Raw genomic sequence first — 57,671 nt, forward strand, 5'->3', positions numbered from 1 at the left:
TGATCGGCGAACATACCGATTATAACGACGGGTTTGTGCTGCCCTGTGCCATCGATTACCAGACCGTGATCAGTTGTTCACCGCGTCAGGATCGTACCGTGCGCGTTATCGCCGCCGATTACGACAACCAGCAGGATGAATTCTCACTCGATGCCCCCATTGTGACCCACCCTTCACAGCAGTGGTCAGACTATGTGCGTGGCGTGGTGAAGCATCTGCAAAAACGTGACAACAGCTTTGGCGGCGCGGACCTGGTGATCAGCGGTAACGTGCCGCAGGGCGCGGGCCTGAGCTCGTCCGCCTCGCTGGAAGTGGCGGTCGGCACCGTGTTTCAGCAGTTGTACCACCTGCCGCTGGACGGCACGCAAATCGCCCTGAACGGCCAGGAAGCGGAAAACCAGTTTGTCGGCTGTAACTGCGGCATTATGGACCAGCTCATCTCGGCGCTGGGTAAAAAAGGCAGCGCGCTGCTGATCGACTGCCGCTCGCTGGGCAGCAGGGCGGTCTCCATGCCGGAGGGCGTCTCCATCGTCATCATTAACAGTAACTTCAAACGCACCCTGGTGGGCAGCGAGTACAACACCCGTCGCGAGCAGTGCGAAACCGGCGCGCGTTTCTTCCAGCAAAAAGCGCTGCGTGACGTGAATATCGATCAGTTCAACGCCGTCGCGCACGAACTGGATCCGGTGGTTGCCCGCCGCGTCCGCCACGTGCTGACCGAGAATGCGCGTACCGTGGAAGCCGCCAGCGCGCTGGAAAAAGGCGACCTGCAGCGTATGGGCGTCCTGATGGCGGAATCCCATGCCTCCATGCGTGATGATTTCGAAATCACCGTACCGCACATCGACACTCTGGTGGAGATCGTGAAAAACACCATCGGCGATAAAGGCGGCGTGCGCATGACCGGCGGCGGATTTGGCGGCTGCGTGGTCGCGCTGGTGCCGGAAGCGCTGGTGCCTGCGGTGAAAGAGGCCGTTGCGGCACAGTACGAAGCTAAAACCGGCATTAAAGAAACCTTTTACGTGTGCAAACCTTCACAGGGAGCGGGACAGTGCTAAATGAATCTTCCGGGGCAGCGCCAGATGGACTGCCCTTCCGTCTGATTACCCTGCGCAACAGCGCAGGGATGGTGGTCACCGTCATGGACTGGGGCGCAACGTTGCTGTCAGCACGGGTCCCGCTTTCCGATGGCTCAGTGCGTGAAGCGCTGCTCGGTTGTGCCACCCCCGAACATTATATCCATCAGAACGCCTTTCTGGGCGCCTCGGTGGGGCGCTACGCGAACCGTATCGCCAAAAGCCAGTTTATCCTCGACGGGGAAACTTATACGCTCGTGCCAAGCCAGGGTGAAAACCAGTTACACGGCGGCCCGGAAGGGTTTGATAAGCGCCGCTGGCGGATTGAGCGACAAAATGACAGTGAAGCGCTGCTCTCATTAACCTCGCCTGATGGCGACCAGGGTTTTCCTGGTAAAGTGAACGCCAGCGTGCTTTATCGCCTTGGCGAAGATAACCGCCTCGCTATCGAGTATCGCGCGACCACGGATAAACCTTGCCCGGTGAATCTGACCAACCACGCCTACTTTAACCTTAACGGCGATCAGAGCGACGTGCGCAGCCACAGGCTGCAATTGCTGGCGGATGCTTATCTACCGGTCGACAGCATGGGTATCCCGGTGGGCGACCTGAAAAACGTGGCGCAGACCAGCTTTGATTTCCGCCAGCCGAAAACGCTGGCACAGGATTTCTTAAGCGATGACGATCAGCGCGTGGTAAAAGGTTACGATCATGCGTTTTTGCTGCAAGCCAAAGGCGATACCAGCCAGCCTGCCGCACACGTCTGGTCGGCGGACAATAAGCTGCAAATGTCTGTTTATACCTCTGCCCCGGCGCTACAGTTTTACTCCGGGAATTTCCTTGAAGGGACACCCGCACGCGGCAATACGGCCTACAGTGCGTGGCAGGGTCTGGCGCTGGAAAGCGAGTTTTTACCCGACAGCCCGAACCGCCCGGACTATCCTCACGGCAGTTGTATTCTGCAACCCGGCGATGAATATGTCAGCCTGACGGAATATCACTTTATTCCCGCCTGATAACAAACCCTCCACGCGGAGGGTTTTTTTTGCCCATTTCGCTGAAATATCGGCCAATCATCGACAAAATGGTAACCACTAATTCACAAGCACCTTACACTGGGCCACTATTTTCGCTATGGTTAAGGGTAATCGTTGCTGCTGGTCATTACAGGGCAATATAATGAGAATTGTTATCATTCAATCAGGCTTATGAAGGAGTAAGTGTATGGCTGTTACTAAACTGGTTCTGGTTCGTCACGGCGAAAGCCAGTGGAACAATGAAAACCGCTTCACCGGTTGGTACGACGTTGATCTGTCCGAGAAAGGCGTTAGCGAAGCCAAAGCAGCAGGTAAACTGCTAAAGGATGAAGGCTTCAGCTTCGACTTTGCGTATACCTCTGTGCTGAAACGTGCCATCCACACCCTGTGGAATGTGCTGGACGAACTGGATCAGGCATGGCTGCCGGTAGAGAAATCCTGGAAACTGAATGAGCGTCACTACGGTGCGCTGCAGGGTCTGAACAAAGCAGAAACCGCTGAGAAATACGGTGACGAGCAGGTGAAACAGTGGCGCCGCGGCTTTGCTGTTACGCCACCGGAGCTGACGAAAGATGACGAGCGCTTCCCGGGCCACGATCCGCGTTATGCAAAACTGACTGAGAAAGAGCTGCCGACCACCGAGAGCCTGGCGCTGACTATCGAACGCGTTGTGCCTTACTGGAACGAAACCATTCTGCCGCGCCTGAAAAGCGGTGAGCGCGTCATCATCGCCGCACACGGCAACTCCCTGCGTGCACTGGTGAAATACCTGGATAACATGGGTGAAGACGAAATCCTCGAACTGAACATCCCGACTGGCGTGCCGCTGGTTTACGAGTTCGACGAAAACTTCAAGCCTATCAAACACTATTACCTGGGGAACGCCGACGAGATCGCTGCAAAAGCGGCTGCCGTAGCCAACCAGGGTAAAGCGAAATAATTTTCGCAAAGCATAAAAAAGCGTGGAGCAATCCACGCTTTTTTTCTTTGTGGCGCCAATACACAAAATCATTGGAGGCTATGTCGGGGCGGCAAAGAAAGAAATCCCCGAGAGCATAGATAACTCTGTGACCGGGGTTTCTGAGTGCAGCCAATAAAGAGACAGGCTTAAGGATGAAGTGTAGTTACTGGCGACGCGCTTTTACTGCTGCCGCTAGTTGGCGCAGGACCGTGTCGGTATCTTCCCAGCCAATGCAGGCATCGGTCACGCTCTTGCCATAGACCAGCGGCTCGCCACTTTCGAGACTCTGATTGCCTTCCACCAGGTGGCTTTCAATCATCACGCCAATAATTGCTTTCTCGCCATCAGCAATCTGCTGACAGACATCTGCCCCCACTTCCATCTGCTTTTTGAACTGCTTGCTGGAGTTCGCATGGCTGAAATCAATCATCACCTGTGCAGGCAGACCGGCTTTTTCCAGCCCCACTTTCACTTCTGCCACATGTTTTGCACTGTAGTTCGGCTCTTTACCACCGCGCAGAATGATATGGCAGTCGCCATTCCCGCTGGTGTTAACAATCGCGGAGTGACCCCATTTGGTCACGGAGAGGAAGCAGTGTGGCGCTCCCGCCGCATTGATCGCGTCAATGGCGACTTTGATGGTGCCGTCAGTGCCGTTTTTGAATCCCACCGGGCAAGAAAGACCAGAGGCCAGCTCACGGTGAACCTGGGATTCAGTGGTACGTGCGCCAATAGCGCCCCAGCTCATCAGGTCGGCAACGTACTGCGGGGTGATCATGTCAAGAAATTCACCGGCAGCCGGTAATCCGCTGTCATTGATATCCAGCAATAACTTACGCGCAATGCGCAGGCCATCGTTGATTTGGAAGCTGTTATCCATATGCGGATCGTTGATGAGCCCTTTCCAGCCGACGGTGGTGCGCGGTTTTTCAAAGTAAACGCGCATCACAATTTCCAGCTCACCCTGAAGCTCTTCACGCAGCGTCAGCAGACGCGCTGCGTACTCCTTGGCTGCAGCCGGATCGTGAATAGAGCACGGGCCAATCACCACCAGCAGGCGATCGTCATTGCCTTTCAAAATTTTGTGAATCGCTTTGCGGGCATGAGAGACCGTTTTGGCCGCAGTTTCGGTAGCAGGAAACTTCTCAAGGAGCGCGACAGGAGGTAATAACTCGTTGATCTCTTTAATGCGTAAATCGTCGTTCTGATAATTCATGATCGTTCCAGCGTTGCCATACTTATTTTAATGAATGCAATCTCTCCAATCTAACTTGTCAGTCAGGTAGTGTAAACGCGAATTTACAGTTCAGGCAGAAAATTCCTGGAATGCCCCTAAAAACCGCCAGAAAGTAGCGAATAGCGATAACGACGCTACACTTTTTAAGTGTTAATACTTAGTTTGTTTTATTTTTCAATATTATATTCTGCCATAATCGGCAATATATAACATGTTTCACTACTGAGCGTGATAGTTCGTTCGCGCATGTCAGGCCGATGATTCGTATCGGTAAACAATGACCAGAACAGGAGCATCATGATGAAAATGAATAAATTAGCGACACTTTTCTTGACGACAACTCTGACCCTGGCAAGCGGTGCGGCATTCGCTGCGGATTCTACCTCTCAAAACAATAATGGTCAGGCAAACGCCGCCGCCAGTGCGGGACAGACAGCACCGGATGCGAAAGAGAACCTTGCGCCAAATACCTCAACAAATGGTTCTGATTCTTCAGGCATGAAACTGAACACTGAGAAACACACCAACTCTCATGTCGGTACTCAGCACATGACAAAAGATGAGATCCATAAAAACTCTCAGTGTAAAGACGGTAAGTGTCCGGATATCAATAAGAAAGTTCAGACCGGTAACGGTATTAACAATGACACAGATACCAAAACCGACGGCACGACGCAGTAAAAATAGTCTGCGGCCAAAATGGGGAGAGCTTCGGCTCTCCTCAATTTTTTCTGCTGATTAGCAAAAGATCTGCAATGATGTAAGACGCTGCTAACGCCAATTACACGGGACGGCTCATTATGGCGCATTCGCATTCACACTCTCACTCTCACCTGCCTGCTGACGCCAATGCGCGGCGATTACTTCTGGCCTTTAGCGTCACAGCATTGTTCATGCTGGTCGAGGTGGTTGGGGGACTGGTTTCAGGCTCACTGGCGTTACTGGCCGATGCCGGGCATATGCTGACGGATGCTGCTGCACTCTTTTTTGCCCTGCTGGCAGTGCATTTTGCCCACCGCCCCTCAGGACCCCGACGCACTTTTGGCTGGCTTCGCCTGACCACGCTGGCTGCCTTTGTTAATGCTATTGCGCTTGTATTGATTACTTTTTTTATCGTCTGGGAAGCCATTCAGCGCTTTTACCATCCTCAACCCGTGGCAGGTATGACAATGATGGTGATTGCCGTCATGGGATTGCTGGCGAATATCCTGGCATTCTGGCTGCTGCATCGTGGTAATGAAGAACGGAATTTGAATGTCCGGGCGGCAGCCCTGCATGTGCTTGGCGATCTGCTGGGTTCCGTGGGTGCCATTGCCGCTGCGCTGATCATTATGTTTACCGGCTGGACACCCGCCGACCCGATACTTTCGATACTGGTCTCGGTGCTGGTCTTACGCAGCGCGTGGGCACTATTGCGTGAAAGCGTCAATGAATTGCTGGAGGGGGCGCCCACTTCACTGGATATCAACGCCCTGAAACGGCATCTGCGGCGGGCCATTAGCGAAGTGCGCGATGTCCATCATGTGCATGTCTGGCTGGTGGGAGAAAAAGCGCTGATGACGTTACATGTCCAGGTTATTCCACCACACGATCACGACGGACTACTGCGGCAAATTGAACATTTTCTGGTGCATCACTATCAGATTGAGCATGTCACCATCCAGATGGAGTACCAGCCTTGTAGTGGGCCTGACTGCCATCTCAGCGAGACGCAGCCAGACCAAAGCCATTCACACCATCATTAGTTTGAGAACGCGTGAGAGCCGCGCTCACGGGCGCTATTTATCCACATCCGGCTACCGTTGAGTGCGATAAAGGTCAAAATCATATATTCCAGCGACATGGCCCAGACGCCTTGCAGGGCAAAAATCACCACGCTGATGACATTGATAATGACCCACAGCAGCCAGTTCTCGACATATTTCCGCGTCATCAAAACCATGGCGACGATGGAAAGTACCATCATGCAGGAATCCCAGAACGGGAAGGCGTCTGGCTGCAGTTCGGGCATCGCCACATTCAGCCCCACCGTCTGCATCATCGAGACCGCCACGCGCGTGAGCACCGCAAAGACCGGATCGATAAAGAAAGTCATAAAACCGATAGCAAGCGCGCAGACCACCAGCCAGGCTAAAGCCTTGGGTAAAGGCAACCAGCGGATTTGCAGAACTGCCTCGTTGGCGGTTGTTTGCCGCGACCAGGCGTACCAGCCGTAGATATTGGCGGCAAAGAAAAAAAGCTGGAGCAACAGGCTGGCGTAGAGCTGGATCTGGAAGAAGATAATGGCAAACAGCGTTACGTTGATTAAGCCAAATGCATAATTACTGATTTTTTCCAGGCTGGCGAGCCAGATGCATAACAGTCCCGCCACCGTCCCTACTGCTTCAATCCATGACAGATCGTAGCCTCCGGCGCCGATCGGGATATGTACCAAGATATTCTGCGTGCTAAAAAAATCCATCTTTTCCCCAGAGCGTATTCCTACGCATTTTTCCTCATTAAGAACGTAGTGTAGCCGCAAAATCCAACATACGGTTCAGTGGCAACAACGCGCCTTCACGCAGCGCGGCGTCGACATGGATCTCGTGCGCCACGCCACCGTTCTCCAGCCCTTCGGCAATAGCTTTCAGACCATTCATTGCCATCCACGGGCAGTGAGCACAGCTACGGCAGGTTGCTCCCTCCCCGGCGGTCGGCGCCTCAAGTAACTCTTTCTCTGGCACCGCCTGCTGCATTTTATAAAAGATACCGCGGTCAGTGGCGACAATCAGTTGCTTATGTGGAAGTGTTTTTGCGGCATTGATCAACTGGCTGGTGGAACCGACCGCGTCGGCCAGTTTGACCACAGAGTCCGGAGATTCCGGGTGCACCAGGATGGCGGCATCCGGATAAAGCGCCTTCATGCGAATCAGCGCCTGTGTTTTAAATTCGTCATGTACAATGCAGGCCCCTTGCCAGCACAGTACATCCGCACCCGTTTGTTTCTGTACGTAGCTGCCGAGATGGCGATCAGGCGCCCAGATGATTTTCTCGCCGAGGCTATCCAGATGTTCAATCAACTCAACGGCAATACTGGATGTCACAACCCAGTCAGCACGGGCTTTCACTGCCGCTGAGGTGTTGGCGTACACTACAACGGTACGGTCCGGATGCGCATCGCAAAAAGCGCTGAACTCCTCAATCGGACAGCCCAAATCCAGCGAACACTCTGCGTTGAGTGTCGGCATAAGGATGGTTTTTTCGGGACTGAGGATTTTGGCGGTTTCACCCATAAAGCGCACGCCCGCGACCAGCAGCGTTGAGGCCGGATGTTTGGCTCCAAAACGCGCCATCTCAAGTGAGTCAGAAATACAGCCGCCCGTCTCTTCCGCCAGTTGCTGAATTTCCGGGTCCGTGTAGTAATGTGCAACCATCACGGCATCACGCTCTTTTAACAAGCGTTTGATTTTTTCCCGATAAAATTCTTTTTCATCACGGCTCAGCGGAAGAGGCTTAGGGGGAAAAGGATAGATTGCGGCTTGCGGATCGAACATTACGCTCATCATGCTTACTCGTTTTACTGGCTTAACAAAATGCCTTTCTTTTACGACAGCGCGGCAAAGGTAAGGCGAATGTGTTTTATATACTAAACAAGATAGCGGATTAAGGGGTAAAAGTCACAAGAAATGAACGGATGGGTGATGAAGTGCAAGGGAAAGCGATAAATCGGCTCATTGCAAATAGCAAAAAAGCGCCGCCAGCGCCATTTTTACATTGGTGGGTCGTGCAGGATGACTCGGCTTCGCCTCGCCCTCCGGGCCGTCGCCGCAGGCGGCTCCGTTGTCTCACTGCGTTCGACCCGAACCTGCTGCAGGTGTACTCGTCTCATCCTGAGACTCACCCTCCGGGCCAACGCTATCGCGTTGTTCAAAATTGTTCCCGACAATTTTGTCGAATCTTTTATATCGCAGATAGCAAAAAAGCGCCGCCAGCGCCATTTTTACATTGGTGGGTCGTGCAGGATGACTCGGCTTCGCCTCGCCCTCCGGGCCGTCGCCGCAGGCGGCTCCGTTGTCTCACTGCGTTCGACCCGAACCTGCTGCAGGTTCGAATCTTTTATATCGCAGATAGCAAAAAAGCGCCTTTAGGGCGCTTTTTTACATTGGTGGGTCGTGCAGGATTCGAACCTGCGACCAATTGATTAAAAGTCAACTGCTCTACCAACTGAGCTAACGACCCCAGGCGGGATTTTACTGCTTTAATCATTCAGAGTGGTGGGTTGTACAGGATGACTCGGCTTCGTCTCGCCCTACGGGCCGTTGCTGACGCAACGTTATCCTTCACGTCCTCTACCAGTGACCACCTTGGAATTGGTGGGTCGTGCAGGATTCGAACCTGCGACCAATTGATTAAAAGTCAACTGCTCTACCAACTGAGCTAACGACCCATACGGGTGTCATCTGAAAGATTTTTACTCGGAACCACATAAAGCTGTGGATCGTGCAGGATGACTCGGCTTTGCATCGCCATTCGGCCGTTGCTAACGCAACGAGATCCTTCACGTTTAACACTGGAGTAAAGCGTTAAATTGGTGGGTCGTGCAGGATTCGAACCTGCGACCAATTGATTAAAAGTCAACTGCTCTACCAACTGAGCTAACGACCCGAGTGGTGGGTGATGACGGGATCGAACCGCCGACCCCCTCCTTGTAAGGGAGGTGCTCTCCCAGCTGAGCTAATCACCCGATACTACGCTGGATACTGACTTAGTGGTGGGTCGTGCAGGATGACTCGGCTTCGCCTCGCCATACGGGCCGTTGCTGACGCAACGTTATCCTTCACGTTTTACTATCGCGTTCCACCAGAACGATTGGTGGGTCGTGCAGGATTCGAACCTGCGACCAATTGATTAAAAGTCAACTGCTCTACCAACTGAGCTAACGACCCACTTTTGCGTTGCTTTTGGTTTGTTTGATATCCCGTGGCAACGGCGGCATATATTACTGATTTAAGAACGCAGCGCAACAAGAATTTCGAGGAAGATCACCTGACTGCTTATGATTCACGCGACAAGACCAGAAAAAAAGCGATTTCTGGTCATGTGCTATTCATCACATAGAACCGAGACGTTTCTGCGCCTGTTTTGCACCTTCGGTACCCGGATACTTCGCGACCACCTGCTGGTAAACGGCTTTCGCCTTCGCCGTGTCACCTTTGTCTTGCATGATCACGCCGACTTTAAACATCGCATCTGGCGCTTTCGGTGATTTGGGGTAATTTTTCACCACGGAGGCAAAATAGAACGCCGCATCATCCTTTTTACCCTTGTTGTAATTCAACTGCCCCAGCCAATAGTTGGCATTCGGAACATAGGTTGAATCAGGGTATTTTTTAACAAAGTTCTGGAATGCGGCAATCGCGTCATCCTGGCGAGATTTATCCTGTACCAGGGCAATCGCTGCATTGTAATCGGTATTGGCATCACCGCTTTGTACCGGTGCGCCAGAGGTTGCCGCTTCGTCAGGCGCTGCCTGTGCCGCTGCCCCACCCTGATCGCCCGAAGCCTGCTGCGTTTGACCTGCCGCACCGCCGTTACTCAGACTACCGATCTGCTGCTGAATTTGCTGCTGACGTTCAACAACCTGATTAAGCTGGTACTGACTTTCCTGAATTTGGCCACGCAGGGTGTCAATATCCGCCTGGTTATCAGCGAGTTGTTGCTGGAGTTGAGTTAAAAGCTGGCTGTGAGCATTAGAAATACGCTCGAGTTGAGTGACACGGTCTTCGACCGAGCCTGAGCCGACACTACTGATTGGCGCTTGAGCATTAGCGGCCCAGGGGGCCGCTATGCCAACCAGTAACGACAGACTCAATAAATGATGTCTGAGGTTACTGCTCATGCAATTCTCTTAGTAAACCAGTACGGCACGACGGTTTTTAGCGTAAGCCGCTTCGTCATGACCCAGTACTGCAGGTTTTTCTTTACCGTAAGAAACGATGGAGATCTGGTCAGCGGTAACACCTTTACCCTGCAGGTACATTTTAACGGCGTTAGCACGACGTTCGCCCAGGGAGATGTTGTATTCCGGAGTACCACGTTCGTCCGCGTGACCTTCTACGGTGACTTTGTAAGACGGGTTGCTACGCAGGAAGTTAGCGTGCGCGTCCAGCATCGCAGCGAAATCAGAACGGATGTCATACTTGTCCAGATCGAAGTAGACGATGTTGTTCTGCTGCAGCTGCTGCATCTGCAGACGAGCTTGCTCTTCAGAAGACATGTTACCGTTGCCGTTCATACCAGTGCCCGCACCCAGCATACCTTCGCCATTCTGGTCGTTGGTTGCTTTTTTAGAAGAACAGGCCGCGATTGCCATGATCGGCATAACCAGCATCAGGCCTTTCAGCACTTTGTTCAGTTGCATTTCGTTAATTCCTTTAATTACCAATTATTATTTAGACAGATACGGCGACCAGGCAGGGGATTTCACCTGTCCATCAGACGCCGGAATACGCGCTTTGAAACGCCCATCTGTAGAAACCAGATTCAGCACGGATCCCATCCCCTGAGAAGAGCTGTAGATTACCATCGTGCCGTTAGGTGCCAGACTCGGCGATTCATCCAGGAACGTTGACGATAAAACCTGCACGCCACCCGCTACCAGATCCTGCTTGGCAATGTGTTGCTGACCGCCATCGGAGCTCACCATTACCATAAACTTACCGTCAGAACTTACGTCAGCATCCTGGTTTTGTGAACCCTGCCAGGTGATACGCTGCGCAGCGCCGCCGTTAACGTTAATTTTATAAACTTGTGGACGACCTGCCTGGTCGGAAGTAAACGCCAGATTCTGGCTATCCGGGAACCAGGTAGGTTCAGTGTTGTTGCTGCGACCGTCAGTGACCTGACGGATTTGACCAGACCCCAGATCCATCACGTAGATGTTCAGGCTACCGGTTTTTGACAGCGCAAAGGCAATCTTAGAACCATCCGGAGAGAATGCCGGCGCACCGTTGTGACGCGGGAAAGACGCAACCTGACGAATCGCAGTGCTGGACAGATCCTGAATCACCAGCGCAGAACGACCACTTTCGAAGGTCACATACGCCAGTTTAGAGGCATCTGGCGACCACGCCGGAGACATCAGCGGCTGCGAAGAGCGATGAACGACAGCAGTGTTGAAACCATCGTAATCAGAAACGCGCAGTTCGTACGGGAACTGGCCGCCACTGCTCTGCACGACATACGCGATACGGGTGCGGAATGCACCTTTAATGCCGGTCAGTTTCTGGAACACATCGTCACTGGCAGTGTGCGCGCCATAGCGCAGCCACTGTTTGCTGACGTTGAAGGAGTTCTGTGCCAGTACGGTACCCGGCGCACCGCCAGTGTCGACCAACTGGTAAGCCACTTTATAGGTGCCATCCGGGTTCGGACTGACCTGGCCCACAACGACGGCATCAATACCCAGTGCAGACCATGCTGCGGGCTGAACTTCCTGGGCCGTCGCCGGCTGCTGAGGCAGACGAGAACGATCCAGAGGATTGAATTTACCGCTGTTACGCAGATCCGACGCCACGATATTGCCGATATCCTCAGGCGCGCCGCCAGGGCCTGCCCACTGGAAGGGCACAACACCGATTGGGCGTGCCGAGTCCACCCCCTGGGTGATCTCGATACGTACTTCTGCGTGCAGCACCGCTGCCCACAGCATCAGAAAACCAAACGCTACACGTAATGCCTGCTTCATCTCATCTCCCTTATCCGGGCGGAAAACCCGCGATAATTTAGCAGAATGTTAACAAACTCAATTATACAAAACTACCGAAACACAGGGACTAACTTAGTCTGTTTTCCCTGCCCGTGCAGAAGAATTCGTAACTAAGGTTTAAAGTCCAGAGGTACATTTCTAAAGACCTTATAGACCTCAGCCGTTGGCGGTTTAGGGAACTTCGACATACGATTTGTCGCGGCTAACATCGCCTGACAAAACGCTGGGTCGCCCCCCTCCTGCGCCACTGAGAGCAAAGTGCCGTCTTCTGCAATTTTCACACGCAACGTACAGGTTTTGCCCGCATAAGTGTCCCAGTCATACAGATGGCCTTTAATCGCCGCCTGCACTTGAGACATATAAGCACTGATATCAGCCTGAGACGCTCCGCCTTGACCTGCCTTACTTCCTTTAGCAGGTGAATCGCCACCTGTGGTACCACTGGAATGACCTTTCGGCGCATTCTTACCGGAACTCAGATCGCCCAGCAGATCGTCAACGCCTGACGCGGCAGCCGCTTTCTCTGCAGCCGCTTTCTTGGCTGCAGCAGCTTTCTCGGCAGCGGCTTTCTTGTCGGCAGCAGCCTTCTCAGCAGCCGCTTTCTTATCTGCAGCGGCCTTCTCAGCAGCAGCGGCTTTTTCAGCGGCGGCTTTCTCTGCCGCTGCCTTCTCGGCAGCCGCGGCTTTTTCAGCGGCGGCCTTCTCTGCTGCGGCTTTTTTCGCAGCGTCCGCAGCCGCTTTCTTCTCAGCATCCTGCTGAGCTTTCTTCGCGGCTTCTGCTTCGGCTTTCTTCTGAGCATCGGCTGCAGCTTTGGCCGCTTCTGCTTCGGCTTTTTTCTTCGCATCAGCCGCCGCTTTAGCTGCATCGGCTTCTGCTTTTTTCTGTGCATCTGCCGCCGCTTTCTTCGCGGCTTCCGCGGCTTCTTTTGCCTGTGCATCCGCTTTCGCTTTTGCATCAGCAGCGGCTTTTGCTGCAGCTTCTTCCGCCTGTTTTTGCGCTTCCTGCGCTTTCTTCGCGGCGTCTTCTGCTTTTTTCTGTTCTGCGGCCTGCTCACGGGCAGCTTCTTGCGCCTGCAAACGTTCCTGCTCAAGCTGTTTTAAGCGCTCCTGCTCGGCAGCCTGTTTTTCACGCAGTTCTTCTGCCTGCTGCTGGGCCTGCTTGTCACGCTGCTCTTGCGCACGCTTTGCGCTGGCCTGTTGCTGCTGCTGACGGTTGTAATTCTGGACAACGGCACCGGGATCGACCATTACCGCATCAATAGAAGAACCGCCGCCGCCACCCGCAGAAGCATCAATATTTTCATCAAACGAACTCCAGATCAGCAGTGCAACCAGAATCACATGCAACACCGCCGAAATGATTATCGCTCGTTTAAGTTTGTCGTTTTGTTCGGTTGCCTTTGACACTCTCGGTTCCCAAAAACTGCCGCCTGTTAAGCCGGTGATCAGATAGGCTGCGTCATCAAGCCAACCGATTTAACACCCGCGCTGTGTAACAGGTTTAGCGCTTTAATGATTTCATCGTAAGGCACTTCTTTTGCGCCACCGATCAAGAAAACGGTTTTCGGATTTGATTGCAGGCGACGCTGCGCTTCTGCAATCACTTGCTCTGGCGGTAGCTGATCCATGCGATCTTTTTCCACCACCACGCTGTATTGTCCGACACCGGAAACCTCAATAATGACCGGAGGATCGTCATTGGTGCTGACGGTTTTCGACTCTGTCGCATCCGGCAGGTCAACCTCCACGCTCTGGGTGATGATCGGTGCGGTTGCCATAAAGATCAGCAACAGCACCAGCAGCACGTCCAGCAGCGGAACAATATTGATTTCGGATTTGAGGCCACGACTGTTACGGCTGCCCCGTCCACGCGTTCTGGCCATGGTTTACCCCTTGTTGCTCTCGGTGCTGGTAAACGCCTGACGATGCAGAATAGCCGTGAACTCTTCCATAAAGTTGTCGTAGTTCAGCTCCAGTTTGTTCACGCGCTGGTTCAGGCGGTTGTAGGCCATTACCGCCGGAATCGCTGCGAACAGGCCGATTGCGGTGGCGATCAACGCTTCGGCGATACCCGGCGCAACCATCTGTAAGGTTGCCTGCTTCACCGCACCCAGTGCGATAAAGGCGTGCATGATCCCCCACACCGTACCAAACAGACCAATATACGGGCTGATGGAGCCGACGGTACCGAGGAAAGGAATATGCGTTTCCAGGTTTTCCAGCTCGCGGTTCATCGAAATGCGCATCGCCCTGGATGCCCCTTCGACAATCGCTTCCGGCGCATGGCTGTTGGCACGGTGTAAACGCGCAAACTCTTTGAACCCGCTGTAGAAGATTTGTTCCGAACCCGTCAGGTTATCACGACGCCCCTGGCTTTCCTGGTACAGACGCGACAGTTCAATGCCCGACCAGAACTTGTCTTCAAAGGCTTCCGCTTCACGACCGGCTGCGTTGAGAATGCGCGTTCGCTGGATGATGATGGCCCAGGATGCGATTGAAAAACCAATCAAAATCAACATGATAAGTTTGACCAGAAGGCTAGCCTTCAGGAACAAATCAAGGATGTTCATGTCAGTCACTGCTTAAACTCCGCGACAATAGACTTGGGAAGCGCACGAGGCTTCATTAAGAGTGGATCAACACAGACAATCAGTACCTCAGCTTCGTTCAGAACTGTATTCTCTGCGTTGACGATCCGCTGCGTGAAGACCAGAGAGGTCCCGCGCATTGATGTAATTTCCGTTTGGACTTCGAGCATATCGTCGAGTCTGGCGGGCGCAAAATACTCCAGCGTGAGCTTGCGTACCACGAATGCGACGCGCTCGGCCAGCAAGACTTGCTGGCTAAAGTGATGGTGGCGCAGCATCTCAGTGCGTGCTCGTTCATAAAAAGCCACGTAGCTGGCGTGGTAAACCACACCACCGGCGTCGGTATCTTCGTAATAGACACGAACCGGCCATCGAAACAGCGTTGTATTCACTTTACATCCCGGTAATGCAATTAAATTGTGTCCTGTCATGGTTCGCGGATGGCACTGATGAACAATGGCAGGACTCAACCTCAAGTTAGAGCTTTTAAACTTCGCTACTATACGCGCGGGGAAGATGGTTTGGAATGGGTAGAAGTAAACGGAGAGTAAAAATATATGGGCTTTTGCAAGCCCATATCATAAGCGGAGATTTCTTATTCAAAAGAAGAAGAAAATCAAACCTGCCAGCATTACAAGGTCTGCGATCAGCGGGCAAAAAATGCCTTGCCAGTGTATCGCGCGGGGACGGAATCCTACCCCATGAATCACACCAGCGCAGACGGCCCACATCAGCAGAAAGCCATGCCAGATTTCCAGGTCGCTGGTCTTTGCCGCGAAGCGCGAGGGATCCCAAAAGATACAGCCTGCCAGCACTAATGCCATAATTAAGGAAAGCGCCCTTAACGGGCGCTTATCCATTACCGCATAAAGTTTCGCGATAATCTCGTTCATCAATGCTCTTCTTGCTTACCGGCTTTCAGCGCTTCCACGTGTTCAAATGCCAGCGCCGTAATCACTCCAAAAGCACAGGCAAGAAGCGTTCCTAAAATCCATGCGAAATACCACATTATCAGCTCCTTACTTAGTACAGAGAGTGGGTGTTGCTTTCGATGTCTTCTTTCGTAATACGACCGAACATTTTCCAGTAACACCAGGCGGTGTAAATCAGGATGATCGGTACGAAGACCAGCGCCACAAAGGTCATCAGGTTCAGGGTCATCTGACTGGAGGTAGCATCCCACATGGTCAGACTGGCGTTCATCATAATGCTTGACGGCATGATGAACGGGAACATCGCGATACCCGCAGTCAGGATAATGCAGGCCAGCGTCAGTGAAGAGAACACGAACGCCAGTGCGCCTTTTTCCGCACGCGAAGTCAGCACCGTCAGCAGCGGCAACACCACACCAAGTGCAGGAATCGCCCACAATGACGGGATGTTATTGAAGTTTGCCAGCCAGGCACCGGCCTGACGCGCCACTTCTTTATTCAGCGGGTTGGAAGCAGCATGGTGATCCATGGCGGAAGTCACAACATAACCATCAATACCGTAGACCACCCACACCCCGGCCAGCACGAAGCAGATCGTAGTAACCAGTGCAGCAACCTGCGAAGTAGTACGTGCACGCAGATGCAGTTCACCCACCGTACGCATTTGCAGATAGGTTGCTCCCTGGGTGATGATCATCGCCACGCTTACCACACCGGCCAGCAGACCAAACGGGTTAAGCAACTGGAAGAAGTTCCCGGTATAGGTCAGACGCAGATATTCATCGACGCTGAACGGTACGCCCTGCAGCAGGTTACCGAAGGCAACACCAATGACCAGCGGCGGCACAAAGCTACCGATGAAAATGCCCCAGTCCCACATGTTGCGCCAGCGGCTCTCTTCGATCTTAGAGCGATAGTCAAAACCTACCGGACGGAAGAACAGAGAGGCCAGCACCAGGATCATCGCCACATAGAAACCGGAGAACGCGGCGGCATAAACCATTGGCCAGGCAGCGAACAACGCACCACCCGCCGTGATCAGCCATACCTGGTTACCGTCCCAGTGTGGTGCGATGGAGTTAATCATCACACGGCGTTCGGTATCGCTACGACCCAGGAAACGGGTGAGCATGCCCACCCCCATGTCGAAGCCGTCGGTGACGGCGAAACCAATTAGCAGAATGCCAACCAGCAGCCACCAGATAAAACGTAATACTTCATAATCGATCATTTGACGACTCCTGTCTTAGCGTGCCGGCTGAGAAGCCACAGTGGACTGCTCGTAATGATAGCGGCCAGTTTTCAGGCTGCTTGGGCCCAGGCGTGCGAACTTGAACATCAAGAACATTTCAGCCACCAGGAACAGGGTATACAGACCGCAAATCAGGATCATCGAGAACAGCAGGTCGCCTGCGGTCAGGGTCGAGTTCGCCACAGCGGTCGGCAGCATTTCACCGATAGCCCACGGTTGACGACCATACTCCGCCACAAACCAGCCGGATTCGATAGCAATCCACGGCAGCGGAATGCCATACAGCGCAGCACGCAGCAGCCATTTTTTCTCGCCGATGCGGTTACGACAAACGGTCCAGAACGACACGGCGATGATGAACAGCATCAGCACGCCACACGCCACCATAATACGGAAGGCGAAGTACAGCGGCGCCACACGAGGAATGGAGTCCTGCGTTGCCTGTTTAATCTGCGCTTCGGTCGCATCCGCCACATTCGGCGTATAGCGTTTGAGCAGCAAGCCGTAACCCAAGTCTTTCTTCACGTTGTTGAACTCATCGCGTACGGACGGGTCTTTCGAACCGGAACGCAGTTGTTCAAGCAGGTGATACGCTTTCATACCGTTACGGATACGCTCTTCATGCTGCACCATCAGGTCTTTCAGGCCGATAACCGGCGTGTCGACAGAACGGGTAGCGATGATGCCCAGCGCGTAAGGGATCTGGATGGACATATGGTTTTTCTGCGCATCCTGGTCCGGAATACCAAACAGGGTAAACGCAGCCGGTGCAGGTTGGGTTTCCCACTCAGCTTCGATGGCCGCCAGTTTGGTTTTCTGCACGTCACCCATTTCGTAACCAGATTCATCACCCAGTACGATAACGGACAGCACAGCAGCCATACCGAAGCTCGCTGCGATAGCAAAGGAGCGTTTCGCGAACGCGATGTCACGACCGCGCAGCAGGTAGTAAGAGCTGATACCAAGGATGAAGATGGCACCGCAGGTATAGCCAGAGGCCACGGTATGGACAAATTTCACCTGAGCAACCGGGTTGAGTACCAGTTCGGCGAAGCTGACCATTTCCATACGCATGGTTTCGAAGTTGAAATCGGCAGCAACCGGGTTTTGCATCCAGCCGTTTGCCACAAGGATCCACAGCGCGGACAAGTTGGAGCCCAGCGCGACCAGCCAGGTCACTGCCATATGCTGTACTTTGCCCAGACGATCCCAACCGAAGAAAAACAGACCTACAAAAGTGGACTCGAGGAAGAAGGCCATCAAACCTTCAATGGCCAGTGGCGCACCGAAGATGTCCCCAACGTAGTGAGAATAGTAAGACCAGTTAGTCCCGAACTGGAACTCCATGGTCAAACCAGTGGCCACGCCCAGTGCAAAGTTGATACCAAACAACTTGCCCCAGAACTTGGTCATATCTTTATAAATCTGTTTGCCGGAGAGGACGTAGACCGTTTCCATAATGGCCAGCAAGAACGCCATACCGAGCGTCAGTGGCACAAAAAGGAAGTGGTACATCGCGGTCAAGGCAAACTGCAAACGTGACAGTTCGACTATATCTAACATCATGACTCCTTGCTCATCGCATGAAGACTCCGAGAGTAAACCTCGTCAGCGAAGGTTTACGCGCATGCCCCAATACAAAAGTTGTTGCACTTTTAAATCATCATCAGCAATAACGTTGATGCCGATTCAAAAAAGTTACAACTACGTTAATAAAAAACCCAAATTGATCTCTCGAATATATTACTCCGCAAACCCCTTACAATAAAAAGGTTTTTATTGTGTTTGTTTTACGTTTTTCGACAGTGATCAATTTATACTGAATTTAGCAGTTTTAAGCCAATTTGATCGGCGACAATTTAACTATTTTTGGTGCCTTTTCCAAGCTTTTAAATATTGATTTAAATCAATTTCATCGGTTTCTGTTAATTTTGTAGACACAGCATCCTTTTAGTAAAAAAGGTGTTAACAATATGTATATCTTAACGCAAACAACCGTTATCAAACGGTCGCGAAAGAGAAATAATTACCCGCTTATTTAACGTTTAATCCTGGGTGCGCATTACGGCTTGCAAAAAAGGTCCGATTGCTCAGGGAAAAAGAGGTGATTTTATTACCCTCATTTATTTCACAATAATTTCACTTTCAGGAAAAAATATTTAACACCACAAGGTTACTATTCAATAAAAAAGGCCGCGTAGTGTTACGCAGCCTTAAGTAAAAATCTAACAGGAACGGCTTATTAACATTCCTCAAGGTTATGATTGTTGGCTTTCCGCGTTAATTTGTCCCAACAATTCCAGAAGCGCATCCACATCCTGCCGCTGTGTGCGCCAGGATGAAACACTGATACGTAGCGCTGGTCTTCCCTGCCAGCGGGTACTGCCAAACCAGGTTTTACCCGAGGCTTGTGCCGCAGCCAGTACGGCCTCCGTTTGCGCGTCACTTCCACAACGAAACAGTACCTGATTAATCACCACACGGTTCAGCACCTCAAACCCAAGCTGTTTCAGCCCCTCGCTGATGACACGCGCCAGCATGCAGTGTCTGTCGACCATCTCGCGTACCCCCTCACGACCCAGCACGCGCAGCGCCGCCCAGACCGGGACTCCTCGTGGACGACGAGAAAACTCCAGCGTCAGATTCTTCTGCGCATCGGCACTGGCGCTCATGTAGACCGCATCGCTGTTCATCGCCCCGGCCAGAACCTGAGGATCGCGACAAATGACCATCGCGCAATCATAAGGCGTGTTGAGCCACTTATGGGCATCGGTGGTCCAACTGTCAGCCAGTTCAATGCCCTGTGTCAGCGCCGCCTGTGATGACGCGCGAGCCCAGAGACCAAAGGCGCCATCAACATGGACCCATGCCCCTGCCGCGTGGGCCCGTGGGATAATCTGTGCGAAAGGATCAAACTCACCTGTATTCACCTCCCCTGCCTGCAGGCAAAGTATGGTGCGGGCATCAAGCGGTGGCAGTTGCTGCACGTCAACCCGCCCGAACGCGTCTACTGGCGCAATAATCAATCGCGACATGCCGAATCCCAGAATACGCAGCGCCTTTTTCACCGTGATGTGAACCAGTTCGGAGACCACCACTTTGATTTCCGGCGCGCCGGGCAACCCGTCGTTGTCGATATCCCAGCCTTCACGTGCCAGCAACTCACGACGCGCTGCCGCCAGAGCGGCTAATGTACATGCCGTTGCGCTGGTGCCAAAACCAACGGCGCTTTCACGCGGCAAATCCAGCGCTTCCAGCACCCAGCGGCCCGCAACACGTTCCACCGTATCGGCAACCGGTGAATTCAGAAACGACGACGCACACTGATCCCAGGCGACCATTAACCGCTCAGCCGCTGAGGCGGAAGGCAATGTCGCCCCCACCACGAAACCAAAATAACCCGGCCCGTTCGATGCTGTAGTCGCAGGCGAACCAATATCATCCAGCAGGGCCAGCGTCTGCTCCGCCGATTCCCCTGCCTGCGGTAGCGGTTCATCAAACGCGCTCAGCGCGGCGATAGCGTCAGCATCAGGAAAAACGCGTCGCGTGCTGTTCCCCTCCAGATAACGTAAGCCACGCGCATCAGCCTCAGCCAGCAGTTCCCGTTCGTTCATTTCATTACCCCTGTTGTCTTAACTCTCATCTGGCATCAGATGCCGCGTTAACGCCCATATCATCAGCGCCAGTAAACTTACCGTCGCCCCTAATAAACAGACCCCCTGCCAGCCATGGTGAGCAAATACCGCAGTGGTCGCGATAGCCCCGACCCCACTTCCCGTGGCGTAGAACAGCATATAGAGGGCAATCAGCCGTCCGTGCGTCGCTGACGTGCGCAAAATCATGCTCTGATTGGTAACATGCAGCGCCTGCCCACCCAAATCCAGCAGCACAATCCCTACCAATAACAGTGGTAGTGAATGTTCAATCTGTGACAGGGGCCACCATGCCAGCAATAGCAGCACCAGCGCATAAAAACTGGTGCGCTGCCCATGACCGCGATCGGCATCACGCCCGGCTCTGGTCGCGGCAAGAGCTCCCGCCACACCGGCAAGCGCGAACAGCCCAATCATCGTATGTGAAAAACTATAGGGAGGCGCACTTAGCGGGAGCACCATTGCACTCCAGAAAATCGTAAAGGCGGCAAACATTAACAACGCCAGCACACCACGAATTTGCAATACGCGATCGGTACAGAGTAATGTCAGCATCGAGAACAGCAGTTGTCTCGCACTGACGGATTCGGGATGCACACCAAAGTGCGGCAGTTGTCGCCAGAGCAGCGGCAGCAGTACCAGCATCATTAACGCAGAAGCGCTATATACTGCGCGCCATCCCGCCAGATCGCTCATCACACCGGCAAAGACACGTGCCAGCAGCAAACCAATAAAAACACCGCTTTGTGCCGCGCCAACCACCCGCCCACGCTCCTGAACTTCGGCAGCACTGGCCGCACAGGCGATAAGCCCCTGCGTCATCGCCGTGCCGAGCAACCCCGTCGCCAGCATGCCCACCAGCAAAACCCAGGCAGATTGCGCCACCACAACGATACCAAGCGCAGCAATCAGCGCCAGCAGTTGCAACAACATCAGGCGCCGTCGCTCCACAATATCCCCCAACGGCACCAGCAGCAGTAATGCCAGCGCACAGCCCACCTGCGTGGCGGTGACCACACCGCCCACCGCAGCCTGACTGATGGCGAAGTCCCGTGCCAGCATGTCGAGCAGCGGTTGCGCGTAATAAACATTCGCCACACTCAGCCCACTGGCGATAGCAAACAGCAACACCAGGCTACGCGGCATCGCTGTCGGTTTCATGGTTTCACTGCATAGGGGTGCAGCAGGCATACTGCATATCTCTTCTTTCATCGCCCCACCTGGTTGCAAAAAAAAACTAGTTGAAGCGTAAATAAACCAGTTTTAAAATGCAACTTGAAAGTTTTTCACGAGGCCCGGCTATGACATCTGAACGCTCCCCCGCTTACCAGCCCTGCCCGGTCGCCCGGTCAGTCGATATCATCGGCGATCGCTGGGCACTGCTTATCGTGCGCGACGCGTTCGACGGCGTGCGGCGTTTTGGCGATTTTCAGCGTGGCCTGGGGATGGCGCGCAATATTCTCACCGACCGTCTGCGTAAGCTGGTCGAGGCGGGTATTTTCGCCACCCAGCCTGCGTCTGACGGCACGGCGTATCAGGAGTATGTACTGACGCAAAAAGGGCAATCGCTCTTTCCGGTTATTGTCGCACTACGTCAGTGGGGCGAAGGCTATCTCTTTGCACCTGGCGAACCGTATTCGTTGCTGGTGGATACACGCACCGGTGAGGCCATCCCTCCGATGGCCCCGGTCGCGCCTGACGGCCAAACATTGACCGGTGAAAACACCCGCGTGCGTAAAATCGGCGCATAAAAAAGGCCGCTCTTTTCGGAGCGGCCAACCATGTCGAACATATTACAGCCCCTTTCAACGAGGGGCATTGAGTCTTATTTGATAATCGCTTTCAGCGCTTCGCCGATATCGGCCAGGCTGCGAACGGTTTTCACGCCAGCGGCTTCCAGAGCGGCAAATTTCTCATCCGCTGTCCCTTTACCCCCTGCGATGATTGCACCCGCGTGGCCCATACGTTTGCCTTTCGGCGCGGTCACACCGGCGATATAACCGACAACCGGTTTGGTCACATGATCTTTGATATAAGCCGCCGCTTCTTCTTCCGCGCTACCGCCGATTTCACCGATCATAACGATCGCTTCGGTCTGCGGATCTTCCTGGAACAGTTTCAGGATATCGATGAAGTTAGAGCCCGGGATCGGGTCGCCGCCGATACCCACACAGGTGGACTGGCCGAAGCCGTAGTCAGTGGTCTGCTTAACCGCTTCATAGGTCAGCGTACCAGAACGGGAGACGATGCCCACTTTGCCTGGCTGGTGAATGTGGCCCGGCATGATGCCGATCTTGCATTCGCCTGGGGTGATAACGCCAGGGCAGTTCGGCCCAATCATGCGCACGCCCGCTTCGTCGAGTTTCACTTTCACGGTCAGCATATCCAGCGTCGGGATACCTTCGGTAATGGTGATAATCAGCTTAATGCCTGCGTCAATCGCTTCCAGAATGGAGTCTTTGCAGAACGGCGCCGGAACATAGATAACCGACGCGGTTGCGCCCGTTGCTTCTACCGCTTCACGCACGGTGTTAAACACCGGCAGGCCCAGATGGGTGGTGCCGCCTTTGCCTGGCGTAACGCCGCCGACCATTTGCGTACCGTAAGCAATCGCTTGTTCGGAGTGGAAAGTACCCTGGCTTCCGGTGAAACCCTGGCAGATAACTTTGGTGTTTTTATCAATTAAAACGGACATTATTTCCCCTCCACTGCGGCAACGACCTGCTGCGCTGCATCCGTCAGACTTTTCGCTGCAATAATATTCAGGCCGCTGTCAGCCAGACGCTTCGCACCCAGCTCCGCGTTGTTACCTTCCAGACGAACGACAACCGGTACGTTAACACCTACTTCTTCTACCGCGCCGATGATGCCGTCGGCAATCAGGTCGCAGCGAACGATACCGCCGAAGATGTTAACCAGAACGGCTTTCACGTTTTCGTCAGACAGAATGATTTTGAATGCTTCGGTTACGCGCTCTTTGGTCGCGCCACCGCCCACGTCGAGGAAGTTTGCCGGTTCGCCGCCGTGCAGCTTAACGATGTCCATCGTCCCCATCGCCAGGCCTGCGCCGTTAACCATGCAACCAATGTTGCCTTCCAGCGCAACGTAGTTGAGTTCCCAGTGTGCCGCCTGCGCTTCGCGCGGGTCTTCCTGAGACTGGTCACGCATTTCGCGCAGTTCGGATTGACGGAACAGTGCGTTGCCGTCAGCACCCAGTTTGCCATCGAGGCAGATCAGGTCGCCCTGTTTAGTGATGACCAGCGGGTTAATTTCGATCAGCGCCAGGTCGCGCTCCAGGAAAATGGTCGCCAGGCCCATAAAGATTTTGGTGAACTGCTGAACCTGCTTACCTTCCAGACCCAGTTTGAACGCCAGCTCGCGTCCCTGGTACGGCATTGGGCCGGCCAGCGGGTCAAGGGCGATTTTGTGGATAAGGTGCGGGGTTTCTTCCGCCACTTTTTCGATTTCTACGCCACCTTCGGTAGACGCCATGAACACAACGCGACGGGAGCTACGATCAACAACAGCGCCCAGATACAGCTCTTTGCCGATGTCAGTCGCTGCTTCAACCAGGATCTGGTTGACCGGCTGGCCATTGGCGTCTGTTTGATAGGTCACCAGACGTTTGCCAAGCCAGTTTTCCGCGAACGCGCGAATATCTTCTTTGCTGTTAACAACTTTTACACCGCCCGCTTTACCACGGCCACCTGCGTGTACCTGGCACTTCACTACCCACGGACCCGCGCCGATTTTGGACGCAGCCTCTTCCGCTTCACGCGGCGTCGTGCACGCATAGCCTACAGGAGCAGGCAAACCGTAACGGGCAAAAAGCTGTTTTGCCTGATATTCATGTAAGTTCATGTGTTCTATCCATCCTTCATTAGACTTGTTACGCCGGACGGCGCTGCGCGTATCCGGCTTACAATGCAGGTGTTCGTTTTTGTAACCCGGCAGCATTACGCCGCCGGGCAAAGGACACTACACGTCCAGCAGCAGACGTGTCGGATCTTCCAGTAGCTCTTTAATCGCCACCAGGAAGCCAACGGATTCGCGACCGTCAATCAGGCGGTGATCATAAGAGAGCGCCAGATACATCATGGGCAGAATTTCAACTTTGCCATCCACAGCCATCGGGCGGTCTTTAATGGCATGCATACCCAGAATTGCGCTCTGCGGTGGGTTGATGATTGGCGTAGACATCAGCGAACCAAACACACCGCCGTTGGTAATGGTGAAGTTACCACCGGTCAGGTCTTCAACGGTCAGTTTGCCGTCACGCCCTTTCACCGCCAGATCTTTAATGCGTTTTTCGATATCGGCCATGCCCAGGGTATCCACATCGCGCAGAACCGGGGTCACCAGGCCACGCGGCGTAGAGACCGCCATGCTGACATCGAAATAGTTGTGGTACACCACATCGTCACCATCGATAGAGGCGTTCACTTCCGGGTAGCGTTTCAGCGCTTCTACCACCGCTTTCACGTAGAAGGACATAAAGCCCAGGCGAATGCCATGACGTTTTTCAAAGGCATCGCCGTACTGCTTACGCAGATCCATAATCGGCTTCATGTTCACTTCGTTAAAAGTCGTGAGCATGGCGGTGGAGTTCTTCGCTTCCAGCAGACGCTCTGCCACACGTTTACGCAGACGGGTCATCGGCACGCGTTTTTCAGAGCGGCCCGCCAGTTGCGGCGCAGCAGGTGCTGCAGCCGGCGCGGCAGGTTTACTTTCTTCTTTTTTCGCCGGTGCTTTCGCCAGATGTTTTTCAATATCTTCGCGAGTCAGACGACCACCGACACCGGTGCCTTTAATGGCGCTGGCTTCAAGATTATGCTCGGCCAACAGGCGACGGATAGCCGGGCTGAGCGCATCATTGTTTTGCTCTTCGAGAGACGCCTGCTGGCGCTGAGCCGGGGTAGACTCTTTGGCTTCAGATTTCGCGCTGCTCTCTTTGCCAGCGCTGTTACCTTCGCGCAGGCGGCCCAGAATCTGGCGTGACGTTACGGTAGTGCCTTCATCTTCAAGCACTGCGTCCAGAATGCCGTCTGCCGATGCCGGTACTTCCAGTACCACTTTGTCAGTTTCGATTTCTACCAACACTTCATCGCGTTGGACGGTATCGCCCGGTTTTTTGTGCCAGGTCGCAACGGTCGCATCAGCAACGGACTCAGGCAGGTCGGGTACAAGAATATCTACGCTACTCATTATTTATCCTTTAATTAATCGACGTTCAGCGCGTCATTGACCAGAGCTTGTTGCTGTTTCTGGTGAACGGACAGATATCCTACCGCTGGCGAAGCGGAGGCCGGGCGACCTGCATATTGCAGGGCTGCCCCAAACGGAATCACTTCTCGCAGATGATGCTGGCTGCAGTACCATGCGCCCTGGTTGAGCGGCTCTTCCTGGCACCAGACAAAATCCTGTACATGCGCATACGGTTTCAGCGCTTCCTGCACCGACTGGTGCGGGAACGGATACAACTGCTCAATCCTGACAATGGCGACGTCTTTCTGATCGTTCTTGCGACGCTGTTCAAGCAGGTCATAATAAACCTTACCAGAACACAGAACGACGCGCTTAACCCCTTTCGGATCAAGGGCGTCTATCTCACCGATCGCAGGCATAAAGGTGCCATTCGCCAGTTCATCGAGACTGGAGACCGCCAGCGGGTGGCGCAGCAGCGATTTCGGCGACATGACAACCAGCGGACGGCGCATACCGCGCAGCGCCTGACGACGCAGCATGTGGTAAACCTGCGCCGGGGTTGACGGTACACAGACCTGCATGTTTTGTTCAGCGCACAACTGCAGATAACGCTCCAGACGCGCGGAGGAGTGTTCCGGCCCCTGGCCTTCGTAACCGTGCGGCAGCAGCATCACCAGACCACACATACGGCCCCATTTCTGCTCACCGGAGCTGATGAACTGGTCGATAACCACCTGAGCGCCGTTGGCAAAGTCACCGAACTGCGCTTCCCAAATGGTCAGGGTACGCGGCTCTGCGGTGGCGTAACCGTACTCAAACGCCAGAACCGCTTCCTCAGACAGAACGGAGTCCCAGACTTTGAACGGCCCCTGGCTATTGTGGACGTGATGCAGCGGCGTATAGGTTGAACCGTTGGCCTGGTTATGGATAACCGCGTGACGATGGAAGAACGTGCCGCGACCAGAATCTTCACCGGACAGACGTACGGAGATGCCTTCGTCAACCAGTGTCGCATAGGCCAGGTTTTCCGCGCCGCCCCAGTCGAACAGTTTCTCGCCCGACGCCATCGCCTGACGGTCGTTGTAAATTTTTGCAACGCGGGCCTGCATTTCGATGGATTCCGGCACCGTACTGATGCGTTTGGCCAGTTCCTGCAGGCGCTTCATTTCGACCTTGTTCGGGTAGCTCTCATCCCATTCGTGGTTGAGGTACGGCGACCAGGTAAAAGAGTGCATGTTCATCGGACGCCACTCTTTCACAACACACTCGCCGGCATCCAGTGCGTCACGGTAGAGGTTCACCAGTTCGGTCGCGTCTTCCAGCGTCGCAACACCGTCATGCTCCAGCTTGTCAGCATAGATTTTGCGCGGGGTCGGATGCTTTTTGATTTTCTGGTACATCAGCGGCTGAGTTGCGCTCGGCTCGTCGGCTTCGTTATGACCGTGACGGCGATAGCAGACCAGGTCGATGAACACATCGCGTTTGAAGGTATTGCGGAAGTCCAGCGCCACGCGGGTAACGAAAGCAACGGCTTCCGGGTCATCCGCGTTAACGTGGAAAATCGGCGCCTGCACCATTTTACCGATATCGGTACAGTATGGCGTGGAGCGCGCATCAAGCGGGTTAGAGGTGGTGAAGCCCACCTGGTTATTAATGACGATACGCACGGTACCGCCCACTTCATAACCGCGCGCTTTGGACATGTTCAGGGTTTCCTGAACCACGCCCTGACCTGTAACGGCCGCGTCACCGTGAATCGTGATTGGCAGAACTTTGTTGCTGCTCGGCTCATCCAGGCGGTCAAGACGTGCACGCACGGACCCCATCACTACCGGGCTGACGATTTCAAGGTGCGACGGGTTAAACGCCAGCGCCAGGTGCACAAGCCCACCCTCGGTTTCGATATCGGACGAGAACCCCATATGGTATTTCACGTCACCCGTACCGAGATGCTCTTTATGTTTACCCGCAAATTCGTCAAACAGATCCTGCGGTTTTTTACCCAGCACGTTAATGAGCACATTCAGACGACCGCGGTGCGCCATACCCAGCACCACTTCGCGCGTGCCGCTTTTACCGGCATGGCGAATCATCTCTTTGAGCATCGGCACCAGCGCATCGCCGCCTTCCAGCGAGAAGCGTTTCGCGCCGGGGAATTTCGCACCCAGATAACGCTCCATCCCTTCTGCCGCCGTCAGTTCGCTGAGGAAACGTTTTTTCTCATCAGCGGTAAAGGAGGCTTTGCCAGCAACGGATTCAATACGCTGTTGGATCCAGCGTTTTTCTTCGGTGCTGGTAATGTGCATATATTCAGCACCGATGGAGCCGCAGTAGGTTTGTTTCAGAGCTGCGATCAAATCGCCAAGCTGCATCGTGTCTTTGCCGATGGCAAAAGAACCTACGTTGAACGTCTCCTGGAAGTCTGCCTCGGTCAGGTCATGGAATGACGGGTCGAGGTCTGCAACACGCTCTTGTTGCCACAGTCCCAGCGGATCGAGATTGGCCTGCTGGTGACCGCGGAAACGATAGGCGTTAATGAGCTGCAGGACTTTTACCTGCTTCGCATTGGTGTCAGGGTCAGAAATGGAGGAAGAGTAACGTGAGGCATCCTTCGCCAGACGACGGAAATAATCACGTGTTTTGGAATGGAATTGATCCGGTTTCACTCCGGTGCCCGGTAACTCTTCAAACATGGAACGCCATGTCGCATCTACCGAGTCAGGATCGGTTAAGAAGTCTTCATAGAGCTGTTCTATCCAGCTCTGGTTCGAACCAGAGAGGTAAGAAGAGTCCAGCCAGGCTTTCAAAGCGCTGTTCTGCATCGTGATCCCTTAAGCATTGTTATGCTTACTTCGCCGTGGATAACTACAACGCGCGCGGCAGGGCGCACACGTCCCGGGGTTCACTTGCGAGCTCTTCTCTTTGTTGGCCCGCGAAGGAACCTTTAAAAACTGTCTGAATATTTTCCCTCACCCCTGCCCTCTCCCGGAGGGAGAGGGGGAAGAACGTGCGGCAGTTTTTAAAGGTCTCCTGCAATCTATTCCCTCTCCCCTTGGGGGAGAGGGTTAGGGTGAGGGGAAAAGCGCCCCTCTGACTTACGCACTGCGTTGCAACAACATCGATTTAATATGACCGATGGCACGCGTCGGGTTCAGTCCCTTCGGACAAACACTGACGCAGTTCATAATGCTATGGCAGCGGAATACGCTGAAAGCATCACTCAGCCCTTCCAGGCGGTTATCGGTCTCGGTATCACGACTGTCAATCAGGAAGCGATACGCGGCCAGCAGACCGGCTGGACCGATAAACTTATCCGGATTCCACCAGAACGACGGACAGGACGTGGAGCAGCATGCACAAAGGATACATTCGTACAGCCCATCGAGTTTTTCACGCTGTTCGGGCATCTGCAGATGCTCACGCGCAGGTGGATTTTGCCCATTATTCAATAAGTAAGGCTTAATCTTCTCATATTGGGCATAGAATTGTCCCATGTCCACAACCAAATCACGGATTACCGGCAGCCCCGGCAGTGGGCGAATCACAATCTTCTGCTTACCGTTGCCCAGCGCCGACAGCGGCGTAATACACGCCAGACCGTTTTTCCCGTTCATGTTGAGGCCGTCTGAACCGCATACTCCTTCGCGACAGGAACGACGGAAAGAGAGACTCGGGTCTTTTTCTTTTAGCTGCATCAACGCATCGAGCAGCATCATGTCACGACCTTCTTCCCCTTCCAGGGTGTAATCCTGCATGCGCGGAGCGTCGTCAACATCCGGGTTATAGCGATAAATTGAAAACTCGAATTTCATTTTCCTGTCTCCGCATTAGTAAGTACGAATCTTCGGCGGGAAAGCCGGACGCAGTTTCGGTTCCATGTTGACGCTACGGCGCGTCATGGATTCCGTCTCTGGCAGATACAGGGAATGGCACAGCCAGTTTTCATCATCACGCTCCGGGAAGTCGAAGCGACTATGCGCGCCACGGCTCTCGGTACGGAAGTTGGCAGATACCGCCGTCGCGTACGCGGTTTCCATCAGGTTATCCAGCTCCAGGCACTCAACACGCTGGGTGTTAAATTCACTGGAAGTGTCATCCAGACGGGCATTTTTCAGACGCTCGCGAATGACTTTCAGTTGCTCAAGACCTTTCGCCATCGCGTCGCCTTCACGGAAGACCGAGAAGTTATGTTGCATACATTCCTGCAACGCTTTACGAATGGTCACCGGATCTTCACCTGAACGGTTGTTGTTCCAACGGTTGAGACGCTCCAGCGAACCTTCAATGTCAGATTCACTCGCATCGCGCAGTACGCCCTGCTCAGCGATAGACTCTTGCAGATGCAGACCTGCCGCACGACCAAAGACCACAAGGTCAAGCAGGGAGTTGCCGCCCAGACGGTTGGCACCGTGCACCGATACGCAGGCAATTTCGCCCACTGCGAACAGGCCTGGAATCACCACATCTTCGCCCTGCGCGTTCACCGTCAGCGCCTGACCGGTCACTTTGGTCGGGATCCCGCCCATCATATAGTGACAAGTTGGGATCACCGGGATCGGCTCTTTTACAGGATCGACGTGCGCAAAAGTACGGGACAGCTCCAGAATGCCAGGCAAACGCGACTCCAGCACCTCTTTACCGAGGTGGTCGAGTTTTAGTTTGGCGTGTGGTCCCCACGGACCGTCACAGCCACGACCTTCACGGATTTCGATCATGATGGAACGTGCCACCACATCACGACCCGCCAGGTCTTTTGCGTTCGGCGCATAGCGCTCCATGAAACGCTCACCATGTTTGTTTAAGAGATAGCCGCCTTCACCGCGGCAACCTTCGGTGACCAGCACCCCTGCCCCGGCGATACCGGTCGGGTGGAACTGCCACATTTCCATATCCTGCACCGGCACACCGGCACGCAGCGCCATCCCGACACCGTCGCCGGTATTGATGTGCGCGTTGGTGGTGGACTGGTAAATACGACCAGCGCCGCCCGTTGCCAGTACGGTCGCACGGGCTTTGAAATAAACCACTTCACCGGTTTCAATGCACAGCGCGGTACAACCGACGACTGCACCATCCTGGTTTTTCACCAGATCCAGCGCGTACCACTCGGAAAAAATAGTAGTGTGGTTTTTAAGGTTTTGCTGATAAAGCGTATGCAATAACGCGTGCCCGGTACGGTCAGCCGCCGCTGCGGTACGTGCAGCCTGCTCGCCACCGAAATTTTTTGACTGGCCGCCGAACGGACGCTGGTAGATGCGGCCGTCATCGAGACGCGAAAACGGCAGGCCCATATGTTCCAGTTCCAGAATGGCTTCCGGACCGGTTTTACACATATATTCAATGGCATCCTGGTCGCCGATGTAATCGGAACCTTTTACCGTATCGTACATGTGCCATTCCCAGTTATCTTCGTGGGTATTGCCCAGCGCTACCGTAATGCCGCCCTGAGCGGATACAGTGTGAGAACGGGTTGGAAAAACTTTAGAAAGCAGCGCACAGGTCTGGCCGCTTTGGGAAATTTGTAACGCCGCGCGCATACCTGCGCCGCCTGCGCCAATAACGACAGCATCAAATTCTCTGACTGGCAGTTTCATCACACACCCCACACCACAACGAATCCATAAATAACGTAAGCCGCGAGTGCAACGACAATAGCCAGTTGCAGAATCAGGCGCACAGCCAGCGGTTTAACGTAGTCGGTCAACACCTGCCACATGCCAATCCAGGCATGAATCAAAATGGAGAACAGTGCCAGCAGGGTGAAGACTTTCGTGAAGGCAGATGAGAAGAAGCCTGTCCAGACTTGCCAGGTAATATCGCCAGTGATAGCGAAAAAACCGACCATATAGATGATATAGAGCGTCAGGACGATTGCGGTAGCACGGACCAGAATGAAGTCATGTACGCCGTTGCGTCCTAATGCGGAGGCGTTGCTTACCATACGAGGACTCCTGCGAGAAGTGAAAGCACGACAGTAATTGCAAATGACACGTTGGCGGAACGTTTTCCTGCCTCAAAAGTTTCTTCCAGCCAGCCAAAATCCATCAGCATGTGGCGAATACCGCCAACCGCATGGTAAGCCAGCGCAGTCAGAATGCCCCACAAAATGAATTTAACAAAAAAACCACTCATAATAGCGGAGGCAGACTGGAAGCCTTCTTCGGATGACAGCGACAGGCCCAGTAACCACAGCAGGATACCGACCGCCACAAAGGTGATGACGCCGGAAACGCGGTGAAGAATGGACGCTATTGCCGTAACAGGAAACCGGATCGTTGCGAGATCCAGATTAACAGGTCTTTGTTTTTTCACATTTTTTATCATGAATAACGCCCACATGCTGTTCTTATAGTTTCCTTCCTCCGGTCTGCTTGCGGGTCAGACAGCGTCCTTTTCTATAACTGCGCGTAATGCAAAATTTCAGCTTCCAGATGCGAAACGACAGGTTACAACGCTGGGTGGCTCGGGATTGCAGGGTATTCCGGAGACCTGGCGGCAGTATAGGTCGTTCACAAAATCATTACAATTATCCTACATATAGTTTGTCGGGTTTTATGCTGAACAGTGATCATGGTCACGATAACAACATTATTTTAAAATTTAATCATCTGATTTGACAAAAGTTAAACATTCTTGTTACAAACTTCATCAGAAGAGAGATATAATTCGCAAAAGTTATGGGGTCTATCTTTCACCTGCAAATAAGTTATGCAACAGTGTGATGAAGTTGACCGAATTAATCAGGACAGTTATTAGTGATAGCAGGTTTGACAAAATCCGACTGCTAAGAACCTGATTTGTTGCTGTTTTGACTGTACTTTCAATGTGTACCTGCTAGCGCCCATCGCTCTGTACCCTGGTTTTTCCTCTCATCAGAGCAGCGAGCCAAATAATAATCTGGTAGCGTTAAAAGGCAGTTTGAATGCAAATCCGGTAACAGGTAGTCTTAAGCAATAAGGCGCTAAGGAGACCGTAAATGGCTGATAAAAAAGCAAACATCACCTATAATGGTGACGCTGCTATTGAACTGGATGTGCTAAAGGGCACGCTCGGTCAGGATGTTATTGATATCCGTAGTCTCGGTTCAAAAGGTGTATTCACTTTTGACCCAGGTTTCACCTCTACCGCATCATGCGAATCCAAAATCACCTTCATTGATGGCGACGAAGGTATCCTGTTGCATCGTGGTTTCCCGATCGACCAACTGGCCACCGATTCCAACTATCTCGAAGTCTGCTATATCCTGCTGTACGGCGAAAAACCGACGCAGGAGCAATACGATGAGTTCAAACTCACCGTCACTCGACACACAATGATTCACGAGCAGATTACCCGTCTGTTCCATGGCTTCCGTCGTGACTCTCATCCGATGGCGGTTCTGTGTGGCGTCACCGGCGCGCTGGCGGCGTTCTACCATGACTCTCTGGATGTGAACAATCCGCGTCACCGTGAGATTGCAGCCTTCCGCCTGTTGTCCAAAATGCCGACTGTGGCAGCGATGTGTTACAAATATTCTATCGGTCAGCCTTTCGTTTATCCGCGTAACGACCTCTCCTACGCCGGTAACTTCCTGCATATGATGTTCGCCACTCCGTGCGAAAGCTATGAAGTGAACCCGGTGCTGGAACGTGCAATGGACCGCATCCTGATCCTGCACGCTGACCATGAGCAGAACGCCTCGACTTCCACCGTCCGTACCGCCGGCTCCTCGGGTGCAAACCCGTTTGCCTGTATCGCTGCGGGTATTGCCTCCCTGTGGGGACCGGCGCACGGCGGCGCGAACGAAGCCGCGCTGAAAATGCTTGAAGAGATCAGCACCGTTAAACACATTCCGGAATTCCTGCGTCGCGCCAAAGACAAGAACGATTCGTTCCGTCTGATGGGCTTCGGTCACCGTGTCTACAAGAACTATGACCCGCGCGCGACCGTTATGCGTGAAACCTGCCACGAAGTATTGCGTGAGCTGGGTACCAAAGACGATCTGCTGGAAGTGGCAATGGAACTTGAGCACATCGCGCTCAACGACCCGTACTTCATCGAGCGTAAGCTGTACCCGAACGTGGACTTCTACTCCGGTATCATCCTTAAAGCGATGGGCATTCCGTCTTCCATGTTTACCGTTATCTTCGCGATGGCGCGTACCGTGGGCTGGATTGCACACTGGAACGAAATGCACGACGACGGCATTAAAATTGCCCGTCCGCGTCAGTTGTACACCGGTTATGAAAAACGCGATTTCAAAACCGATCTCGAAAAGCATTAAGCTGCTGATAGTAAAAAACCCGCTGCGGCGGGTTTTTTATTGGCTGCCGTCTGGCGGCAAAGAATTAACGCCAAAACCAGTGGCCCGGCTAAGCAGAATTACTTCTGACACCCCGGACACCCATAAAACGGACGTGAAGAGAGGGTCGATTTTTCGATTATCCCCCCGCAGCGCTCGCAGACCTGCCCGGCACGGTGAAAAACGTTAAAGCGAAATAGCGCCCCGTGATGGTGGTTTTCATCCACCCTGCCACGCGTCTGGTAGGAAAGGCGCGGAATGTCGAGCAGCGCCTGGGCCAGCGTGTCGAGCTGGGCCTCATTGAGATCGATCGCTTTATGCTGCGGCGCAAGGGCGGCATGCCACAGGATTTCCACGCGCAAGTAGTTCCCCAGTCCGGCGAGAAACGCCTGATCAAGCAGCAAACCGGAAAACTGGCGACGACAAAACCGGGGAGATAATAACCGCGATTTGACCTGTTCGACGGTCAGTGACATATCCAGCACATCCGGTCCTACGCGCTGTAAGAAAGGGTGAACGGCCAGTTCGTCGGCGGTCAGTATCTCAATGTCAGAGGCGCTATAAAGCAAAATGGCTTTGTCTTTCGCCGCCAGCCGTACACGCAGCACGCGGTTGGTTTCAGTCACCTCTTCCGCTTCAACCACCCGCCAGACGCCATACAACTGGTTGTGGCTGTACATCGTCATGCCATTGGAAAAGTGGGTCAGCAACGCTTTACCCCGGGTTTCAATGCGTTCAACGCACTCGCCAACCAGCGTCTGCGCGAAAGAGTGAAGATGGGGAAAGGCAAACCAGACATCCGTGAGCGGTTTACCTTTGATGGCCGCTTCAAGACTGTCTGCTGCACGGCGAATTTCAGGACCTTCTGGCATCACAACATCCTTTTAATTTTCTGCACTCACGACAATACCAGACCGATCGAATGCTTCACGCAGACGACGGGCAAATGCCAGAGCATGTTCTCCGTCGCCATGCAGGCAGACGGTTTGCGCCCGCAGCGAAATATCACGCCCGTTGACGCTTTTTACCTTGCCAGATAAGACCATCCCCAGCGTTTGCGTCAGCGCGGTCTCGTCATCGGTAATCAGTGCCCCCGGCTGTGAACGTGGCACCAGCGTGCCATCGTCCTGATAACCGCGATCGGCAAACACTTCCTCGCGCGTGGTAAGTTGAAGGTGTTTTGCGGCGCGAATAAGCTCACTGCCCGCAAGACCGACCAGAATCAACGACGGGTCACAATCGCGCACCGCGCGGGCGATAGCTTCCGCCAGCGTGGGATCGACGGCGGCCTGGTTATACAGCATGCCGTGCGGTTTGACATGAACCATGCGTCCCCCTTCGGCACGCACAATCGCCGCCAGCGCGCCGCACTGGTAAAGCGTCTGCGCGTAGACGGTCTGTGGGGGTAACTGCATCGCCGTGCGGCCAAAATTCTCCCGGTCAGGAAAACTCGGGTGTGCCCCCACCGCCACGCCATTTTTCAACGCCTCCTGAACACATTCGTGCATGGTTTGCGCATCGCCCGCATGAAAGCCACAGGCGATATTGGCTGAGGAGACCAGTTTCAGAAGCGCAGCATCATTGCCGCACCCTTCCCCCAGATCGGCGTTTAAGTCAATTTTCATTACGCAGCCGCCACGACAGTTGTTCCAGGTAACGTTGCTGATCCTGGCGCGCCGCCAGCGCCTCTTCCAGTGTACAGGGGACAAAATGGATAGGATGCCCAAGAGGGATCTGCGCCAGATGGTACATGTCGGCCTCGATAATGCAGGCGATCCGCGGGTAACCGCCCGTTGTCTGAGCATCATTCATTAACACGATGGGTTGCCCATTCGGCGGCACCTGTACCACGCCGGGTAAAAGCCCGTGCGACACCAGCTCGCGATCGGTGGCACGTATTAACTTATGGCCCTGCAAACGGTATCCCATACGGTTACTTTGCGGGTCGAGATGCCATGGCACGCGCCAGAAGGCCTCCTGCGAGTGCTGATCAAACTCCCGATACTCCGGCCCTGGCAGTGCGCGAATGCGGTTGCCCCAAAGCAACTGCTTCACCCCTTGTGGCCCCTTAAAGTTCTGCGTAACAGCCCGCAACGGGATTTCGTCGCCATCACGCAGCAAGCGGCCTTCCAGCCCACCTAGCCCGGTTTTTAAATCCGTACTGCAGGAGCCCAGGACTTCCGGCACGTTCAGTCCACCGGCAACGGCCAGATAACTGCGCATGCCGTGCTGCGGCCGTTTCAGTACCAGCTTTTGCCCAGCCTGGACCGGGTACCGCCAGCCCGTCCAGACAGCTTTGCCGTCGAGTTTGGCTTCACAACCCGCGCCCGTCAGCGCAAACCACGTCGCTTCGTTAAACTGCACTTCACACTGACCGAGCGTTATCTCAAGGCCTGGGGCATCGCCGTCGTTACCGACCAGCGCGTTGGCGATGTGCAGCGCCGGGCCATCCAGCGCGCCACAATAGCTGACGCCGGATTGCCGCAGCCCCACGCGTTTACCTGCCTGGATTGTGGTGTAGATACCCGCACGAAGAATTTTCAGCATATGCCCTCCTTACGCGGGATAAACCGCAGTGTGTCACCGGGGCGAAGCAATACAGGTTCTGAAAGCGACGGGTTAAACAGCGGCAGTTCGGTGCGGCCAATCAGGTTCCAGCCGCCCGGCGTTTCGAGCGGATAGATCCCCGTTTGCGCCCCGCCAATGGCAACAGATCCGACAGGCACACGCACGCGAGGTTCGGCGCGACGCGGCGTGGCGAGGTTTTCGGGCAGACCGCCCAGATACGGGAAGCCCGGCTGGAATCCTAAAAACCACACCACATAATCAATGGAAGAGTGCAACTCAACGACCTGTTTCTGCGTCAGCCCGGTATGGCGCGCCACATCAGGCAGATCCGGCCCGGCTTCGCCGCCATAAATGACCGGGATATCGATTATGCGCGATTCAGGCTCCAGCGCTTCGCTCTCTTCCCACCAGCGCTGTAAACGCTCAATGGCATCCAGCGCCAGGGTTTGCGGATCGCGCAATACCACGGTGATGTTATTCATTCCAGGAATAGCTTCAACCACATCGGGCACATCCGCCAGACGCTGTGTTAAGCGCCAGATACGTTTTTGCGTCGCCAATGTGACGGGAGGCTCCAGCTCCAGTACCACCGCCGTTTCACCTAACAGATAACAACGTGCTCTCTGCACTGTCCCGCTCCTTATGCCACAGATACGTTATCGATACGTAAAATAAGATAACGTGGTCATTTCCCCCCGTCGATAAACATATACGCGCTGAATAGCTATTCCAGCACGTGACACAAGCAATAAATTTAATAATAATCAATTAGATATGTGATTTTACCGTTAGCGTTGCCAGCTTTAATATTATTGATGGTGGATGCCGTCTGCATATAACGCGCTACCAGAGGTATGGTGTAAGTCGTTCCCTGGCTGGGTGACATTGTATAGTTTTGCACGCCCTTTCCCGCGGAGAAATCCACCAGTTGCGGTGAAGCTGACGTACCGTATGCTAACTGAATCCCCACTCCCGATGCCGCAGAACTCCCCGTATCGATCGGCATGATTCCCTGACTGCTAGTTGTCGCATTAACAGGCATTAACGTCACCGTCATAATATTATTGCGGACAATATCTTTATTTTCTCCCCGCTCCCCCGTGCCGTAGAACACTGGGCAGTTGATCAGACGAATACTGGCATCAACCCAGGGAGTGGCGAACTTTCCGCCTTCGCGGTTGCTGGTTTCTCCCAACACGCGCGTGCCCATATTAACAGCCACGTCCGGCGTATCGCAGGTACCACTTACGATGTTAAATGTCGACGGTGAAAGCACGAAACGGGCCATTAGTACATCGCCGTTGGGTAAGCGGGCGGTGTTACTGCTTTTAGAAACTCTGGAAATAGAATTAATACTGGGAATAACCGTGGAATCAATATTAACGGTTCGTGCTCCGACCGGAATATCGCCGTATTTAACTATGTTAATATCAAAAGCCTGGGTCACGGAAACTGTATAATCAATGGCATAATTTGTATAATTAGCAGGGCTAGACCAATAAGGAAAAGCATAATTCATAAGACGCACGACCAGTCCAACTCCCGGTATATTCGTTTTATAGACAGGGTAATTAGAACCCGTCTGACTGACCAATCCTCCACCACTCATAGTAACAGTCTGACCACCTTCGCCGTAAACATAGCCTCCCTGCAAGTTCATAGCTCCCATTGACTGGCATTTAAAATTTTGCCCACTTTGCGGCGCGACATAATGTTCAAAAAATACGGTACCCACAGGTGCATTAGGATCAATGGTTACTTTTTTACCGGCGGGAATGGAAATGTTAAAGGTCTTGGTGTCATAACTGCAGTCCGTGCCCCAGGCCGTCGCATATAATGGCTGGCTGACCGCCATACTTAGAACCAGAAATAAATAATTACGCATAATGTTCTCCTTTTGCTCTTTCATCCTTGTCAGTTAAGTGCAGATGACAATGTTTCTGCCCTGCCTAAATCGTCGATAATCGTATAATTCAGAGGGGCGGCAAGGGGTGTATCTTGTTTTATCTCTATCCTATTTTGTCCAAAAGGAGCAACCATGACGCCAGGCACAGATATGGTTTTTCCGGCAGACTCCCAATCCACACTGGCAAGTGAAATATAATAAGGCGTGGGGTTATAGGCGATAAGCGTGTGGGCTTCTGTTTTCCACTGCAATTTTTCCGCAACGCGTTCCGGGCTCATTTTCAGCCCTGTGGGACGATAAAAAAGTTTTACCCGCGTCTGATAAGCAACGTTGAGATAATGGTTACTGGTATCTAATTTTTTGGGTGGGACGGACAGAATATTGAGCCAGAAAACAGACTCTCTGTCTTTCGGCAGATCTCCTCCCGTGTAGACCAACCGTAATGTCTGGCCTTTGCCGCCATCAATCCGCGTAATAGGGGGCATAATTACAAAAGGGACATGAATGCTTTCGGGTGCCGCTAACGGGTCACCGGTATCAATCCAGCTCTGCACCAGCGAGGGGGATTTCCCTGTATTTCTCATGCCAACGGTTACTTCTTTTTGATCAGCAGAATAAATAACGCGCGTACTGTTGACAACAATACCAGCATAAGAAGAAACACTAACTAAGGCCATGGAAAATAAAACCAGACGCCATGATATTCCGTTCATAACTATACCATTCCATTTGACGAGCATTCATTTATTCCATGAATGCTTTCTATAAAACTCTCTCAGAATAGTATTCTAAACAGTATAAGATTAACAAGAAACTATTTTCACAAATAAAACATTCAGAATGATATTATAGATTGTCGTAATAAGTAAATCATACAATCATTAATAGCAAAAAATTTTCTCAGTGAATGGTTATTGAAGTTGAGTAGCGATACCATTATTTACGCGATCCCCTTACGAGGATCGCACTGTATCGGTTATGCCGGATTCGGAATATCAATAAATGTCACGTCCAGATCGGTATTCTCCGTCAGCCATTCGCTCAGTGCACGAATACCGCCGCGCTCGGTGGCATGATGACCTGCCGCGTAAAAATGCAGGTTCTGCTCACGCGCCGAGTGAATGGTTTGCTCAGAGACTTCTCCGGTAATAAACGCGTCAACGCCAAAACGGGCAGCGTTATCGATAAAGCCTTGACCACCGCCGGTACACCAGGCGACGCGCTTAACCAGATCGGGCCCGGTATCACCGCTCCACAGCGGCCTGCGCCCAAGACGCGCTTCAATCCAGGATGCCAGTTCCAGCCCCGGTACCGGCATTGCCAGTTCACCCCACGGCAGCAGCGCATCACCGTCAACGGTGCCCATCACCGTGATCCCCAGCAGCGAGGCCAACTGGACATTATTGCCCAGCTCCGGGTGCGCATCCAGCGGCAGATGCCAGCCGTAGAGGTTGATATCATTCGCCAGCAGCGTTTTCAGACGATTGCGCTTCATGCCACGAATGATCGCCGGTTCGTTTTTCCAGAAATAACCATGGTGCACAATCACCGCGTCGGCTTCCTGGCGTACCGCTTCATCAAGCAATGCCTGGCTTGCCGTTACACCGGTGATGATTTTTTTGACGGTTTCGCGTCCCTCAACCTGTAGGCCATTCGGACCGTAATCGCTGAACGCCGCACTGTTGAGTTTTTCGTTGATCAGTTTTTCCAGTTCGGTATTTTTCATCGTCACTCTCTTTACGGTTTACGGGCGGCTTCATAGGCCGCAAGCGTCGCAGCCCGTGCCTGTTTGTGTTCCACTATCGGGCGCGGATAATTCAGAGAAATGCCTCTTTTATCCGCCCATGTCCAGGGGTCGTGAATAGCCTTACCCGGCACAGCAGCAAGTTCAGGGATCCACCGCCGAATAAATTCGCCATCGCTATCAAACCGTTCCCCCTGAGTCGTAGGGTTAAAAATACGGAAATAAGGTGCGGCATCTGCCCCTGTCGACGCCGCCCACTGCCAGCCGCCGTTATTCGCAGCCAGGTCACCATCGACAAGTTGCGTCATAAAATAACGCTCGCCCAAACGCCAGTCGAGCAAGAGATCTTTGACCAGAAAACTGGCAACGATCATCCGCAAGCGGTTATGCATCCAGCCAGTGCTCTTCAACTGGCGCATGGCCGCATCCACAATCGGATAACCCGTTCTCCCCTCCTCCCAGGCGCGAAGCTGCTCCGGATGGTCTTTCCATTGCACCTTATCCGTCCACGAAATGAAAGGACGATGCTTACATAAATCAGGATGATAAGTCATCAAATGGCGATAAAACTCCCGCCAGATCAGCTCGTTTAACCATACGGATCCAGCGCCGCCGTTCAAGGCATCGGGCTGCTCGGCCAGCAGACGATGCAAACATTGTCGCGGCGAAAGAACCCCTAACGCCAGACAGGCAGAAAGGCGGCTGGTGCCTTCAATTGCCGGAAAATCCCGCTGTTGCTCGTAAGCGGCGGCGTGCTGCTGGCAAAAAGCGCGCAGGCGCTGAATTGCCGTTTTCTCATCCACCGCAAACAGGGTTGAATCACATTCTTCTTGCGGATAATCGAACGTCAATGTCGCAAGCGGCCCGTCTAATGCGCCCCCCGTCCGAACATCTGGTGCGCCAACGCATGCGGGTAGCTCATCTTTCAGCCGCCGCAAAAAGGCGTTTTTATAGGGTGTAAAGACTTTGTACATTTCATGATTGCCGGTCACAACGCTGCCTGGCGCCAGCATTACGCTGTCATCAAATCCCTGGCAGGCGACATCGACAAGCGCCTTTTCCACCGCCGCGTCACGCTGGCGTTCGTTCACTTCGTACTGGTAGTTATAGAAAAGATGGCTGACCTTTTCTTCAGCGCACACCGCCGCCACGGTATCAACACTGGCGGCAAAATCGTCTACTTCCCGGTAAATTAACGGAATGCCTCTCTCCGCCAGTGCCTGCTGGAGCGCGTTGAGGTGAGTGGCGAGAAATGCAGCCTGCCGTGGGGCCATCGCATGTTTTTTCCATTGCCCCGGCGTGGCAATAAACAGGGCTTTGACACTGGCGTCGCGATGATTGCAGGCGGCAGCGAGGGCATAATTATCATGTACGCGTAAATCCGCGCGAAACCAGACCAGATGGGTGGTCATAACTCTCCAGGTAACAGATATCCGTCAGAAAATGTCGATAGTGTGTTAAAGGAAGGTTGCGAGTGCAAGCAGAGCTTGCGCCTCAAAACAACAGCGTGGGTTAAGTGTAGCGGGTGAATGTAACGCGCCAGCAGAACGACGCACATAATCTGACATATGAAGATGCATTGCCCTGCACAGGATTCGCGACTTTCACCGATGAGTTGCGGCTCCTGAAAGGTAAAAAAAACCGCTACGTCAGAAACGTAGCGGTTTTTTTATTGCTGAGTGTAATCAAGTGATCAATAAAAATCGCAGGTCACTTTTTCGGCCTGAGCCATCCAAACCGGTTTATCGCTGGTTTTAGCCCAGACGCGATGCAGATAGCTGTAAAAACGTGCGCGGTCTTTCCAGAACATCATTACCGGCAATGCCAGTACGCCAGCCAGCACGGCGAAAATGCGACGCATCAGGACGATATGAACTGGAAATGTTTTATATACGGTCATAATTCTCTCCCCTTTGTTGGCCGGTAACATTCACCGGAAAAATGTTCCCCCATGACAGAGATCCTTGACTGATCCTGTGGGGCGCATCTGAATCTGGTTAAAATAGTACCGTTTTGTTTGTAATTTTACTACTCATCCGACCACTTTTTTTGTCATTTCTGACGTTATTTACATTCACGCCGTAATTAAGTTACATAAAAGTTAAATTAATACTAAACATTAGTTAAAATATGGTTTTATCCATTTTTATATTTTTTTTACACCCGCCCGGCTGATTTTTGCGAAATCTTTGCACGCAAAATCCTACCCTCACTGCAATCCCTAAAACACCTGGAGGTGGATTGTGAGTGCAGGCGTCGTAACCGGCATCGTGCTGGTTTTCCTGTTGTTGGGCTATCTGGTCTATGCCCTGATTAACGCGGAGGCTTTCTGATGGCAGCCCAGGCGTTTTTACTGATTGCCAGCTTTTTACTGGTCCTGTTTATTCTTGCTCGCCCACTCGGGACGTTACTGGCGAAGATGATCGTCGGCGCTTCCCTTCCTGGCGTATCCACTCTGGAAACCGGGCTATGGCGGATGATGGGGATTGATTCCCGCGAAATGGGCTGGTTCCAGTATCTGGTGGCGATATTGTGGCTCAACATTTTCGGGCTGGTACTGTTGTTCGTCATGCTGATGTTGCAGGGCATCCTGCCTTTTAACCCGCAACAGTTCCCTGGCTTGTCATGGCATCTGGCGCTGAACACAGCCGTGAGTTTCGTGACCAACACCAACTGGCAATCCTATTCGGGTGAAACCACTCTGAGTTATTTCAGCCAGATGGTAGGGCTCACGGTACAAAACTTCCTCTCCGCCGCTACCGGCATTGCGGTCATTTTCGCCCTGATCCGCGCATTTTCCCGCCATAGCGTGACGACGCTCGGTAATGCCTGGGTCGATTTAACCCGCATTACTCTGTGGGTGCTGCTGCCACTGTCGCTAATCCTTGCGCTGATCTTTATTCAACAAGGCGCTCTGCAAAACGTCCTGCCTTATCAGCCTTTTACCTCTATTGAAGGGGCAAAACAGCTATTGCCGATGGGGCCTGTTGCCTCACAGGAAGCCATTAAAATGCTGGGAACCAACGGCGGCGGCTTCTTTAATGCCAACTCCTCGCACCCGTTTGAAAACCCTACAGCGTTAACCAACTTCCTGCAGATGCTGGCGATCTTTTTAATCCCGGCGGCGCTGTGCTTCGCCTTTGGTGATGCTGTCAGCGATCGCCGCCAGGGACACGCCATTTTATGGGCGATGTCGATAATCTTCGTCATTTGCGTTGCCGTGGTCATGTGGGCCGAATGGCAGGGTAATCCGCACTTCCTGACGTTAGGCGGTGACAGCGCCATCAATATGGAAGGGAAAGAGAGCCGCTTCGGCATTCTTGCCAGTAGCCTCTTTGCGGTCATCACCACATCAGCTTCCTGTGGTGCCGTTAACGCCATGCATGACTCCTTTACCGCGCTGGGCGGGATGGTGCCCATGTGGCTGATGCAAATCGGCGAGGTGGTATTTGGCGGCGTCGGTTCCGGTTTATACGGCATGCTGCTGTTTGTATTGCTGGCGGTGTTTATTGCCGGGCTGATGATTGGCCGTACCCCGGAATACCTCGGCAAAAAGATCGATGTGCGCGAAATGAAAATGACCGCGCTGGCGATCCTCGTCACCCCTGCCCTTGTGTTGATTGGCACCGCGCTGGCAATGATGACCGAGGCGGGACGCAGCGGCATGCTCAACCCGGGTATCCACGGTTTTAGCGAAGTGCTGTATGCCGTCTCCTCTGCTGCGAATAACAACGGCAGTGCCTTTGCTGGCCTGAGCGCGAATACGCCGTTCTGGAACTGCCTGCTGGCGTTCTGCATGTTCATCGGTCGTTTCGGCATCATTGTGCCGGTCATGGCGATTGCCGGGTCGCTGGTCAACAAGAAAATCCAGCCCGCCAGTACCGGGACGCTTCCGACGCACGGCGCGCTGTTTATCGGCCTGCTGATCGGTACCGTACTGCTGGTTGGTGCCCTGACCTTTATTCCTGCACTGGCCCTGGGTCCGGTGGCGGAATACCTCTCTTTACGCTGATTTGCGGAGTATTTGTCATGAGTCGCAAACAAATGGCCCTGCTCGAACCGACGCTGGTGCGTCAGGCGCTGATTGATTCCATTACCAAACTGAGCCCGCATATCCAGTGGCGCAATCCGGTTATGTTTATCGTCTGGATCGGCAGCGTGCTGACTACGCTGCTGGCGATTGCGATGGCGAGCGGGTATCTCGACGGCAGCGCCTGGTTTACCGGCGCGGTCAGTCTGTGGCTGTGGTTTACCGTACTGTTCGCCAACTTCGCAGAAGCGCTGGCGGAAGGTCGCAGTAAAGCGCAGGCCAACAGCCTCAAAGGAGTGAAGAAAACGGCCTTCGCCCGCAAATTACGCGCACCGCAGCATGATGCACAAATCGACCACATTCCCGCCGCTGATTTGCGTAAAGGTGACGTGGTGCTGGTGGAAGCTGGCGACATTATTCCCTGCGACGGCGAAGTCATTGAGGGCGGCGCGTCGGTGGATGAAAGCGCCATTACCGGGGAGTCCGCGCCGGTTATCCGCGAGTCCGGCGGCGATTTCGCCTCCGTGACCGGCGGGACGCGCATTCTCTCCGACTGGCTGGTGATTCAGTGTAGCGTTAACCCTGGCGAAACCTTCCTTGACCGGATGATTGCCATGGTGGAAGGCGCCCAGCGCCGTAAGACGCCCAATGAGATCGCGCTGACCATTCTGCTGGTGGCATTGACCATTGTCTTCCTGCTGGCGACCGCCACCCTGTGGCCATTCTCGGTCTACGGCGGCACGCCAGTCAGCGTCACCGTTCTTGTGGCCCTGCTGGTCTGCCTGATCCCGACCACCATCGGCGGGTTGCTGTCGGCCATCGGCGTCGCCGGGATGAGCCGTATGCTCGGCGCCAATGTGATTGCCACCAGCGGGCGCGCCGTAGAAGCCGCAGGTGATGTCGACGTACTGCTGCTGGATAAAACCGGCACCATCACACTCGGTAACCGCCAGGCCTCCGAGTTCCTGCCTGCAAACGGTGTGGATGAAAAAACCCTGGCCGATGCTGCGCAACTCTCTTCGCTGGCGGATGAAACGCCGGAAGGCCGCAGCATTGTGATACTGGCAAAGCAGCGCTTTAACCTGCGTGAACGGGATGTACAAAGTCTGCAGGCGACGTTTGTCCCCTTTACCGCGCAGACCCGTATGAGTGGCATTAACGTGCAAGGGCGCATGATCCGCAAAGGTTCAGTGGATGCCATTCGTCGTCATATTGAGGCTAACAACGGTCAGTTCCCGGCCGATGTCGAGCAGCGTGTGGAACAAGTAGCGCGTCTCGGTGCCACACCGCTGGTGGTGGCGGAAGGGGCGCGTGTCCTGGGGGTGATTTCACTCAAGGATATCGTCAAAGGCGGCATCAAAGAGCGTTTCGCCCAACTGCGGAAAATGGGCATCAAGACGGTCATGATCACCGGGGATAACCGTCTTACTGCCGCCGCTATCGCCGCCGAAGCCGGGGTGGATGATTTCCTGGCCGAAGCAACCCCGGAAGCAAAACTGGCGCTGATTCGCCAGTATCAGTCAGAAGGCCGTCTGGTGGCGATGACCGGTGATGGCACTAACGACGCCCCGGCACTGGCGCAGGCGGATGTTGCGGTTGCTATGAACTCCGGGACCCAGGCCGCGAAAGAGGCCGGCAACATGGTGGATCTGGATTCTAACCCCACCAAATTGATTGAGGTGGTGCATATCGGCAAGCAGATGCTGATGACCCGTGGTTCGTTGACCACATTCAGCATCGCCAACGACGTGGCGAAATATTTTGCCATCATCCCCGCAGCCTTTGCCGCCACATACCCGCAGCTCAATGCGCTGAATGTGATGCACCTGCACTCCCCGGCATCGGCCATTCTGAGTGCGGTTATTTTCAATGCCCTGATCATTGTCTTTTTGATCCCGCTGGCGTTGAAAGGGGTGAGCTACAAACCGTTGACCGCCTCCGCCATGCTGCGCCGCAATCTGTGGGTTTATGGGTTGGGCGGACTGGTGGTGCCGTTTATCGGCATCAAGATTATTGACCTGTTGCTGACCCTGTTCGGCCTGGTGTAAGAGGGATAAAAAAATGGCTTTGATTCGTCCGGCATTTGTACTCTTAATTGTACTGACGTTGATTACCGGCGGGCTTTACCCGCTGGTTACTACGGCGCTGGGGCAGTGGTTATTTCAGACACAGGCCAACGGTTCGCTTATTCGTGAGGGAGACGATGTGGTTCGCGGCTCGCGCCTGATTGGGCAGAATTTCACCGCAGCGGGATATTTTCATGGCCGCCCTTCCGCCACCGCCGATGCGCCTTATAATCCGATGGCGTCCGGTGGGAGTAATCTGGCGGCCAGTAACCCGGAGCTCGATAAAGAAGTGGCTGCGCGCGTTGCCCAGTTGCGTCAGGAAAACCCACAGGCTGATGCCCGTGTGCCGGTAGAACTGATAACAACATCGGCCAGCGGTCTGGACAACAATCTGACGCCGCAGGCTGTGGAATGGCAAATCCCGCGTGTTGCCCAGGCACGCAATCTGCCCGCACAGACCGTTGCCCGGTTAGTAGAACAAAACACCACTCACCCGCTTTTCGATTTTATTGGCCAGCCGGTGGTGAATATCGTTGAACTGAATCTGGCGCTGGATGCGCTCAAGGATAAATAAGTCATGACAGACGAGCCTTTGCGCCCGGACCCCGACAGACTGCTGGAACATGCGGCGACGGATCATCGTGGCAAACTGAAAATCTTCTTCGGTGCCTGTGCTGGCGTAGGGAAGACGTTTGCCATGTTGCAGGAAGCACAGCGGCTACGGGCACAGGGGCTGGATATTCTGGTGGGCGTGGTGGAAACCCACGGGCGCAAGGAGACCGCCGCCCTGCTCAATGGGCTGGCGGTGTTGCCGCCAAGGCGTATTGCCCATCGCGCTCGCCTGATTCAGGAGTTTGACCTTGACGCCGCCCTTGCGCGGCGTCCGGCATTGATACTGATGGACGAGCTGGCGCACAGCAACGCGCCTGGCTCCCGTCACCCGAAACGCTGGCAGGATGTGGAAGAGCTGCTGGAAGCGGGCATCGATGTGCTGACTACCGTGAATGTGCAACATCTGGAAAGTCTGAATGATGTGGTCAGTGGCGTCACCGGCGTACAGGTACGCGAAACAGTGCCCGACCCCTTCTTTGACGCTGCAGACGAAATTGTGCTGGTCGACCTTCCGCCAGACGATTTACGCCAGCGCCTGCACGAAGGCAAAGTCTATATTGGCGGTCAGGCCGAACGCGCTATCGAGCATTTCTTTCGCAAAGGCAACCTCATCGCCTTGCGTGAACTGGCCCTGCGCCGTACAGCCGACCGCGTTGACGACCAGATGCGCGCCTGGCGCGACCGTCTTGGGGATGAAAAAGTCTGGCATACGCGCGACGCGATCCTGCTTTGCGTCGGCCACGGTTCTGGTAACGAAAAACTTATCCGCACCGCCGCCCGGCTGGCGGCAAAACTGGGCAGCGTCTGGCACGCGGTGTATGTGGAAACCCCCGCCCTGCACCGTCTACCCGAGCAACAGCGTCGGGCGATCCTCGCCTCATTACACCTGGCGCAAGAGCTGGGCGCGGAGACCGCAACCCTCTCCGATCCGGCAGAAGATAAAGCCATTTTGCGCTACGCGCGTGAGCATAACCTCGGCAAAATCCTTATTGGCAGACGCAATAAACGACGCTGGTTTGGCGCTGAATCCTTTGCGGACCGGCTGGCGCGCCGCGCGCCGGATCTCGATCTGGTGATCATTGCGCCGGATGACGCCCCCGTTACGCTGCCATCCCGTCCCGGCGACAGCCGTCCATTTATGGAAAAATGGCGCGTCCAGTTAAAAGGGTGTCTGGTGGCCGTTGCTCTGTGCGCTGCCATTACACTGATTGCGATGCAGTGGCTGATAGCCTTTGACGCCGCCAACCTCGTGATGGTCTATCTGCTTGGCGTGGTGGTGGTCGCGCTGCTGTATGGCCGCTGGCCGTCAGCATTTGCCACAGTGATCAATGTCGTCAGTTTTGATCTCTTTTTTATTGCACCGCGCGGTACGCTGGCCGTTTCCGATGTGCAATACCTGCTGACGTTTGGCGTGATGCTGACAGTTGGCCTGGTGATTGGCAACCTCACCGCCGGTGTGCGCTATCAGGCGCGCGTCGCCCGCTACCGTGAACAGCGTACGCGCCATCTGTATGAGATGTCGAAAGCGCTGGCCACCGGGCGCAGTGAAGCCGATATCGCCACAACCAGCGAGGCGTTTATTCGCTCAACATTTGATGCCCGCAGCCAGGTCTTGCTGCCCAATCATTCGGGAAAACTGGTCGCCGTTACCCAGACACAGGGCATCAGCCCGTGGGATGATGCTATCGCTCGCTGGAGTTTTGATAAGGGGCAGCCGGCGGGTGCCGGTACCGATACCCTCCCCGGCGTGCCCTATCAGATTTTGCCATTAAAAAGCGCTCAGAAAACACACGGTTTACTGATTGTGGAACCGGCAAACTTGCGCCTGCTGATGATCCCCGAACAGCAGCGCCTGCTGGAAACCTTTACCTTGCTGGTAGCCAGCGCGCTGGAGCGCCAGGCGCTCGCCACCAGCGAAGAGCAGGCACGCCTTGCCAGTGAACGGGAAAGCATACGCAACTCCTTGCTGGCGGCACTCTCTCACGATCTGCGCACGCCGCTTACCGTGCTGTTTGGCCAGGCTGAAATCCTGACTCTGGACCTTGCCAGCGAAGGGTCAAAACACGCGCCTCAGGCCAGCGAAATTCGTCAGCATGTGCTCAATACCACCCGGCTTGTGAACAATCTGCTGGATATGGCGCGTATTCAGTCCGGCGGTTTTAATCTTAAAAAAGAGTGGCTGACGCTGGAAGAAGTGGTGGGAAGCGCGCTGAAAACCCTCGAACCCGGTCTCGGCGAACGCCATATTGCGCTTAACCTCCCCGACCCGCTGATGCTGGTACACGTCGATGGGCCGTTGTTTGAACGCGTACTGATTAATTTGCTGGAAAATGCCGTTAAATACGCCGGGCATAATGCGAATATCGGTATCGATGCCCGACATGATGATTCGCGGCTGACACTTGAAGTGTGGGATAACGGGCCGGGTATTCCCGCCGGGCAGGAAGAGGCGATTTTTGCTAAATTTGCACGCGGCAGCAAAGAGTCGGCTATTCCCGGCGTGGGCTTAGGGCTGGCCATCTGCGAGGCGATTGTCGAGGTACATGGCGGGACGATTTCCGCCGCCAACCGCCCGGAGGGCGGGGCCAGTTTTTATGTTACACTGCCGCTGGAACCACCACCGCAACTGGATGAATTAGCCGAGGATTTGTGATTAACGTTCTCATCGTTGAAGATGAACAGGCCATACGTCGTTTTCTGCGTGCTGCGCTGGAAGCCGAGGGGTTGCGCGCCTGGGAAGCCGAAACACTACAGCGCGGCCTTATCGAAGCCGCAACGCGCAAGCCGGACCTTGTGATCCTCGATTTAGGCCTGCCGGACGGTGATGGCATTGATTTCATCCGCGATCTGCGTCAGTGGAGCCAGATTCCGGTTATCGTGCTATCCGCGCGAACCGAAGAGAGCGACAAGATTGCCGCGCTGGATGCCGGGGCTGACGATTATCTGAGTAAACCCTTTGGTATCGGGGAATTACAGGCGCGCCTGCGCGTAGCGCTGCGTCGCAATGCGGGTATGCAACAAAGCGATCCCCTGGTGAGCTTTTCAGATATTCAGGTTGATCTCGCCAACCGCCGTATTATGCGGGCGGGTGAAGAGCTGCATCTTACCCCTATCGAGTTTCGTCTGCTGGCCGTGTTACTCAATAACCACGGTAAGGTGTTGACCCAACGCCAGTTGTTAAGCCAGGTCTGGGGACCAAACGCCGTTGAGCATAGTCACTATTTACGCATCTATATGGGCCATCTTCGTCAGAAGCTGGAAGCCGATCCTGCACGTCCCCGCCATTTATTGACAGAAACCGGCATTGGCTATCGATTTATGCTGTAGAAAAGAATCAGGCCCTGAACAGGGCCTGATGAGGATTACGCGTTTTTCAGCACTTCACTGACAATTTCTACCGCTTCTTTCTCAATCAGCTTACGGTGTTCTTCACCGAGGAAGCTTTCGCAGTAAATTTTGTAGGCGTCTTCTGTACCTGATGGACGGGCAGCGAACCAGCCGTTGTCGGTCATCACTTTCAGACCACCGATAGACGCGCCGTTACCCGGAGCTGCCGTCAGACGTGCGGTGATGGGATCCCCCGCAAGCGTGCTGGCACTGACCATTTCCGGAGAGAGTTTGGACAATGCCGCTTTCTGTGCGGAGGTTGCGCTGGCACCGAGACGGTTGTAGCTCGGCGCGCCGAAACGTGCGGCCAGCTCATCGTAGTGTTGCTGCGGGTTTTTACCCGTAACCGCGGTGATTTCCGCCGCCAGCAGGCACATGATGATACCGTCTTTATCGGTAGACCACGGCGTGCCGTCGAAACGCAGGAAGGAAGCCCCTGCGCTCTCTTCGCCGCCGAAGCCGAAACTGCCGTCAAACAGACCGTCAACAAACCATTTAAAGCCGACCGGCACTTCCACCAGCTTACGCCCCAGGTCATTCACCACGCGGTCAATCATGGCAGAAGAGACGAGGGTTTTACCCACGGCGACATCTTTGCCCCACTGCGGACGATGCTGGAACAGGTAGTTAATCGCGACCGCCAGGTAGTGGTTCGGATTCATCAGCCCGGCTGGCGTCACGATACCGTGACGGTCATAGTCAGGGTCGTTGGCAAAGGCCAGGTCGAACTTGTCACGCAACGCCAGCAAACCGGCCATAGCGCACTCAGAGGAGCAGTCCATGCGGATCACGCCGTCTTTATCGAGGTGCATAAAGCGGAAGGTTTGATCAACCTGATCGTTAACGATAGTCAGGTCAAGCTTGTAGAACGCCGCAATACGTTTCCAGTATTCGATACCGGAACCACCCAGCGGATCAACGCCCAGTTTCAGGCCCGCTTTTTGGATAGCCGCCATATCGACGATATCGGCCAGCCCTTCGATAAACGGCTGCACCAGATCCTGCTCTTTCACGTGACCGGACGCCAGTGCGGCATCCAGCGTAATGCGTTTCACACCTTTCAGGCCATCAGCCAGCAGCGCGTTCGCGCGATCTTCAACCACTTTGGTCACGTTGGTATCAGCCGGGCCACCGTTTGGCGGATTGTATTTGATACCGCCATCTTCCGGTGGGTTATGTGACGGGGTAATGACGATACCGTCAGCCTGCGCGCCACCTTTTTTATTATGCACCAGAATAGCGTTGGACACCGCAGGCGTCGGCGTGAAGCCATTGTTTTCCTGCACGATCACATCAACGCCATTCGCCGCCAGCACTTCCAGCACAGAGATAAAGGCAGGTTCAGACAGGGCGTGCGTGTCTTTACCGACATAGCACGGACCGGTGATACCGTTTTTGGCGCGCTCTTCGGCGATAGCCTGAGCAATTGCCAGAATGTGTTGTTCGTTAAAACTGTGACGCCCCGCGCTGCCGCGGTGACCTGACGTACCAAATTTTACCGCGTGCTCAGCATTGCCGATTTCTGGTTTCAGCACATAGTACTGCGCAGTAAGCTGGGCGACGTTAATCAAATCGCTCTGTTGCGCAGGTTGCCCCGCACGTTCGTGGTTAGCCATTGCCTGGTCCTTTTTATGCAAGGATTAAATTGTGCCGCAAACCTTTTCAATCAATTCCGCCGGGAATTGCATTGATTGCATGATGTGTTCCACCATGCTGCATTTACGACCCGTATTCGTGTTAGTGATAACCCAGTACGGGGTATCAGGCACCTGTTTTGGCTTCGTCTGATTGCCGTTTTGCAACAGGGTATGTTCATCCGCGGCGAAGTATACGCGGGTGCGCCCATGCAGAGACTCAGTGGATTCTGCAAAAGCTTTTTTATCTAATGAGTAAAGTGTAGACAGCACCAGCATAAAGCGATTAACGGCCTTTTTCTGCTCTGCATACTCGTCAGAGAGCAGCAGTTCACGCACCGCGCGGACTTTATCTTTTGCCGTATTAGCCGGTTTCACTTCTTCAACCGTAACAGGTGCAGGGGGTTCTTTCGCGAGTTGAACAGCGGCAGCTGGCTGCGAAGCGGCGGAAAACTTCAACATGCGCCGTAAAATGTCGGATGCGCTCTCGCCAATGTGCTTTGTATGGCTGGCAATATAACTGTAGAGCTCATCATCAACTTCGATCGTTTTCATCTTAATCCAGTGCAGTGTCTATTCTGAATACAAGTTATTGAGATTATAAAGTCAAATCCCAACAGCGGATAGCGTCAAACCAGGATGGCGGCAAAGTCAGAGTGTGTCAAAACCTTGCAGCCGGACGGCAGAATGTTCAACATAATACCTTAATCCGAAAGAGCGAAAAAAAGAACTTTGCCATGAAATTGAATACCCGAGCGCAATCTGCACAACAATCGCACAACAATTCCCCCATCGTGCTGGTGCACGGTTTATTTGGTAGCCTGGACAACCTTGGCGTGCTCGCCCGCGACCTCGTCAATGACCATGATATTATTCAGGTTGATATGCGCAATCATGGCCTTTCCGAACGCTCACCGGAGATGAATTATCCGGCGATGGCACAGGACTTACTGGATACCCTTGATGCTCACGGTATTGAGCGAGCGACTTTCGTTGGTCACTCCATGGGGGGGAAAGCGGTGATGGCCTTTACCGCACTGGCGCCTGAACGCATCGACAAGCTCGTCGCTATCGATATTGCCCCGGTCAATTACCATGTACGCCGTCACGATGAGATCTTTGCCGCCATCAATGCGGTGACCGACGCCGGCGTCACTACGCGCCAGCAGGCCGCCGCCGTCATGCGCGAGCATATAAATGAAGAAGGAGTAATTCAGTTCCTGCTTAAGTCGTTTGTCGATGGCAAGTGGCGCTTCAATGTGCCCGCGTTGTGGGATCAGTATTCCCACATAGTGGGCTGGGAAACTGTGCCTGCCTGGAACCACCCCGCTCTCTTTATCCCTGGCGGCAACTCGCCTTATGTTACCGAACAGTATCGTGACGAACTGCTGCAACAGTTCCCGCAGGCACGCGCGCATGTCATTGCCGGTGCCGGGCACTGGGTGCATGCAGAAAAGCCAGAAGCGGTTCTGCGCGCCATCCGCCGTTATCTCGCTGAAAAGACAAACTGATTAAAAACCCGGCGACCGGTTGCCTGAAAGCGCCCGGTCGTTGGCGTGTCCGCATCGCTGATGTATGATGGCGCGCTAATCAGCCCGGGCTATGACCCGATTGCTTGTACTTCCCGTAGTATTCTTAAATCATGGCTAAAGAACAAACGGACCGCACGACATTAGATCTGTTCGCGAATGAACGTCGCCCGGGACGTCCTAAAACCAATCCGCTCTCTCGCGACGAGCAATTGCGCATCAATAAGCGCAATCAGCTTAAACGCGACAAGGTTCGTGGGCTTAAACGCGTCGAATTAAAACTCAACGCCGAGGCTGTCGACGCGCTAAACGCGCTGGCGGATGCGCGGGAAATGAGCCGGAGCGAATTGATTGAAGAGATGTTACTGGCTCAGCTTAACGCGCTGAACGACCAGGAAACCCTCTGAATTATCGCAAAAATTCACTTTCATGTTGCACAGAGTGCAGTCTTGCGTGATTGCAGTTTCCGCGTGCTTCTCTGATCTGCTATGATTGCCCTTATCCGTGGGCCAATCGCCACCACCATATCATTAAGTTTCAAGAGGTTATTTTACTCATGGCAATCACAGGCATTTTTTTCGGCAGCGATACCGGTAATACCGAAAACATCGCAAAGATGATCCAGGCTCAACTTGGTAAAGATGTTGCCGATGTGCATGACATTGCTAAAAGCAGCAAAGAGGATCTGGAAGGTTACGACATCCTGCTGCTTGGCATTCCGACCTGGTATTATGGTGAAGCACAGTGTGACTGGGATGACTTTTTCCCGACGCTGGAAGATATCGATTTTAACGGCAAACTGGTTGCTCTGTTTGGCTGTGGCGATCAGGAAGACTATGCAGAGTACTTCTGTGACGCGCTGGGCACCATTCGCGACATCATTGAACCACGCGGCGCAACTATCGTAGGCCACTGGCCGACCGAAGGTTACCATTTTGAAGCGTCAAAAGGTCTGGCGGACGACAACCACTTCGTTGGCCTTGCCATTGACGAAGACCGTCAGCCTGAACTGACCGCTGGCCGCGTCGACAAATGGGTAAAACAGATTTCTGAAGAACTTCATCTGAACGACATCCTCAATGCCTGATGATGTTTGGCGCAACCTGCTGGTTGCGCCGGATTAATAGATAAAAGCGATGGAAATAATTGCTACAATTTTTTAACTTTTTTCTCCAGCGCTGTACAATGGCCCCTGATTAAAACGGGTAGCCCAAAGGACTTTGTAGACGCTACCACGTTTTATAAGCTTACTTTACTTGAGGACTTGCAGTTTTCATTCAGGCATGGCAGTTCTATAATGAGACGCATTATCCCAGGTGCATTCCTTGTAGCTTCCCGACGGGAAGTGAATCGTTTAGCAACAGGACAGATTCCGCATGACTGACAACAATACCGCATTAAAGAAGGCCGGCCTGAAAGTCACGCTTCCTCGGTTAAAAATCCTGGAAGTGCTTCAGGAGCCGGAGAACCATCATGTCAGTGCGGAAGATCTATATAAACGCCTGATCGACATGGGCGAAGAGATTGGGCTGGCCACGGTGTACCGTGTACTTAACCAGTTCGACGATGCCGGGATTGTGACCCGCCATAATTTTGAAGGCGGTAAATCTGTCTTTGAACTGACGCAGCAGCATCATCACGACCACTTAATTTGCCTGGATTGCGGCAAAGTGATCGAGTTCAGCGATGACTCTATTGAAGCGCGTCAGCGTGAAATCGCATCTAAGCATGGTATTCGTCTGACGAACCACAGTCTCTACCTGTATGGCCACTGCGCCGAAGGTGACTGCCGTACTGACGAAAACGCGCACGAAGCGGCTGATAAATAATCACCCGCATCGTTATAAAGCCAACCTCCGGGTTGGCTTTTTTATTTTCTGCTTTCACCACACGACAAAGCCCGCCGAAGCGGGCCCTTTCAGACGGTTAATTTACCGTGTTATGGTGGCGTATCTCCTGCCAGATCTGGTCACAGCGGGATTTTACCGCCTGCCCGTTTCCGGTATGCGTCGCTTCAAGACACTGCTGATAATCCAGGGTGCGCACGCTCTCCTCCTGCGCAAATTGCTGGTGCGCTTTCTCTTTGCGCAGGACATCCAGCACACTTCTGCACGCCGCTGTTTTTTCCGGAGAACCTTCTGCCGTAGTAATACAGGCGCTATAAGCCTCTTTTAATCGCGCATCTTCCTTTGGTGCCTGCGGCTGTTGCACACAGGCGGCAAGCCCCAGCGTCATCAGGGCAAGCAATATCGGTTTCGTCATCATGGCATTCCCTCGCATTAGAAAATATTCAGGGGCGCAATGACGATAAACTTCACGTCACGTTCGTCCTGGAAGATGTTGTTATATCCACCGCCCCAACTCGGGATATTGGAATGGTTATCATATTGGGTGAAATGCAGCTTGAATAAGGTGCCTTTTGCCATCCCTTCCTGCACCGTATAAAGCAGGTCAAGGCTGTACGCCGACTCTTTAATGGAATTTCCCGCATCGTAATATTTATCGCCAGAGGAGACATTGGACGGTTTGGCATCCCAGCCATATACATACGATGCACCGACCGCCCAACCCGGCAGATTCCAGCCTTTCAGGTCATACATAGCGCCAGCAAAGACGGATTTCTCATTATGGGCGTTAAAGTCGGAGCGGTTATCCCACCAGATATCCAGGCGACCGTTGGAAGACCCATACCGTGGCGTCATACGTGAGTTGAAATAGCCCTGGCGGCCATCAGCTTTGACCCAGGTCCCTTCCAGGCGTAAATCCACCGGGCCGACCGTATAGCCAAAAGTGAGTGCCTGTAGCCACGCGGTGCCGTCATAAATATCATTAATGGTGTTGTTATCGGCCTTGTCACGCGAGCCATAGAACTGATAACTGGTGGAAAGCGGGTTACCCGCGACGTCAAACTTATAGCTGGCTTTGGCAAAATATTGATCAACATAGCCCTGTGCCTGGCCAAACGCGGCTTCGAGGATCAGATCGTTTTTGAAGTCGTACGATGCGCCCAGAGAGTGGACATAATCAATTTTGCTCACGCCATCGTTCTGGTAGAAATTATCCGTTTCGTTATACCACGGCGCTTTGTATTCATTGGCCCACATGTATGAGAAGCTCAGCGCGCCACGATCATCGAAATCCAGTTTTGCACCGGCTTCTGCCCCCTGGTAGGTGCCCGGCATAAAGCTCCAGTTTGAGGCCAGCAGCGTTTGCCCCGTCGGCTGGATGTACCCTGCCCTCGCCCACACCGGGCCATATTTAAATTTCGCGGCGGCTTTATAGAGACTTGCGCCGCTGCGATCGCCGGACCAGTCTTCGTCATACACCTTGTGGCTATTGGAAAATGCGATTTCATTCGGGTGTGCGCTTTCTGAGGATTCAGCCATCTCAATCGCCGCAAAGACCGCGACATCAATACCGAACATATCGGCAGCGTAACCTGACTGGAAATCGAGATTGGTATTCCAGGTGGAGTGCGACAGGTTAGTTTTGTATTTATCGCCATCGGTGACATCTTTACGGTCACGCTGGCGCTGCCAGTAGTAAATCCCGCCGGTAAGCGTGGCATCATCAACAAAACCAGTGGCGCTGGCGGAAGGGGCGAAAGTTAAACCAGGTAATGCGGTGGCGCAGGCAATAGCCAACGCTAACGCCTTACGTTTAGCGTTAAACGCGTTCATGAGTGTTCCTCTTTGACGAAAAAATAAAAAATGCTGCGCAAAGGCAAACAGCAACAAAGTAAAAAAATGAAATATTACTGACAGTTATAGAAAATGTTTCTATCTCTGTCGTTTGTAAGCATATTTTTCGCGACGCGAATTATCAAGTATTTGCAGGAAGGGAATACGGGGATTATGACGCACCACACAGATTTGTGGCTTATCGGCTGACAGCTTGCACAGCAAGGCTTTCAGGGCGGCAGAGTCTGCGTTATCAATGAATAACTGAAAAGAGGATCGGATAAAATTAAAACAATATTTTAGAAAAAAAGAAGGGGTACCGTAACTTATTTTCAGACGAGAAATAAAAAACGCTGCACGAGGCAGCGTTTTTAGCATCCTGGCAAGACGGGCTTACTCGCCGATTTTAGCCCAGGTATCGCGAAGACCCACAGTGCGATTGAAGACCAGTTTGTCCGCCGTAGCATGGCGGCTGTCGAGGCAGAAGTAACCTTCACGCTCAAACTGATACGCTTTCGCTACCTCAGCGGCCTTAAGGCTCGGCTCA

The 57,671-nt window shown here is 53.6% G+C and carries 55 protein-coding genes, 5 tRNA genes and 2 other RNA genes (1 of these 62 running past the window's edge); 17 read left to right on the forward strand and 45 right to left on the reverse strand.

The genetic code is table 11. The annotated features are described in order from the left end of the window. The 3 genes from galK to gpmA form a co-directional block, all read left to right on the forward strand. Window positions 1-1,058: galactokinase (gene galK, locus ABU190_RS23800; protein ID WP_354692549.1), on the forward strand; the 1,058-nt coding region annotated here is incomplete at its 5' end. Further along, window positions 1,052-2,092 carry a galactose-1-epimerase gene (gene galM / locus ABU190_RS23805; RefSeq protein ID WP_354692550.1) on the forward strand — a complete coding sequence of 347 codons (1,041 nt, stop codon included), beginning with the start codon at window positions 1,052-1,054 and terminating at the stop codon, window positions 2,090-2,092. The genes galK and galM, both read left to right, overlap by 7 nt. A 208-nt stretch (window positions 2,093-2,300) precedes the next feature. Next, the gene (gpmA, locus tag ABU190_RS23810) at window positions 2,301-3,053 is read left to right on the forward strand and encodes a 2,3-diphosphoglycerate-dependent phosphoglycerate mutase (protein ID WP_041852058.1); all 753 of its coding nucleotides are present in this window, start codon (window positions 2,301-2,303) and stop codon (window positions 3,051-3,053) included. A 184-nt stretch (window positions 3,054-3,237) separates the two neighbouring features. Here gpmA and aroG read toward each other — a convergent pair whose 3' ends face one another. Then, window positions 3,238-4,290 (reverse strand): 3-deoxy-7-phosphoheptulonate synthase AroG, encoded by a 1,053-nt coding sequence (aroG, locus tag ABU190_RS23815; protein WP_354692551.1) that lies wholly within the window; start codon window positions 4,288-4,290, stop codon window positions 3,238-3,240. 321 nt (window positions 4,291-4,611) lie between these two features. On the opposite strand from aroG, the gene ABU190_RS23820 reads away from it, so the two are divergent. Both ABU190_RS23820 and zitB read left to right on the forward strand, forming a co-directional pair. Then, window positions 4,612-4,992 carry a protein YbgS gene (locus ABU190_RS23820; RefSeq protein WP_041852060.1) on the forward strand — a complete coding sequence of 127 codons (381 nt, stop codon included), beginning with the start codon at window positions 4,612-4,614 and terminating at the stop codon, window positions 4,990-4,992. 119 nt (window positions 4,993-5,111) lie between these two features. Continuing rightward, the gene (zitB, locus tag ABU190_RS23825; protein WP_354692552.1) at window positions 5,112-6,056 is read left to right on the forward strand and encodes a CDF family zinc transporter ZitB; all 945 of its coding nucleotides are present in this window, start codon (window positions 5,112-5,114) and stop codon (window positions 6,054-6,056) included. Here zitB and pnuC read toward each other — a convergent pair. From pnuC to ABU190_RS23935, 22 genes are all read right to left on the reverse strand, one after another. Next, window positions 6,053-6,772 (reverse strand): nicotinamide riboside transporter PnuC, encoded by a 720-nt coding sequence (pnuC, locus tag ABU190_RS23830; RefSeq protein WP_041852062.1) that lies wholly within the window; start codon window positions 6,770-6,772, stop codon window positions 6,053-6,055. The genes zitB and pnuC overlap by 4 nt on opposite strands. 37 nt (window positions 6,773-6,809) lie before the next feature. After that, window positions 6,810-7,853: a quinolinate synthase NadA gene (nadA, locus tag ABU190_RS23835; RefSeq protein WP_296417951.1), complete on the reverse strand. Its 1,044-nt coding sequence runs from the start codon at window positions 7,851-7,853 to the stop codon at window positions 6,810-6,812. Between the two features lie 212 nt (window positions 7,854-8,065). Next, a non-coding RNA gene (locus tag ABU190_RS23840) (RtT sRNA) lies at window positions 8,066-8,203 on the reverse strand. 93 nt (window positions 8,204-8,296) lie between these two features. Beyond that, a non-coding RNA gene (locus ABU190_RS23845) (RtT sRNA) lies at window positions 8,297-8,424 on the reverse strand. A 29-nt stretch (window positions 8,425-8,453) separates the two neighbouring features. Then, a tRNA-Lys gene (locus ABU190_RS23850) sits at window positions 8,454-8,529 on the reverse strand. A gap of 132 nt (window positions 8,530-8,661) precedes the next feature. Continuing rightward, a tRNA-Lys gene (locus ABU190_RS23855) sits at window positions 8,662-8,737 on the reverse strand. A 142-nt stretch (window positions 8,738-8,879) separates the two neighbouring features. Then, window positions 8,880-8,955: transfer RNA gene (locus ABU190_RS23860), tRNA-Lys, on the reverse strand. Window positions 8,956-8,958: 3 nt separating this feature from the next. Further along, window positions 8,959-9,034, reverse strand: a tRNA-Val gene (locus tag ABU190_RS23865). A 126-nt stretch (window positions 9,035-9,160) separates the two neighbouring features. After that, a tRNA-Lys gene (locus ABU190_RS23870) sits at window positions 9,161-9,236 on the reverse strand. Between the two features lie 164 nt (window positions 9,237-9,400). Next, on the reverse strand, window positions 9,401-10,189 hold the full coding sequence (gene cpoB / locus ABU190_RS23875; protein ID WP_041852064.1) for a cell division protein CpoB: 789 nt from the start codon (window positions 10,187-10,189) through the stop codon (window positions 9,401-9,403). Between the two features lie 9 nt (window positions 10,190-10,198). Continuing rightward, window positions 10,199-10,711, reverse strand: a complete 513-nt coding sequence (gene pal, locus ABU190_RS23880) for a peptidoglycan-associated lipoprotein Pal (RefSeq protein WP_354692553.1) — start codon at window positions 10,709-10,711, stop codon at window positions 10,199-10,201. A gap of 27 nt (window positions 10,712-10,738) precedes the next feature. Then, window positions 10,739-12,037, reverse strand: a complete 1,299-nt coding sequence (gene tolB / locus ABU190_RS23885) for a Tol-Pal system beta propeller repeat protein TolB (protein WP_041852066.1) — start codon at window positions 12,035-12,037, stop codon at window positions 10,739-10,741. A gap of 131 nt (window positions 12,038-12,168) precedes the next feature. After that, window positions 12,169-13,464, reverse strand: coding sequence for a cell envelope integrity protein TolA (gene tolA, locus ABU190_RS23890; RefSeq protein WP_041852067.1), 1,296 nt, complete (start codon window positions 13,462-13,464; stop codon window positions 12,169-12,171). A gap of 38 nt (window positions 13,465-13,502) precedes the next feature. Beyond that, the gene (tolR, locus tag ABU190_RS23895) at window positions 13,503-13,940 is read right to left on the reverse strand and encodes a colicin uptake protein TolR (RefSeq protein WP_041852068.1); all 438 of its coding nucleotides are present in this window, start codon (window positions 13,938-13,940) and stop codon (window positions 13,503-13,505) included. A 3-nt stretch (window positions 13,941-13,943) separates the two neighbouring features. Beyond that, window positions 13,944-14,636 (reverse strand): Tol-Pal system protein TolQ, encoded by a 693-nt coding sequence (tolQ, locus tag ABU190_RS23900; RefSeq protein ID WP_090081892.1) that lies wholly within the window; start codon window positions 14,634-14,636, stop codon window positions 13,944-13,946. Further along, window positions 14,633-15,037, reverse strand: coding sequence for a tol-pal system-associated acyl-CoA thioesterase (ybgC, locus tag ABU190_RS23905; RefSeq protein WP_041852070.1), 405 nt, complete (start codon window positions 15,035-15,037; stop codon window positions 14,633-14,635). The genes tolQ and ybgC overlap by 4 nt, the downstream gene beginning before the upstream one ends. A 207-nt stretch (window positions 15,038-15,244) precedes the next feature. Beyond that, on the reverse strand, window positions 15,245-15,538 hold the full coding sequence (ybgE, locus tag ABU190_RS23910) for a cyd operon protein YbgE (protein WP_041852071.1): 294 nt from the start codon (window positions 15,536-15,538) through the stop codon (window positions 15,245-15,247). Then, a complete protein-coding gene (gene cydX / locus ABU190_RS23915) occupies window positions 15,538-15,654 on the reverse strand; it encodes a cytochrome bd-I oxidase subunit CydX (protein WP_064572420.1) in 117 nt (38 codons plus the stop codon). Before cydX ends, ybgE begins: the two co-directional genes overlap by 1 nt. A 14-nt stretch (window positions 15,655-15,668) precedes the next feature. Continuing rightward, window positions 15,669-16,808, reverse strand: a complete 1,140-nt coding sequence (gene cydB / locus ABU190_RS23920; protein ID WP_041852072.1) for a cytochrome d ubiquinol oxidase subunit II — start codon at window positions 16,806-16,808, stop codon at window positions 15,669-15,671. Window positions 16,809-16,823: 15 nt separating this feature from the next. Further along, window positions 16,824-18,392, reverse strand: coding sequence for a cytochrome ubiquinol oxidase subunit I (gene cydA, locus ABU190_RS23925; protein WP_041852073.1), 1,569 nt, complete (start codon window positions 18,390-18,392; stop codon window positions 16,824-16,826). A 695-nt stretch (window positions 18,393-19,087) separates the two neighbouring features. Continuing rightward, window positions 19,088-20,443 carry a pyridoxal-dependent decarboxylase gene (locus ABU190_RS23930; protein WP_354692554.1) on the reverse strand — a complete coding sequence of 452 codons (1,356 nt, stop codon included), beginning with the start codon at window positions 20,441-20,443 and terminating at the stop codon, window positions 19,088-19,090. A gap of 18 nt (window positions 20,444-20,461) precedes the next feature. Next, window positions 20,462-21,673, reverse strand: a complete 1,212-nt coding sequence (locus ABU190_RS23935) for an MFS transporter (protein WP_354692575.1) — start codon at window positions 21,671-21,673, stop codon at window positions 20,462-20,464. A gap of 110 nt (window positions 21,674-21,783) precedes the next feature. Between ABU190_RS23935 and ABU190_RS23940 the strand changes: the two genes are divergently transcribed. Next, complete coding sequence (locus ABU190_RS23940; protein ID WP_354692555.1) at window positions 21,784-22,233, forward strand: helix-turn-helix domain-containing protein; 450 nt, start codon at window positions 21,784-21,786, stop codon at window positions 22,231-22,233. Window positions 22,234-22,307: 74 nt separating this feature from the next. On the opposite strand, the gene sucD is transcribed toward ABU190_RS23940, so the two are convergent. The 8 genes from sucD to sdhC form a co-directional block, all read right to left on the reverse strand. Continuing rightward, window positions 22,308-23,177: a succinate--CoA ligase subunit alpha gene (gene sucD / locus ABU190_RS23945; RefSeq protein ID WP_041852077.1), complete on the reverse strand. Its 870-nt coding sequence runs from the start codon at window positions 23,175-23,177 to the stop codon at window positions 22,308-22,310. After that, entirely contained in the window at window positions 23,177-24,343 is a 1,167-nt protein-coding gene (sucC, locus tag ABU190_RS23950; protein ID WP_041852113.1) for an ADP-forming succinate--CoA ligase subunit beta, read from the reverse strand. Before sucC ends, sucD begins: the two co-directional genes overlap by 1 nt. A gap of 117 nt (window positions 24,344-24,460) precedes the next feature. Then, window positions 24,461-25,687 (reverse strand): 2-oxoglutarate dehydrogenase complex dihydrolipoyllysine-residue succinyltransferase, encoded by a 1,227-nt coding sequence (gene odhB, locus ABU190_RS23955; RefSeq protein WP_354692556.1) that lies wholly within the window; start codon window positions 25,685-25,687, stop codon window positions 24,461-24,463. Between the two features lie 14 nt (window positions 25,688-25,701). Beyond that, window positions 25,702-28,509, reverse strand: a complete 2,808-nt coding sequence (gene sucA, locus ABU190_RS23960; RefSeq protein WP_041852079.1) for a 2-oxoglutarate dehydrogenase E1 component — start codon at window positions 28,507-28,509, stop codon at window positions 25,702-25,704. A gap of 273 nt (window positions 28,510-28,782) precedes the next feature. After that, a complete protein-coding gene (gene sdhB, locus ABU190_RS23965) occupies window positions 28,783-29,499 on the reverse strand; it encodes a succinate dehydrogenase iron-sulfur subunit SdhB (protein ID WP_041852080.1) in 717 nt (238 codons plus the stop codon). 15 nt (window positions 29,500-29,514) lie between these two features. After that, window positions 29,515-31,281 (reverse strand): succinate dehydrogenase flavoprotein subunit, encoded by a 1,767-nt coding sequence (sdhA, locus tag ABU190_RS23970; RefSeq protein ID WP_041852081.1) that lies wholly within the window; start codon window positions 31,279-31,281, stop codon window positions 29,515-29,517. Then, window positions 31,281-31,628, reverse strand: coding sequence for a succinate dehydrogenase membrane anchor subunit (sdhD, locus tag ABU190_RS23975; protein WP_041852082.1), 348 nt, complete (start codon window positions 31,626-31,628; stop codon window positions 31,281-31,283). The genes sdhA and sdhD overlap by 1 nt, the downstream gene beginning before the upstream one ends. Then, entirely contained in the window at window positions 31,622-32,026 is a 405-nt protein-coding gene (sdhC, locus tag ABU190_RS23980; RefSeq protein ID WP_047371241.1) for a succinate dehydrogenase cytochrome b556 subunit, read from the reverse strand. Before sdhC ends, sdhD begins: the two co-directional genes overlap by 7 nt. Before the next feature lie 637 nt (window positions 32,027-32,663). Between sdhC and ABU190_RS23985 the strand changes: the two genes are divergently transcribed. After that, the gene (locus ABU190_RS23985; RefSeq protein WP_041852084.1) at window positions 32,664-33,950 is read left to right on the forward strand and encodes a citrate synthase; all 1,287 of its coding nucleotides are present in this window, start codon (window positions 32,664-32,666) and stop codon (window positions 33,948-33,950) included. Between the two features lie 98 nt (window positions 33,951-34,048). Here the strand turns inward: ABU190_RS23985 and nei are convergent, their stop codons facing one another. From nei to ABU190_RS24030, 9 genes are all read right to left on the reverse strand, one after another. Beyond that, entirely contained in the window at window positions 34,049-34,840 is a 792-nt protein-coding gene (gene nei / locus ABU190_RS23990) for an endonuclease VIII (protein WP_354692557.1), read from the reverse strand. A gap of 12 nt (window positions 34,841-34,852) precedes the next feature. Next, window positions 34,853-35,593 carry a 5-oxoprolinase subunit PxpA gene (pxpA, locus tag ABU190_RS23995; RefSeq protein ID WP_354692558.1) on the reverse strand — a complete coding sequence of 247 codons (741 nt, stop codon included), beginning with the start codon at window positions 35,591-35,593 and terminating at the stop codon, window positions 34,853-34,855. Continuing rightward, window positions 35,583-36,515, reverse strand: coding sequence for a 5-oxoprolinase subunit PxpC (pxpC, locus tag ABU190_RS24000; protein WP_041852087.1), 933 nt, complete (start codon window positions 36,513-36,515; stop codon window positions 35,583-35,585). Before pxpC ends, pxpA begins: the two co-directional genes overlap by 11 nt. Further along, window positions 36,509-37,165 (reverse strand): 5-oxoprolinase subunit PxpB, encoded by a 657-nt coding sequence (gene pxpB / locus ABU190_RS24005; RefSeq protein ID WP_041852088.1) that lies wholly within the window; start codon window positions 37,163-37,165, stop codon window positions 36,509-36,511. Before pxpB ends, pxpC begins: the two co-directional genes overlap by 7 nt. Window positions 37,166-37,290: 125 nt before the next feature. Further along, the gene (locus ABU190_RS24010) at window positions 37,291-38,421 is read right to left on the reverse strand and encodes a hypothetical protein (protein ID WP_354692559.1); all 1,131 of its coding nucleotides are present in this window, start codon (window positions 38,419-38,421) and stop codon (window positions 37,291-37,293) included. Between the two features lie 29 nt (window positions 38,422-38,450). Next, window positions 38,451-39,182, reverse strand: coding sequence for a fimbria/pilus periplasmic chaperone (locus tag ABU190_RS24015; RefSeq protein WP_354692560.1), 732 nt, complete (start codon window positions 39,180-39,182; stop codon window positions 38,451-38,453). 236 nt (window positions 39,183-39,418) lie between these two features. Beyond that, entirely contained in the window at window positions 39,419-40,168 is a 750-nt protein-coding gene (locus tag ABU190_RS24020; RefSeq protein WP_354692561.1) for a type 2 GTP cyclohydrolase I, read from the reverse strand. Between the two features lie 11 nt (window positions 40,169-40,179). Then, on the reverse strand, window positions 40,180-41,598 hold the full coding sequence (phrB, locus tag ABU190_RS24025; protein ID WP_354692562.1) for a deoxyribodipyrimidine photo-lyase: 1,419 nt from the start codon (window positions 41,596-41,598) through the stop codon (window positions 40,180-40,182). A 281-nt stretch (window positions 41,599-41,879) separates the two neighbouring features. Then, window positions 41,880-42,086 carry a YbfA family protein gene (locus tag ABU190_RS24030; RefSeq protein WP_041852092.1) on the reverse strand — a complete coding sequence of 69 codons (207 nt, stop codon included), beginning with the start codon at window positions 42,084-42,086 and terminating at the stop codon, window positions 41,880-41,882. A gap of 343 nt (window positions 42,087-42,429) precedes the next feature. Here ABU190_RS24030 and kdpF point away from each other — a divergent pair, with 343 nt between their 5' ends. The 6 genes from kdpF to kdpE are packed head-to-tail and all read left to right on the forward strand — an operon-like array spanning window position 42,430 to window position 50,221. Continuing rightward, window positions 42,430-42,519, forward strand: coding sequence for a K(+)-transporting ATPase subunit F (gene kdpF, locus ABU190_RS24035; RefSeq protein ID WP_041852093.1), 90 nt, complete (start codon window positions 42,430-42,432; stop codon window positions 42,517-42,519). After that, window positions 42,519-44,198, forward strand: coding sequence for a potassium-transporting ATPase subunit KdpA (gene kdpA, locus ABU190_RS24040; RefSeq protein ID WP_354692563.1), 1,680 nt, complete (start codon window positions 42,519-42,521; stop codon window positions 44,196-44,198). The genes kdpF and kdpA overlap by 1 nt, the downstream gene beginning before the upstream one ends. A gap of 17 nt (window positions 44,199-44,215) precedes the next feature. After that, complete coding sequence (gene kdpB / locus ABU190_RS24045; RefSeq protein WP_041852095.1) at window positions 44,216-46,264, forward strand: potassium-transporting ATPase subunit KdpB; 2,049 nt, start codon at window positions 44,216-44,218, stop codon at window positions 46,262-46,264. A gap of 13 nt (window positions 46,265-46,277) precedes the next feature. After that, window positions 46,278-46,856 (forward strand): potassium-transporting ATPase subunit KdpC, encoded by a 579-nt coding sequence (gene kdpC, locus ABU190_RS24050; RefSeq protein ID WP_354692564.1) that lies wholly within the window; start codon window positions 46,278-46,280, stop codon window positions 46,854-46,856. Between the two features lie 3 nt (window positions 46,857-46,859). Further along, complete coding sequence (gene kdpD, locus ABU190_RS24055) at window positions 46,860-49,547, forward strand: two-component system sensor histidine kinase KdpD (RefSeq protein ID WP_354692565.1); 2,688 nt, start codon at window positions 46,860-46,862, stop codon at window positions 49,545-49,547. Next, window positions 49,544-50,221: a two-component system response regulator KdpE gene (gene kdpE, locus ABU190_RS24060; RefSeq protein ID WP_041852098.1), complete on the forward strand. Its 678-nt coding sequence runs from the start codon at window positions 49,544-49,546 to the stop codon at window positions 50,219-50,221. The genes kdpD and kdpE overlap by 4 nt, the downstream gene beginning before the upstream one ends. A 35-nt stretch (window positions 50,222-50,256) precedes the next feature. Here the strand turns inward: kdpE and pgm are convergent, their stop codons facing one another. Continuing rightward, a complete protein-coding gene (gene pgm, locus ABU190_RS24065) occupies window positions 50,257-51,897 on the reverse strand; it encodes a phosphoglucomutase (alpha-D-glucose-1,6-bisphosphate-dependent) (RefSeq protein WP_041852099.1) in 1,641 nt (546 codons plus the stop codon). A gap of 24 nt (window positions 51,898-51,921) precedes the next feature. After that, the gene (gene seqA / locus ABU190_RS24070; RefSeq protein ID WP_041852100.1) at window positions 51,922-52,470 is read right to left on the reverse strand and encodes a replication initiation negative regulator SeqA; all 549 of its coding nucleotides are present in this window, start codon (window positions 52,468-52,470) and stop codon (window positions 51,922-51,924) included. A 182-nt stretch (window positions 52,471-52,652) separates the two neighbouring features. Between seqA and ybfF the strand changes: the two genes are divergently transcribed. The 4 genes from ybfF to fur all read left to right on the forward strand — a co-directional run bounded on the left by ybfF (window position 52,653) and on the right by fur (window position 55,273). After that, window positions 52,653-53,426 (forward strand): esterase, encoded by a 774-nt coding sequence (gene ybfF, locus ABU190_RS24075; RefSeq protein WP_354692566.1) that lies wholly within the window; start codon window positions 52,653-52,655, stop codon window positions 53,424-53,426. A gap of 131 nt (window positions 53,427-53,557) precedes the next feature. Then, window positions 53,558-53,851, forward strand: coding sequence for a LexA regulated protein (ybfE, locus tag ABU190_RS24080; RefSeq protein WP_354692567.1), 294 nt, complete (start codon window positions 53,558-53,560; stop codon window positions 53,849-53,851). A 149-nt stretch (window positions 53,852-54,000) separates the two neighbouring features. Next, on the forward strand, window positions 54,001-54,531 hold the full coding sequence (fldA, locus tag ABU190_RS24085; RefSeq protein WP_041852103.1) for a flavodoxin FldA: 531 nt from the start codon (window positions 54,001-54,003) through the stop codon (window positions 54,529-54,531). A 289-nt stretch (window positions 54,532-54,820) separates the two neighbouring features. Then, on the forward strand, window positions 54,821-55,273 hold the full coding sequence (fur, locus tag ABU190_RS24090) for a ferric iron uptake transcriptional regulator (RefSeq protein ID WP_041852104.1): 453 nt from the start codon (window positions 54,821-54,823) through the stop codon (window positions 55,271-55,273). A 97-nt stretch (window positions 55,274-55,370) separates the two neighbouring features. Here the strand turns inward: fur and chiQ are convergent, their stop codons facing one another. From chiQ to glnS, 3 genes are all read right to left on the reverse strand, one after another. Further along, window positions 55,371-55,706 (reverse strand): ChiQ/YbfN family lipoprotein, encoded by a 336-nt coding sequence (chiQ, locus tag ABU190_RS24095; protein ID WP_271850853.1) that lies wholly within the window; start codon window positions 55,704-55,706, stop codon window positions 55,371-55,373. A 17-nt stretch (window positions 55,707-55,723) separates the two neighbouring features. Then, window positions 55,724-57,124 (reverse strand): OprD family outer membrane porin, encoded by a 1,401-nt coding sequence (locus ABU190_RS24100; RefSeq protein ID WP_296417619.1) that lies wholly within the window; start codon window positions 57,122-57,124, stop codon window positions 55,724-55,726. Between the two features lie 393 nt (window positions 57,125-57,517). Further along, a protein-coding gene (gene glnS / locus ABU190_RS24105) for a glutamine--tRNA ligase (RefSeq protein WP_296417633.1) crosses the window boundary here: on the reverse strand, window positions 57,518-57,671 show its final stretch. The gene runs 1,514 nt beyond the window's last position; 154 of the gene's 1,668 nt are visible here — the last part of the coding sequence; its start codon lies beyond the right edge, outside the window — the gene reads right to left on this strand; the stop codon is at window positions 57,518-57,520.

The sequence above is a fragment of the Phytobacter sp. RSE-02 genome (assembly GCF_040578655.1).
Lineage (GTDB): Bacteria > Pseudomonadota > Gammaproteobacteria > Enterobacterales > Enterobacteriaceae > Phytobacter > Phytobacter diazotrophicus.

Bases quoted from the DNA above. Each gene is read 5' to 3' on its own strand.
- gpmA (WP_041852058.1), top strand. From the start codon at position 2,301: ATGGCTGTTACTAAACTGGTTCTGGTTCGTCACGGCGAAAGCCAGTGG.
- aroG (WP_354692551.1), bottom strand. From the start codon at position 4,290: ATGAATTATCAGAACGACGATTTACGCATTAAAGAGATCAACGAGTTA.
- ABU190_RS23820 (WP_041852060.1), top strand. From the start codon at position 4,612: ATGAAAATGAATAAATTAGCGACACTTTTCTTGACGACAACTCTGACC.
- zitB (WP_354692552.1), top strand. From the start codon at position 5,112: ATGGCGCATTCGCATTCACACTCTCACTCTCACCTGCCTGCTGACGCC.
- pnuC (WP_041852062.1), bottom strand. From the start codon at position 6,772: ATGGATTTTTTTAGCACGCAGAATATCTTGGTACATATCCCGATCGGC.
- nadA (WP_296417951.1), bottom strand. From the start codon at position 7,853: ATGAGCGTAATGTTCGATCCGCAAGCCGCAATCTATCCTTTTCCCCCT.
- cpoB (WP_041852064.1), bottom strand. From the start codon at position 10,189: ATGAGCAGTAACCTCAGACATCATTTATTGAGTCTGTCGTTACTGGTT.
- pal (WP_354692553.1), bottom strand. From the start codon at position 10,711: ATGCAACTGAACAAAGTGCTGAAAGGCCTGATGCTGGTTATGCCGATC.
- tolB (WP_041852066.1), bottom strand. From the start codon at position 12,037: ATGAAGCAGGCATTACGTGTAGCGTTTGGTTTTCTGATGCTGTGGGCA.
- tolR (WP_041852068.1), bottom strand. From the start codon at position 13,940: ATGGCCAGAACGCGTGGACGGGGCAGCCGTAACAGTCGTGGCCTCAAA.
- ybgE (WP_041852071.1), bottom strand. From the start codon at position 15,538: ATGAACGAGATTATCGCGAAACTTTATGCGGTAATGGATAAGCGCCCG.
- cydX (WP_064572420.1), bottom strand. From the start codon at position 15,654: ATGTGGTATTTCGCATGGATTTTAGGAACGCTTCTTGCCTGTGCTTTT.
- cydB (WP_041852072.1), bottom strand. From the start codon at position 16,808: ATGATCGATTATGAAGTATTACGTTTTATCTGGTGGCTGCTGGTTGGC.
- cydA (WP_041852073.1), bottom strand. From the start codon at position 18,392: ATGTTAGATATAGTCGAACTGTCACGTTTGCAGTTTGCCTTGACCGCG.
- ABU190_RS23930 (WP_354692554.1), bottom strand. From the start codon at position 20,443: ATGAACGAACGGGAACTGCTGGCTGAGGCTGATGCGCGTGGCTTACGT.
- ABU190_RS23935 (WP_354692575.1), bottom strand. From the start codon at position 21,673: ATGCCTGCTGCACCCCTATGCAGTGAAACCATGAAACCGACAGCGATG.
- ABU190_RS23940 (WP_354692555.1), top strand. From the start codon at position 21,784: ATGACATCTGAACGCTCCCCCGCTTACCAGCCCTGCCCGGTCGCCCGG.
- sucD (WP_041852077.1), bottom strand. From the start codon at position 23,177: ATGTCCGTTTTAATTGATAAAAACACCAAAGTTATCTGCCAGGGTTTC.
- sucC (WP_041852113.1), bottom strand. From the start codon at position 24,343: ATGAACTTACATGAATATCAGGCAAAACAGCTTTTTGCCCGTTACGGT.
- odhB (WP_354692556.1), bottom strand. From the start codon at position 25,687: ATGAGTAGCGTAGATATTCTTGTACCCGACCTGCCTGAGTCCGTTGCT.
- sucA (WP_041852079.1), bottom strand. From the start codon at position 28,509: ATGCAGAACAGCGCTTTGAAAGCCTGGCTGGACTCTTCTTACCTCTCT.
- sdhB (WP_041852080.1), bottom strand. From the start codon at position 29,499: ATGAAATTCGAGTTTTCAATTTATCGCTATAACCCGGATGTTGACGAC.
- sdhA (WP_041852081.1), bottom strand. From the start codon at position 31,281: ATGAAACTGCCAGTCAGAGAATTTGATGCTGTCGTTATTGGCGCAGGC.
- sdhD (WP_041852082.1), bottom strand. From the start codon at position 31,628: ATGGTAAGCAACGCCTCCGCATTAGGACGCAACGGCGTACATGACTTC.
- sdhC (WP_047371241.1), bottom strand. From the start codon at position 32,026: ATGTGGGCGTTATTCATGATAAAAAATGTGAAAAAACAAAGACCTGTT.
- ABU190_RS23985 (WP_041852084.1), top strand. From the start codon at position 32,664: ATGGCTGATAAAAAAGCAAACATCACCTATAATGGTGACGCTGCTATT.
- nei (WP_354692557.1), bottom strand. From the start codon at position 34,840: ATGCCAGAAGGTCCTGAAATTCGCCGTGCAGCAGACAGTCTTGAAGCG.
- pxpA (WP_354692558.1), bottom strand. From the start codon at position 35,593: ATGAAAATTGACTTAAACGCCGATCTGGGGGAAGGGTGCGGCAATGAT.
- pxpC (WP_041852087.1), bottom strand. From the start codon at position 36,515: ATGCTGAAAATTCTTCGTGCGGGTATCTACACCACAATCCAGGCAGGT.
- ABU190_RS24010 (WP_354692559.1), bottom strand. From the start codon at position 38,421: ATGCGTAATTATTTATTTCTGGTTCTAAGTATGGCGGTCAGCCAGCCA.
- ABU190_RS24015 (WP_354692560.1), bottom strand. From the start codon at position 39,182: ATGCTCGTCAAATGGAATGGTATAGTTATGAACGGAATATCATGGCGT.
- ABU190_RS24020 (WP_354692561.1), bottom strand. From the start codon at position 40,168: ATGAAAAATACCGAACTGGAAAAACTGATCAACGAAAAACTCAACAGT.
- phrB (WP_354692562.1), bottom strand. From the start codon at position 41,598: ATGACCACCCATCTGGTCTGGTTTCGCGCGGATTTACGCGTACATGAT.
- ABU190_RS24030 (WP_041852092.1), bottom strand. From the start codon at position 42,086: ATGACCGTATATAAAACATTTCCAGTTCATATCGTCCTGATGCGTCGC.
- kdpA (WP_354692563.1), top strand. From the start codon at position 42,519: ATGGCAGCCCAGGCGTTTTTACTGATTGCCAGCTTTTTACTGGTCCTG.
- kdpB (WP_041852095.1), top strand. From the start codon at position 44,216: ATGAGTCGCAAACAAATGGCCCTGCTCGAACCGACGCTGGTGCGTCAG.
- kdpC (WP_354692564.1), top strand. From the start codon at position 46,278: ATGGCTTTGATTCGTCCGGCATTTGTACTCTTAATTGTACTGACGTTG.
- kdpD (WP_354692565.1), top strand. From the start codon at position 46,860: ATGACAGACGAGCCTTTGCGCCCGGACCCCGACAGACTGCTGGAACAT.
- pgm (WP_041852099.1), bottom strand. From the start codon at position 51,897: ATGGCTAACCACGAACGTGCGGGGCAACCTGCGCAACAGAGCGATTTG.
- seqA (WP_041852100.1), bottom strand. From the start codon at position 52,470: ATGAAAACGATCGAAGTTGATGATGAGCTCTACAGTTATATTGCCAGC.
- ybfF (WP_354692566.1), top strand. From the start codon at position 52,653: ATGAAATTGAATACCCGAGCGCAATCTGCACAACAATCGCACAACAAT.
- ybfE (WP_354692567.1), top strand. From the start codon at position 53,558: ATGGCTAAAGAACAAACGGACCGCACGACATTAGATCTGTTCGCGAAT.
- fldA (WP_041852103.1), top strand. From the start codon at position 54,001: ATGGCAATCACAGGCATTTTTTTCGGCAGCGATACCGGTAATACCGAA.
- fur (WP_041852104.1), top strand. From the start codon at position 54,821: ATGACTGACAACAATACCGCATTAAAGAAGGCCGGCCTGAAAGTCACG.
- chiQ (WP_271850853.1), bottom strand. From the start codon at position 55,706: ATGACGAAACCGATATTGCTTGCCCTGATGACGCTGGGGCTTGCCGCC.
- ABU190_RS24100 (WP_296417619.1), bottom strand. From the start codon at position 57,124: ATGAACGCGTTTAACGCTAAACGTAAGGCGTTAGCGTTGGCTATTGCC.